Origin of the sequence: Corynebacterium sp. HMSC063G05 (assembly GCF_001810555.1) — a bacterium.
GTDB lineage: Bacteria > Actinomycetota > Actinomycetes > Mycobacteriales > Mycobacteriaceae > Corynebacterium > Corynebacterium jeikeium_D.
Genome location: NZ_KV801859.1, coordinates 1 through 53321, shown reverse-complemented (window position 1 = coordinate 53321; position 53321 = coordinate 1). Strand labels below are relative to the sequence as shown.

Here is a 53321-nt window from a genome sequence, read left to right as displayed (position 1 = left end):
GGGGGGGGGGGCAGCGACTAGCCGCCGAAAATCGCCAGTGCGTCGGTGGCGAACGCCTCGATAATCGCGGAGTTGGCAAACCCACCCGCGCGGTTGATGTAGGCCGCCTCGGTCGTAGAGACGGAGGCATGCCCCAGTTGCAAGGTGGCCAACGCGGCGTTACCGGCCCCAGTCGTAGCTGTGGCTGCCGTGTGACGTAGGCCATGACAGGATATTATCGCGGGCAGTAATTCCCTATCCGTCTGTGTCAACATCGTCGCCGGCGAGGTGTGGCAAGCCTGCTCATGTTAGAGCCCGGCCAGAGTTTTGCCAGGGTGGGGCGTGTGCCGGATGGGTCGTCGCGCATAGGCAGTACCCGCGTCGTCGGTGCCCCTGTCGTGCGTTGGCCGTGGAATAAGCTCGATAGGCTTATCGGCCAAGCGCTCGGCAATCCTCGAGTCTATTGGTCTGAGAAGCTGGTCTAGCAAAAACATGTAGGTGTGACGATCAGCTATAACTTTCCTCCCTGTAAGCAGGAAACCCGCTCGCCTCTCATGACGGCAATGTACTTGGATAACCACATCGCTACTTGACCGTAGATTGATGCAGCGATACGCTTTGAACATGTTCAGTGAACAAGTTCAATCAAGTCGTGCTACTCAAAAGGAGGCGACGCGCAATAAAGTCTTGGACACCGCCTATGCCCTTTTTGTGTCAGTCGGGTACGCGGATACAAATGTGCGTGCCATCGCGCAGAAAGCCAACGTCAGCGTTGGAACCGTTATGAGCGTCGGGAGCAAGCAGTCGCTGTTGGTTCAGACCGTCGGACATCGAATCACCGTCATGCACGATGAGCTCCGCGGACAATCAGACAACCTTCTCGACGTTCTCGCTCCTTTTCTGAAAATGTTTACTGGGCAGGAAGAATTATCGAAAGCGTATGGCGCTGCCCTAATCACACAGGGAAGCAACGGAGAGATTCTCAACGGGCTTCGAACTCTCTTGGTAGATGAAATCGTGTTGCGCCTAGGCAATATGCTCCCTAAAGATGACGCTAGAGAGTTCGCAACAATCCTTTACAACATTTATCTTGGGTTGCTTCTTGGCTGGGCTGCCGGTGCATACGACACCGACGAACTATCCATTCACGCGAACAGCTCCATCTCCCGTCTTAAAATCGCGTACGGAGTAAAATAATGATTCTCGAATCTTCGCCTGCTTGGCCCTCCATCATTCTTGCCGCCATTTTGTTCGGAGATGCGGTACTCTCGCTCAAACCCGTAGCATTCATCGAGGCCTGCCTCAGAGGAGTACGACTTCCTACAGAGTGGTGGTGGGCTCTTATCGTTATCAAGTGCCTAGCAGCAAGTGGACTCATTATTGGGCTCTGGATACCAGGCATTGGAATAGCGACGATGGTTGGAGTCATTGCCTACTTCTGCACCGCAGCAATCGCACATATCCGAGCCAAGTTTCTAGGTAGCGAGTTTTGGGTCAATTGCTTAGGGATGCTCGCTATTTCACTAGGTGCTCTCATTGCAACACTACTGATAGCCTGAGACGACCAATTTACCAATTGTGTTCGCCCATTGAGGGGCGCCGTTGCCCGCGCCGGGCGGCCTGCCGCGGGTGCCTGTGACCCGCTAGCCGCCTACCGCCTCGCCGGCCTGTCGAAGGGTATGAGCGTCTGCCTCGGTGCAGAAGGCATGACAAAGCCCTAGATGATTGGTCGGGGCTGGGGGAATTGCGGAGTGGCGGGCTGCTGCGGGACTGGTAGATAGGTGTCCAGCTCTTCGACGGGTATCTGCAGTACTGCATCCGAGATGCTAGTGGCGAGGGCTGCGCGACTGGGCCCGCGCCGGGATGTCATACCCGACGACGTGGGGTGGCAGGAGCAGTAACCGGAATTGAGGGGTTGGGGGCAATCTCAGTCCCTTTTTATGCGCGGGGTAGGGGGCGACGGGCAGGGGTTGCTGGGGCAAGGGGTGTGTGGCCCCTAGCCGACACCGCGCAGCCACCACGGGTTAAGTCTTGTACTCAGACTGTGGCGTATGTCTAGCTGCGGGTCTACTTCGGAAAACTCCGCACTTCCCCAAAGGCTTTCCTCAAAAATTAGTAGGGGAGGTGCCCCTGTGCGGCGCGAGAAACGGCCTTTGACAGGCATAAATGGCATTATAGGTCAAACCTTTACAGGGTGCCCTAACGGTAGGTTACGGGTTCGAATCCCATTTCCGGCTCCAAAACCCCAGGTCAGGAAGTTTTCCGGCCTGGGGTTCTTTGGTTTAAAGGAGAAAAGTAGGGGGTTAAGTAGCGTGAGGGGTGAAATCGTCTAACAGAACGTCCGCATCCCTTCTGCCCCGTAAGCCGGCTTAGAAGCTGGAAGAACCACCTGAACCGGAAAACCCCGAGCTAAACCCGCTGTTGACGCCGCCGCTACTAGAAGAGCTGTCGCGGGCAGTGGTGGCATCGCTATCCCAGGTGCTCACGACATAGAAGGGCACGTAGCCGTGGTAGCCGGAGCCAGCGAAGAAATTAGAGTCGTAGATGCGCGTGCGCTCGGGGCGCTCGTCGGCCTCATTGCGCTTCTGCAGCTGGGACTGCACGTGCTCCGACAAGAGCGCGGAGCGATCCAAGAGTTCTAGGTAGCGCTCCATGAACTGCGGATGGTGTGGTTCCTTGGATAATTCAGTGGCGGCATCTTCCAACTCCTTCGCGTGGCGCTCAAGCGTCGAGTCGATGCTTGCGGCCAAGTAGCCTGCCTGTGCCAGATCCTTCCCCAGCTCGTAGAGTTCATAGCGGCGAGCATCCGCATCAGCGTTCTCAATGCGGTGCAGCTTTTCAATATTGACCTCAGCGGTTTCCACGCGCTCGCACAGTTGGCGCGCATTGGCGATGAGCTCAGAGCGTGAGCGGAATTGCTCATCTGGCGCATCCGCCGGAATCGACATGAGGGAACCAACCTGGCTATCGATCGCTAGGAAGTCATCGCGCAAACCCTCCCAGTCCTGGCGCAGGCGCTCATCCACCAGTCCTGATTGGAGCGAGTGCGCTCGAATATCAATCTCCCTTAGCCGTTGCGCCACATCGGTGTAGGTCTGCGACACGTAGTCCCAGTCCTCGCGTGCCTGCTGTGCCTTCTTCTGTCGGCTGCGGCGTATACCGCCGGCGAGGCCGACACCAGCGCCGCCAACGCTCAGGCCCGCCACCCCGAGGCCAACGGCCGCCCCCATCCGATCCTCTTTTGCGCCCTCGTACTGAGTATCCGCAGCACGGTCTACGTCGATTGCAGCCGCTGCGCCAGCAAAGAGGCCAGCAGGAATGTTGCCATCCCGCACGCCCGGCTTAATTGCTTCGATGGACTGTTTCAGATGGCTGTCATTCTTGCGTAGCTTCATTTGAGCAGCCACGTCCTCACCCGCGAAGACGAAGGCTTGGCGCGGATCAAGGCCCACGCCGACGAAGACCTGGCCATCAGCAAACTTATCCTTGCCGATGAGCTCCTGGTGGTTATCGCGCAGGTACTCCTCTACGGAGTCATTAACGTTTTCCTTGTTCTCGGCAAAGACCATGTAGTGCAGCTCTTGGACCACGTCAGGGGCGGCGATCAGGGAGACATCGCGAAGCATGCGCTCTTCTTCCTCTGGGGTGAGCACATCGTCCGGGTCCATGATGTCAGCCTGTACCTCACGCTGCGCAGTCTTCATGACGTAGTCGGAGCGCTCGGGCACATCGAGAATTGCCAAGCAGGTGCCCGCACCGACACCTCCGAGAAGTAGGCCGCTCACTGCTGCTGCGCCGATGATGGAGCCGATGGAGGTCACTTTGGAGCTGCGGTTGGCTGCAAAAGGTTTAATATCGCGAGAGTCGGTCACGGTGATTCTCCTATTCGCGAGCGATTGGCCCCGCCAGTTTTATCCGGTCTAAGGGGGCCGGGGCGGGGAGCAAAGGATTCTTTTGAAGGCAGATTAAAGGGCAAATGCCTGTCGGGGGCTGGGGCGGGGGAATTTTCTGTCACTTATGCGCACGTTGTCGGAAGTCCCGGTCGACATATGGATGAGCTTTCCACTTATGGCCACGCTGCTGCGTATCGATAGGTGAATATTGCATCGATAGGACAGCGCAACACCGACAGCCGGACAGCGCAACACCGACAGCCGGAAAATCACAGGTCACGGAGAATTCACATCTGTAACTCCAGCCCCATGCTTCACAGGAGTTACACGCGTATGTAAAGTGGGCTTTGTTTTTAAGTCATAAGCGTCGATAGGGCTGGTCTCGGGGAAGGGCCTGCGCTATGGGCGCTTTTGGCATTTTTCTGTAAAACCTTCCAGAAAACCCCACAAGCTGGGGTGATTTCTCTGAGAAAAATATTCTACGATAGAGCCATGTCAGAGGTGCTCTTTGTCAGTAGTTCAAACATGGGACTCTCACGCGTACTAGAAGGGCTGCTGCGGCAAGCTGCCCCGGGCCTGACAGTTTTGTCAGCAGGTATCAGCATCGATGATGATGACCGCGGTCTGGATGAAGACGCGCGGCGTGCACTCTGTGAGGTGGGGGCACGGTGCGATGGAGATCCTCATCAGCTCACGCCATCTCTCGCGGATAGTGCGGATGTGGTCATTGTTGTGGGGAAAATCGATGTATCGGACTACATTGCGCCAGATGTAGAAACTGAGCGCTGGGAATATGATGACCCGGCTGACCGCGGCATTTATGGCTATCCTCGCTACGCGCAATTGCGGGATTTCTTCACTCGGCGCGTCAATATGCTGGCGGAACGGTTCGCTGTCTAAATAGTCGTTGTCTCAATAAAAGGTGGGGCGCGGGAACCGTCGTAAAACATGTGCTGAAGCTGACACACTTTTGTTTTCTGACAATAATGCCCGCGTTCGCCCGGTCAACACCTAATGTAAGTAGTTATGTCTATTGGTCCATCGCTGCGACGCACCCTGTACAAACTTGCTGAGAAAGAGATGTCCCCGGCTAAGGCAAAGTTCTTGCTGAACATTTGGCCGCCGCTGTTTGGCACCGGCATCCGTATCACTGAGATTGCGGATGACTGGTCTGAGGGGCGATTGGAGCTGCGCCTAAACGCTCTGACTGCGAATATGCATGGCGCGGCATTTGGCGGTGCACTGTTTTCGATGACGGATGTGCTGTTTGGCACGCTGGTTATGCAGCGTCTGGATGTCAAGAAGTACGAGGCGTGGACGCGAACTGGGTCGTTTGAATTTATCCGGCCGGGTAAGAATGGTGCGTACCTTGAGGTAGAGGTGCCGGATGAGATGGTCGAAAAGCTTAAGGCCGAAACTGAAGGTGGCTATTCGACGGTCGTTCCATACACCTCTGTAATCCGAAACCGCGATGGCTCCCTGGTCGGTATTGGTCAGCAGGAGCTCTACGTGCGCCGTCGTGGTCGTAAGAAGCCGCCGGCCAATCCGAACCAGCAGGATTGTGTTGCCGGTGAGAACCTCATCTCTGCTGCTCGCACTCTTGCACGGCTGGGGATGCGCGGGGTGGAAAACCGTGATGTGCTCGTCCAGCAGGAACGCACCGCACGACGCTGCATTTCACCAGAGTCGCGTGCAGTCGCATGGCTCCACGGGGTCCTCGAGTACGGCGATGTCACTGTCGACGACTACCGCGCCGCAGGGCTTCCCGACGTCGTCATCGAGGCCCTCACCTCCGATAACCCCTCGCCAGCCGCGCAGCAGCTGCTTGCGGATGTCGTCACCGCGCGCGAGTCGCTGACCAAGTTCTAGGTCGAAGCTCTACGCCAATAGCCGAGTGATCAGTTCGATCACTTCGGGGTCTGTTTGCTGCTTCCAATGCGCAACAGACCTGCCCTCCAGCTCGGTTTCGAGCAAAACAGCTCGACTGTCCGGCAGGAAGCTCTGCGCGGTATCGGACCACGGAATGACCAGGTTGTCATGGTGGCTGATGACATTAATCCAGTCAGGTGTGGCTGCCTTGCGCCTTCGGAGGTGTGGGGCAGTGTTGGCTGCAGGAAGTTCATATTGTCCTGCCGCTACCGCAATTTGATCGGCTAAAGCCTGTCCCATTAGCCAGCGGGCAGGAGCCCCATTCCACCAGCCCAAAATGCGGGAGATCTCAGTCAGATTTACACCGCCGACAGAGCCCGACACACTGATGACACGTCGAAACGAAAAACGCTCGCATTCATGGTTTGCAAGACGCGTAAACAGCAGGAAAGCCAGTAGCCCACCCTGCGAGTGAGCCACAATATCGACCGTGTCCGAGTTCGTTTCAGTGCAGACTCCGTTGATATAGGCCTCGACTTCGGCGACAGAATCTACGAGGGCAGCAGTGCCACGGTCTCCGTAGGCCGGTACATAGACTCGGCGGCCGCGGGCACGGAGTCCGTCGGCAAGCGGTGCCCACGCGCCGGGACTATCGAGCGTGCCATGAAGTGCGATAACCGGAACGGGGTCTCTGAGGTCCCCCGACGCTGGACTTGGATTTGGCAGGGACGGATGTGCGGCTGTCGGTGGGAAAATCCGCGTTAGGAGCGGTCTATTCCGCATGCTCGATTGGGTCAAAATCCTCGCCTACCAGCTTGAATAGTGCCTCGCGAGTAAGCGCGCGGGGGCGCCAATCGTGCGCCATCTGCTCATGCAAAACGATGGCTTGAGGGAACGTGTCCTGCACATAGAGATTGGTGACCATGCCTGTGTCACCATCATCCAAGAAACAGGACTGTGGAGGGGAAATGAGCTGGTCATACTTGGTGGCAATGCAGGTGTAAGTAACACCGGGACCGAGGATATCGTGGGAATTGGAGTTCAAAACCATCTTTGAACCCGTGAGCTGTTCCAAACCGGAAACGCCCCAATAGCTCTGCACAAAGTTGCTCATCAGCGACTTTGTGCCGGGGATCTTAGTGATACTGGAAGCGATGCCGCCCAGATTGGTGCCGTGATTGGGCGCGGCAAGGCAGACAACATGCTTGATGTACTTGGAAATGCGCAGAGAAAGCAGGGTGGCAATTAAGCCGCCTTGCGAGTGCCCCACGATAACGGCGTGCTTTGCGTCAGTGGCGTGCAGGACAGCCTTGATGTAAGGCACGAGCATGTCGATGGACTGATTGATGGGGTCTGTTGCACGGTGCCCAAAATCTGGCGCGAAGACAGCCCAGCCATCTTCCCGCAACTGACCGCCAAGGGTCTCCCAAATGCCCTTGACCTGGCCTGTTCCGTGCAGGAGGATGACCGGCCACGGCCGGGACTTGGATACTTTGGCTCCCCAGTTATCTTCGAAAACACCGCGCAGCGGACGGAAGATGGCATAGGGGAGCGATGCTGATCCTTCAGCTGCAGCCGGTTTATGCGCCTCCGGTTCCTGCGCTTCAGGGGCAGGGGCTACCGGAAGTTGTTCTTCCCGAAAATCCTCGTTTGAAGCGGCGATTAGCGCACCAACTTTCCGTCTTCGTCAGTCCCGAGGGCCTCCCGTAGCTTAGCGGCGGCCTCATCCATGGACTCTGCGGAAGGATTGCGATTCACCGACTGCAGGTTGTACCCGGACATATCGTGGGCAGGGAAGATATGAATGTGGGTGTGCGGAACTTCGAAGCCGGCGATGAGGTAGCCAGCACGCGGAGCGTCAAAAGCGGAGACAACAGCCTGACCAACCTTCTGGGCAACCTCATTGAGGTGGGCCCATAGCTCAGGCGAGGCGTCCGTCCACTTGTCCACCTCTTCAACAGGGACGACCAGCGTATGACCAGGCGCAATTGGCTCGATGGTCAAAAATGCGACGACCTTGTCATCGCGGTAGACAAAACGACCGGGGAGTTCACCGTTGATGATCTTGGTAAATACTGTGCTCATGTGCCAAGGGTAACCCGAATAGCGGATTGAGGGGTTGGGTGCGATGAGAGTTATCCGGGCTGATTAGTAAGATGATTGCTATGCGCATCCTCGTAATTGGCTCCGGTGCCCGTGAGCACGCCCTGTTGTACGCAATGAGTAAGGACCCGCAGGCTACTGATCTTCACGTAGCCCCTGGTAATGCGGGTATGAGTGAAATTGCAACCATGCATCCACTGGTCGTGGATGACCCCGCTGGCGCTGTTGCGCTGGCCAAGGAAATTGGGGCCGATTTGGTTGTTATTGGCCCTGAGGTTCCGCTGGTCGCGGGTGTGGCAGACGCACTGCGCGACGCTGGTTTCGCGGTCTTCGGCCCGAACGCTGACGCAGCTCGGATTGAGGGGTCCAAGGCTTTCGCTAAGGACGTCATGAAGGCGGCTGGGGTAAAGACCGCCTCGGCAGAGGCCATCCAGCCGGAGGCCTCCGACGAAGACATCGAGGCCGCCATTGACCGCTTTGGCCCGAACTGGGTCGTGAAGGATGACGGTCTGGCTGCTGGCAAGGGAGTCGTGGTCACTAAGGACCGCGCTGAAGCTCTCGAACACGCAAAGGCTGTTCTGGCCGCCGGTAACCCGGTGCTGCTGGAGTCCTTCCTGGACGGCCCGGAAGTTTCCCTGTTCTGCCTGGTCGACGGCGAAACCGTCGTCCCGCTGTTGCCGGCTCAGGACCACAAGCGCGTCGGTAATAACGACGAGGGGTCGAACACCGGTGGCATGGGTGCTTACAGCCCGCTGTCCTGGCTGCCGGAAGGCGCAACTGAGCGCATTGTCACCGAGGTCTGCGAGCCGGTCGCTCGTGAGATGGCCGCTCGCGGTTGCCCGTTCCAGGGTCTGCTGTACGCAGGTCTGGCCTGGGGCGAGGACGGCCCGGCTGTCATTGAGTTCAACTGCCGTTTCGGTGACCCGGAGACCCAGGCCGTGCTGGCGCTGCTGGAGTCCCCGGTGGCGCAGCTGCTCAACGCCGCTGCTACCGGAACATTGGCGGACTTCGGTCCGCTGTCTTGGCGTGATGGTTACGCTCTGACTGTTGTACTGGCCGCTGAAGGCTACCCGGTATCGACGCGCACGGGTGATGTCATTGAAGGTGCAGAGCCTGGCCGCGAGGAAGATGGCATTCTCCACGCAGGTACTGCCCGCAATGCTGCAGGTGAGCTGGTCTCCGCTGGTGGCCGTGTGCTCAACGTCATCGGCGTTGGTGACACGCTGGAAGAGGCCCGCGACAAGGCGTACGAGACCATCAAGACCATTAAGCTCGAGGGCTCGCACTACCGCACCGACATTGCACTACCTGCAGTTGAGGGCCGCATTTCCATCTAAATAATGCCCGAGGTGTTCAGGCTGCACTCGGATACCTCACTGGTGCACCCACCCGGGTTGAACTAGATTTCCCGGGTGGCCTCGGTGGCTGCAAAGATGAAGGTATGCACGCCGAATCTCCGCAGTCGCCAAAGTCGTCGCAGTCACCGCAGCCGTTAAACTCCTCGCAGTCACCGCAGGCATCCCAGCCCCAGCGCGACCTAGCATCCCGCCGCTGTGAGGTCGCACCCTTCCATGTGATGGATGTTCTCGCGCTCGCACAGGAGCGTCAGCGTACTCACGGTGATGCTCTATTCCTCTGCGTGGGACAGCCCGCGACCGCGGCCCCGGCTGCCGCGATTGCCCGTGCGCGTGCTGATTTAGAAAATCAGGTTCTGGGCTACACAGCGGCCGTCGGCACGCCTGAGCTGCGTGAAACCATCGCCGCCTGGCATCGTGAAAACTACGGCACGGCCACGGAAGTCGCTGATGTTGTCATCACTACCGGTTCTTCCGGCGGTTTCGTAGCGCTCTTCCTCGCAGCCCTCGATGTTGGCGACGACATCGTGCTCGCGCGCCCGGGCTATCCCGCATACCGCAATACGCTGCAGGCGCTCGGCGCCAACATTGTCGAGATTGACTGTGGTCCTGAGACTCGTTTCCAACTCACCGCCCAACACCTGGAGGCACTTCCGCGCGTGCCCAAGGCCGTGATTGTCACCAGCCCGGATAATCCCACTGGCACCATTATCGATGCCGACGAGCTGCGTGCCATTGCGAAGTGGTGTGAGCAGCACGATTGCCTGCTCATTTCCGACGAGATTTATCACGGCATTACTTATGGCCGACAGTGTGCGTCTGCACGCGAGTTCTCCGACGCGGCGGTCGTGGTCGGCAGTGTCAGTAAGTACTTCTCGATGACCGGCTGGCGCGTCGGCTGGCTAATCGTTCCCAAGTGGCTGCGTGCGCCGCTTGATCGCCTCGAAGCCAACCTCACTGTCTGCCCGCCGGCAATTTCGCAGGAAGCCGCGGTAGAGGCGTTCAGCGCCGAGTCCATTGTCGAGCTCAATTCGCACGTGACGCGTTACGCGCGCAACCGCGACGTTTTGCTCGAGGGGCTGCCCCGCGTCGGTCTCGGTAATATCGCCCCACCCGACGGCGGTTTCTATATCTACGCCAATATCGCAGGGCTTTACGACGACCCGAACTCCGTCGACTCCATGACTTGGGCTCGGGAACTGTTGGCCGCAACGGGCGTGGCCGTTGCCCCTGGAATCGACTTCGACACAGAGAACGGCCATCAGTGGGTTCGCCTCTGCTTCGCCGGTGAGACGTCCGAGATGGAAGAGGCTGTTCGGCGTATTGGGGTGTTCACTGATCGTCGTTAAAACGGCTTTTAGTGGCGCTCGCGGTGTGATTTACCTCACCCTTTTAGGGGTGTTTTTCAGTCGGGCGAGATAGGGTGCTCGACGGGCGAATCGCTGCTTTAAACCCTCTACCGACGGTCGCTGGTAGAGCCGATGTTGGGGGCATTCCTGGAAGGGGCCGTTGGGGCTCTGTTTTCTTGATCGCCGGTTTGCTGTAAAGGCGGAAAAACTGCCTCAGATTGAGGGTTCTGTGGCTGCGGTCACATCAAGTGAGGCTGGGGTTGGGTCGATAGTGGGGTGGGGTGGCCTTCGCGGCAGCATCTTTGACAGCCGGCAGCTCTGTCGGTGGTCTATTTCCGCTGGCAGGGGCCCCTTTTTCTTTAATTGTCGATGGGGTTGACCTCTGAGGAACTGGCGGCTATCCCTGCGTGGGGTGACGATTGAGCGCGGTGTGTAACCCACATTCAATGTTGGCTGCAAGCGCTTTTAGTGGGGATAGTTTATGTCTGACCAAAAGAGACTTCCGCGCCCTGTTTTTGGTTGTGTAAAAGCGTGATTTTTGAAGCCGTTATCAACGGCAGTAAAGCGAGGTATGGGGCGGCGTCGAGGGGCGCTGTTTGTGGCTCAGTGCCTGAGCTAAAAAGCGTCCAAAAGTTAACAAAAGGTTAACTAAAAATAAAGTTTAGCGCTTGCCAGGTCTTGTGTTGTCGTCTACGGTTGCAAGTCATAAGTTCCAAACGATTCGATGAAACGACGTTTCAACTGCGGAATCGCAAAGAATCGGTTGGAGAAGTCCAACAATAAAGATCAAAGAGATCTTAAGAGAGGTGACCTCTGATGAACGCATTCAACGAGATTATGGATACTGTGTCCCCGATTTTCCAGGACGGCAAGGAATCCAAGCAGGATGCGCTGGCATCGCTGCTTGCCGAAGCCATCGTGGAGGCGAACCCGAAGCAGGGCATCGCCGCCGACGATCGCCGTGCTGCCTAACAAGAATTAGCTTTGGTCCGATTCCTGCTAGGCAGCTAGTGGGGAAGCAATCCCTACTGGTTATTCCTACTGGTTCAGGAACTCCCGGACCTGCTCCATATCCTTATCACCGCGACCCGACAGGTTCACGAGCAACAGCAAAGGCTCATCGCCTTCGTGAACCGGCAGCCCGAGCTCGCTAACAGCGGCAGGGTCGGTTTCACGGAGTCGCGCAATCTTAATGGCCTGCGCCAGCGCATGCGAGGATTCCATCGCCGGAATAATGCCCTCCATGCGGCTGAGCAGCTGGAACGCTTCCAGCGCCTCCTCGTCGGTAATTCCGACATAGCTGGCGCGGCCATTCTCCTTCAGCATGCCGTGCTCCGGGCCAACAGACGGGTAATCCAAGCCCGCCGAGATGGAGTGCGATGGCAACACCTCGCCGTCGTCGGAAAGCATGACAAATGAGCGCATGCCGTGAAGGACACCAGTCTTGCCCGCATTGATGGGCGCGCCGTGACGGTCAGTGTCGAGACCCTCACCTGCGGGTTCGACGCCAATGAGGGCGACATCGGAGTCGTCGATGTAGTTAGCAAATGCGCCGATGGCGTTGGAGCCGCCACCGACGGCTGCGATGACAGCGTCGGGAAGCTTGCCGTAACGCTCGGCCATCTGACTGCGTGACTCCTCCGAGATGACCTGCTGGAATTCACGCACGATAGTGGGGAATGGGTGCGGTCCGGCGGCTGTGCCCAGCAGGTAGAAAGTGGAGTCGAGAGTCTTGCTCCACTCGACCAGTGCCTCGTCAATAGCATCCTTCAAACCGGCCTCGCCGGTGGTGACGGGAACGACCTTCGCGCCCATGAGCTCCATGCGCTCGACATTGGGGTGCTGGCGGGCGACATCGTGTGCGCCCATGTAAATCTCGCACTCAAGTCCCAGCAGTGCTGCGGCCATCGCGGTGGCCGTGCCGTGCTGGCCTGCACCTGTCTCAGCAATGAGGCGGGTTTTTCCCATGCGCTTTGCCAGCAGCGCCTGGCCGACCACATTGTTGCCCTTGTGCGCGCCGCCGTGGTTCAAGTCCTCGCGTTTCAGCACAATCGTCGTGTTCGGCGTGGATAGACGACGGCATTCGAACAGCGGGGTCGCGCGGCCGAGGAAATCGCGACGCAGTTCTTCCAGCTCGCGCTGGAACTCCGGATTGCTCATCGCCTCGATGTAAGCCGCTTCCAGTTCATCGAGAGCTGGCAGCAGGAACTCTGGCACTTCCTGTCCGCCGAAGCGACCGAAAAATGCAGGTAAGAGGGTTTCGCGCACCTCGCCCGCGCCGTTAACGCTTGCCGACGGCACCCTAGTTGCAGTCGGTGCTGAAGCCTTGGCGATGGCATCCGCGCTGGGGTTGTAATCAGTCATTGAGGGGGCCTTTCGTTGCTGTTGTTTATTTCAGCGGGCCCTGGTTCTCTTCGTCGAGCCGACAAAAGAAAAGAGCCCGCCAGTTTTATCTTCTTGCGAGCTCGTACTTGACGGGTTTGCCGTCGACATTAATGAGATGACGTGACGTTGCTCGCGGACTTAAGCGAGCCACCACCACTGTGCGCCGCACGGCGCGGGTGTGTTCATCAGGGGTGTCATCATGAATCTGACCATAACTCAAGGTTTCCGCAGTAGCCAAAGCGGGTGGGGTGTGGGGGCGGGGATTGGGCGCGAAATGTGTACGGGATATCGCAACTGTGCCTGGGGTGTAGGGTAGTTCCCCTATTAGTCGGGTACGCGTAAGGGGCAGAATTCTCGGATCCCCTCGACACCGCTGGCCACGAGGACTAACGTTCCGATGGTGATTACGCTGTCGCGGCAGACCACTAAATCACGTCGGGGAGTTCGTCCCACGACGTTGGTGGTGTGGTGCTATGTCGCCCTCATAACCGTTGGCACGGTTTTGTTAATGCTGCCGATCTCGGCAGCCAATAGCCACCCCACGGGGCACTGTGCCCCGAGCCCTGGGAATCTGTGCCTGCCCACGGCGCTGTCTGATGCTCTGTTCACAGCCACCTCGGCAACAAGCCTGACCGGCCTGATCACCGTAGATACGGCTACCCATTGGTCAACCTTCGGCAAGGTTGTCATCATGCTGTTGATTCAGCTGGGTGGCCTTGGGTTCATGACCTTGGCTTCACTTTTTGGCCTCTTCGTTGCGGGAAGACTCGGCCTTAACCGCCGTGCTGGTGCGCGCGTTGAGGGCCGCGGTATGGACATGGGCGAGATCTCATGGGTTGTCCGTGCTGCCGTTAGCTTCACGCTGTTGGTGGAGTTTGTTGTGGCAGTGGCACTTATGCTGCGGTTCCACCTAGGTTATGGGTACGGCTGGGGGAGAGCTGCGTGGGAGGGCTTGTTCCATGCCATCTCAAGCTTCAACAATGCCGGTTTTGCTCTGTATACGGACAACGTCATTGGGTTCCGCAGTGATGCCTGGATACTTTTGCCGCTGGCCTTCTCTCTTATCGTTGGTGGTCTGGGTTTTTCTGTTCTGCTCGAGGCCTGGCGACACCTGAAAGCGTGGCTTAGTGTCCGCACGCGAGGGCAGTTGCCTAAACGCTGGTCTCTGACTACTCGCTTCACTATCAAAGGCACCATCCTGCTGATTGCTTTGGGCACAATCATGGTGGCATTTGGTGAGTGGTCCAATGCCATGTCTGGATTCACTACAGGGGAGAAGATACTCAACTCATTCTTCGCTAGTGTGAGCCCGCGTACCGCGGGGTTCAACGCACTCGATTACGCGGACTTCCACCCATCGACACTGCTGGGCACTGACTTCCTCATGTTCATTGGCGGCGGCACCGGTGGTACTGCAGGTGGCGTGAAAATCACGACGTCGGCAGTCATTCTCGCCGCCGTTCTCGCGGAGATTCGCGGTGACACCTCCGTGTCCGTGGCTCGGCGGCGCCTCAACCCAAAAGTGCTGCGTCAGGCCCTCGTCGTTCTTGCATTCGGTATTGGCCAGGTTTTTCTGGCAGTAATCGCCGTCAGTTTCCTAGCGCCACAGTTTTCTACTGACCAAATCCTGTTTGAAGTAGTCAGCGCCTTCGCCACGGTAGGCCTATCCACAGGCATCACCGCTAATCTACCGGTGGCGGCACAGGCAATCTTCATCGTGCTGATGTTCGCCGGACGTGTTGGCCCGATCGCTTTGGCGACGGCCTTGGCCGCCCGCCCACGCCAGCGCATCTACGAATATCCGGAAGAAAGGCCCTTCATTGGCTAACTCGAAATTCAACCCGTTTGCTGGTTTTGCAGAGCATTTCGCCAACCAAGCCAGCTCTTCTCCTGTTGTCATTCTCGGCATGGGGCGTTTCGGACAGGCGCTCGGCGAGGAGCTGGTCGCTGGCGGTATCGAGGTTCTCTGCGTAGACCACCGCGAAAAGGTGGTCCAGGAGCTGTCCTCGACCTTCGATCACGTGGTTACCGCCGACACCACCATGCCGGAAGTACTGAAGCAGCTCGGTGTCGATGAAGCCGAACGCGTGGTCATTGCAATCGGCAGTGATATCGAGGCGTCGTTACTGACCGCATCCGCGCTGGTGGACATGGATGTACCGCTGATTTGGGCGAAAGCCGATAACCAGGCTCACGCCAAGATTCTGGGCCAGATCGGTGTGCACCATGTCATTCGCCCGGAGGCAGACACCGGCCGTCGTATTGCGCACCTAATCGGCGGCAAGGTCCAGGACTTCCTGGAGTTCGATCGCGACTACGCAGTCGGTAAGGTCGCGCCGCCGATCCATTGCCTGGATAAGACCGTGGCGGAGATTAACCAGAGCGCACCGGTTACGGTTGTCGCCGTGCAAAAGCGCGGTCAGCGCTTCCGCCCTGCGCTTGCCGACGACCGCATTACCGCAGGTGACCTGTTGATTGTCTCCGGTGCCATTCGGCAGTTGGAGACGTTCGCCGGGGAGTAGGCGCTGATTGCTACTTGTCGCCGTGGCTGTCGATTCCGTCGACGCCTGTGACCGTGGTCAGCAAAAACACGGAATCCGCTAGAGCCTTCACTCCGTGCTTGACGTGGGTGAGCACTTTGAGATTGCCCTCGGAAATCGTGGTTTTATCGGCACCGGTGATTTCAACTTCGCCAACAAGCACAAGCATCGAGGCTGCGGGCGGCGAGTTATGGGCGGAAAGCTCAGTTCCTTCAGTCAGTGCGATGAGAGTCTGGCGTAGCGGGCCGTCGTGGACAACAATTTCCGCAGCGCGGCCATTGCTATTCGCTTTAGCTTGAGTCAGAAGGTCGTCTTGTTGTGAATTAATATTCACAGCGTCCTAGCTCCTTGGTGAAACCACAGCGCGCAGAGCACGCGCTGCCTCTTCCGGATTTGCTGCCTCGGTTAGTGCGCGAACCACCACAATGCGCTCCGCGCCAGCGGCGATAACTTCGCCGGCGGTCTCGGCGTTGATACCGCCGATTGCCCACCATGGCTTTACCGGGTCACTTGCGCCGCGGTCGTGCGGGCGCACAATATCGGCCACGGAATCCTGGTGGGACTCCGCTGAACCCTGTGCACGCGCCCTCCGCACGAGTGCCGCAGCTTCACGGACCATCTCGACTCCGACGGGCTGACGGTCGGGCTTCGTCGGGGTGGCATACACCGGACCGATCACCGCGTAATCGATGCCATCGTCGGCAAGCGAGGTGGCGAACATGTCCAGATTTCGGTTGGATCGGCCGATGAGAACCTCGGGGCCAACGATCTGGCGGGCCTGCTCGGTGGTGAGGTCTTCCTGACCCACATGCAGGATGTCTGCGCCGGTCAGCGCGGCAATGTCGGCGCGGTCATTGACGGCGAAGAGCTTGCCGTGTTCAGCGGCGACCTCGGCGAGGGTCTCCACAGCGGCAATCTCGTCGCGGGTGTCGACTTTCTTGTCGCGCAGCTGGATGATGTCGGTGCCGCCTTCGTAACAGGCGTGCAGGAATTCACGCAGATCACCGCGGGATGCGCGCGAGTCGGTGCAGAGGTACAGGCGGGCGTCGGCAAGCAGGGCGCGTCGTGTTGTGCGAGTGGCAGCTGATGAGGCGTTCATGTCCCCATGTTAGGCGAGGTTGAGGATGCGGTGTCGTGACGGAGAGCCCGAAGTCATATGATGGGGGAGTACCACGTTCCGCGGGAGCCGTACTCGGTATCGATGAGATGCCGCTGGCTGAGAGGGCGAATAACGCCGACCGCTTTTACCTGATGCGGGTTATGCCGCCGGAGGGAGGAATGGCAGTGAATGCTGCCGCTATGGGTGCCGCCTCGACAAGTGAGGGCGGCACAGGGGATACGTCGTCAAGCGTTGTTATCGCAGGCGCGGGCATTATCGGCTTGGCGACGGCATGGAGACTACTCCGCCAGGGATTCGATGTGACCGTCCTCGATGCCGAGCCCGTTTCCGGCGCAACCTTCGCCGCGGCTGGCATGCTGGCGCCGGTTGCCGAAGTCGTGTGGGATCAGCCGACGCTGTATCCGCTGATGGTGGAATCGGGCAAGCTCTACCGCGACTTTGCCCTGGCTATCGCCGAGGAATCGGGCCACGATGTCGGCTACATCGAGAATTCCACGTTTGTTTGTGCGGGCGATGCTGCCGACCGGCAGACACTCAGCGAGCTCGTTGAGCTGCAGCATGACATGGGCATGGAGATCAACCGCATCACCGCCACCGAGGCGCGCCGGGCAGAACCGGCACTGGGGCCGGGCTGTGTTGGTGCGGTGGATATTCCGGGAGATCACCAGGTCAATCCGCGTCTGCTCGCAGAGGCGTTGCTGACCATTCTAGGAGACCGCGTCATCCGCACTCGCGTGGAAGAGGTTATCTACGCTTCCGATGCCGACCCCCGCCAAGCCATTGGGCTGCGCGGTACGGACGGAAATGACTACCTCGCCGATGAGGTCGTTTTGGCTGCGGGGCTGAACACCGCCGATATGGCCGGTCTGCCGGAGAATCTGAATCTGCCGCTGCGCCCGGTCTATGGGGATGTGCTGCGTCTGCGGGTGCCGGAGCGCTTGCAGCCGCTGGTCACCCGCACTATTCGCGGTGTGGTTCAGGGGCGTCCGGTTTATATCGTCCCGCGTGCCGACGGCACCGTCGTGCTCGGCGCAACCTCGCGTGAAGATGACCTGACCGGTGTCTCCGCCGAAGGAGTCCACCAGCTACTCCGCGACGCATACCGCCTGGTGCCCGGCATTCTCGACTGCGAAATCTACGAGATGACCGCCCGCGCCCGGCCGGGTTCCCCGGACGATGTCCCCATGATTGGCCGCGTGGCTCCAGGACTGACCGTGTCCACCGGCTACTTCCGTCACGGCATTCTGCTTACGGCCATCGGTTCCAAGCTCACGGCCGATGTCGTCGCAGGTCGAGAAAATGATAACGACCCAGCGCTTCTTTCCGCCGTCGATCCATTCCGCTTCAGCGACTAGAGGAGGCTCGCTTATGTCCACCACAACACTCAATGGCGAAGGCTACACACCGGCTGCGGGGGAGATGGTCGCAGATCTCGTCGCAAAGCACACGGGGCACGCGCTTAACGACGACGGCACCGCCGCGAACGGTACCCGCCTGGGGATTGCAGTAGCCGTGGATGGTGCGGTGATTCCGCGTGCCAAGTGGGCGACCACGCCCGTGGCAGGTGCAATCGACATCGTGACAGCAGTTCAGGGAGGCTAGAGATGACTGAGAAGTCCGCACAGGAAAATATGTCCGCACAAGCAAACGAAACCGGGGCGGCGAGCGAACTGACGCGCGAACTTACACAGGAACCGCTGCGCATTGGTGGGCTGGAATTGAACTCCCGTCTGATTATGGGAACTGGCGGTGCGACCAGTATGGATACGCTGGAGCGCGCGCTGGTGGCTTCGGGCACCGAGCTGACTACGGTGGCGATGCGCCGCTTTACGCCCGGCACGAAGCAGAACGTTTTTGAGATTCTGCAGCGCAACAATATCGCGGCGCTGCCGAATACCGCGGGGTGCTATACCGCTCGTGACGCGGTGTTGACTGCGCAGTTGGCCCGCGAGGCGCTGGAGACCAACCTGCTGAAGCTCGAGGTCATCGCCGACGAGGACACTCTGCTGCCGGACCCGGTCGAGCTGGTCGCCGCTGCGGAGCAGCTGGTGGCTGACGACTTCGTGGTTTTCGCTTACACCAATGACGATCCGGCGCTGGCCAAGCGCCTGGAGGATCTGGGCTGTGCGGCGGTCATGCCGGCGGGCTCTCCGATTGGCACTGGCCTGGGAATTCTCAACCCACACAACATCGAGCTGATTGTTGACCGCGCGAATGTGCCCATCATCCTGGATGCGGGCATCGGTACCGCGTCTGAGGCAGCTCAGGCGATGGAGCTTGGCTGCGATGCAGTGCTGTTGGCATCCGCAGTGACCCGTGCACATGATCCGGTGGGCATGGCCACGGCGATGCGCTTCGGCGTTGAGGCAGGACTGACTGCTCGCGAGTCCGGCCGCATTCCACGGCGTCGACTAGCCCAGGCGAGCTCGTCGTTTGAGGGCATCATCACTGAGCGCGTCAGCGGCGCACGCGAGCAGGATTCTCTGTAATGGCTGAGCAGGGGGTCAATCTTTCGGACCGCGACCTGCGCCGGTACGCCCGGCACCTAACACTTCCGGGCTTTGGTGCCGAGGGGCAGCGAACTTTGCGAGCCTCCCGCGTCCTCGTCATCGGAGCTGGTGGCTTGGGATCGCCTGCGCTGTTGTACCTGGCCGGGGCAGGGGTCGGGCACATCACCATCATTGACGATGACGTGGTCGACGAGTCCAATCTTCAGCGCCAGGTCATTCACCGTGAGTCCGACATTGGTCGCCCGAAGGCCGAATCTGCCGCGGATGCCGTGCGGCGCCTTGACTCCGAGGCATCGGTGACCGCAATCGTCGGCAGGTTAAGCGTCGACAATGCTGAGGAGCTCTTCGCCACTCACGATGTAGTGCTCGACGGCGCGGACAATTTCGCCACCCGCTATCTGTCTTCCGATGCTGCGGAGCTGACCGGAACCCCGCTGGTCTGGGCCACAATCCTGCAGTTTGCAGGGCAACTGTCTGTGTTCTGGCCGGGCTGCGGTCCCATGCTTCGCGATCTCTACCCCGACATCCCCGACCCCGGCTCCGTGCCGTCGTGCGCCGCAGGTGGGGTTCTCGGCGCAATGGTCGGTCAGATTGGTTCCATGATGGTCGTCGAAGCAATCAAGGTGCTCACCGGTGTCGGCAAGGCCGCCGTCGGCAAGCTCGTGCTTATCGACGCTTTGGAGGCAACCACCCGCACACTGTCCTTTGCAACCGACCCGGAGCGCGAACCCGTTTCCGACCTGACCGAAATTGCGCAGGTGTGCGCAGCATCGTGGTCGGAAAATGAAGACGGCGCGGAGCAGAATGTGCGCAGCGTTGGTCCTCATGCAGTGCGTGAGCTTCTCGCCGAGGGCGTGCCTCTTATCGATGTACGCGAGCCCGAAGAGTATGCAGAGGCCGCCATTGCCGGATCGGTGCTTGTACCGCTCGGCGAAATTCGCAGCCGTAGGTGGGCTGCGATTCGCGAAGCGTGGGCTGAGCGGAACCTCCAGCCGAACTCCCCACGAGTTGTCATTCACTGCCACTCGGGTGCCCGTTCGCAGCAGGCAATTGAGCTGCTGGCTGGTGAGGTCGAGACTGATGGTGCCACGCCGGAGCTCATCAACTTGGACGGAGGTATTGTGGCCTGGCAGGCTGCGGGGCAGGAGACCGTCGTAAAGCGTGGTGGAACGCACTAATTAGCAGCTACCGCCATGCCCAGTTGAACAGTGTGCTTACGCCTGTGGCTTCAGTGTCGTCGACCACAACTCGGTGCCACGGGTGGTGAGCAAACGGACAGTCATCTCACGCGAGTCGCCGTCAATGTCGACTTCACCGAAGTGTTGGAAATCCTGCGTGGGGTCGGCGTTGGCGTTGTCCTTACCCGGAGCGTGGACGTATTCCACCTTCGGCCCGAAGGTCGGATCCATTTCGTTGGGGCCGAAAGCGCCCGCGTGGAGAGGACCGGAGACGAATTCCCAGAAGGGCGCGAAGTCAGTGAACTGTGCGCGCTCGGGGCTGTAGTGGTGAGCCGCGGTGTAGTGCACATCGGCGGTGAGCCAAACGACATTTGAAACATCTTTAATGGCGCTGAGCAGGCGAGCGATTTCACGCTCACGGCCTGCAGGCGTACCGGCGGCACCATTGGATACGCTTTCTTGGTCACCATCGTCGCCGTCGGGGACAATGATTCCAAGCGGTAGGTCATTGGCAATAATCTTCCACGTCGCGCGGGAGTCCTTGAGGGAGTCGATTAACCAGTTTGTCTGCTTTTCGCCAAGGATTGGTTCTTCGGTTGTCGAGCGCGGATTATTGGAAGTGTTTTCTCCCTTGTAGCTGCGCATATCCAGGATGAAGATGTCTAGCAAAGGGCCGTAGGAAACCTTGCGGTATACGCGCCCATCAACAGCCATTTGCTGATCAAGTGGCTGCCACTCATGGAAAGCCTGGTAGGCGCGCTTGGCCAGGGTGTTGACATCGCGCTCGGTATAGCGATCATCGTCTAGGACTTCGTTGGGGTACCAGTTGTTGACTGTTTCGTGGTCATCCCACTGGACCAGCTGCGGAACCTGCGCATTGAAGGCCAAGTAGTTCTTGTCCATGAGGTTGTAGGAGTACTGGCCGCGATAATCCTCGAGGGTTTCAGCAACTTTGGATTTGGCCGGAGTGACATGGTTGTGCCACACAGTGCCGTCGGAAAGCGTGACGGATTCCTCCAGCGGACCGTCGGCGTAGCAGGTGTCGCCTGAGTGAATGAATAGGTCTGGATTGCGCTCCAGCATGGTGGAAAAGCCGGTGTAGCCACCGATCTCGTCGTTAATTCCCCAACCCTGTCCTGCGACATCGCCGGACCAGTGCAGGCGGATGTTGGATGCGCGGTTGGGGGCAGTACGGAAGGTGCCGATAACGGGATCAGAGCAGATTCCAGTATCTGCCTCTTCGAGCGTGACGCGATAGAAGATTTCCTGCCCCGGTTCGAGACCGACGACACGTAGACGTCCGGTGCCGTCAGTGTCTGGAGTTAACAGAGAGTTACTGCGGAATACCTTGGCATTCTGGAAGCTCTCAGTTGCAGCAGTTTCAACCACCATGTGGGCGGGGCGGTCTGAGCGAGCCCAAATTAATGCGCCGTCGCCGCGGATATCGCCACTTGCAACGCCGTGGGTGAGCTGTGGCCGAGAACGCAGTAACCCTGGGGAGGCCAGTGACGGCGAACCCGGTGTAGCTGAAGCCGCAGCTCTAGAGGCATGAGCGAGCGTGACTGAAGTGGCAAGTGCGGTGGATGCGCCTAAACGTAGAGCGCTGCGACGGGAAAGCTGCATGGAGTCGAACGATAGGTTTTCCACTTTGACGTTCAGTTAAACCAGCGTGAACTCGAAGGAAAAAGTCGCAATTACAGAACAAAGGCTTAGTTATTGAGAATGACTGGGCTTCCTTTTGTAACGTAGATAACCGACTTGGGAGGAATGTGTCTTCCGAGCTGTCTTTTCTGAGACAAACAATCTAGAAGTGAAAGGCGCTGACCCCGATAATGGGATCTACACAAACGCCACAAGTAAAAACGCAAGAAAAGAAGTCGGGCGGTTTTCTTAAGAACCTGCCGACCGACCCGTTGATCTTCACGACGGCGATGGGTTTCATTGTCCTCTTTGTGGCAGTGACCATAGCGCTGGGGGATACCGCTCGGGATGCCTACTCGGCCGCTTCCGATTGGGTTACGTCTAACATGGGCTGGCTGTTCATCGGTGGTGTCTCGGCAAGCTTTATCTTCCTCATCGGCTTGTTTGTGTCCCGCTACGGACGCATCCAGCTTGGCGATGATGACGAAGAGCCCGAATACACCATCGCCGAGTGGTTCGGCATGCTCTTCGCCGGTGGTACTGGCTCCATGCTGATGTTCTGGGGCGTGGCTGAACCGCTCAACCACGCTTACAACCCGCCGTTCGGTCAAGAGCCGATGAGCCGCGAAGCTCAGAACACTGCGATGGCATTTACCATCTACCACCTGGGTATTCACATGTGGGTCATCATGGCGCTGCCGGGGCTCGCGCTGGGGTACTTCATTTACAAGCGTCACCTGCCGCCGCGCGTCTCCTCCATCTTCGCGCCGCTGCTCGGTACCCGCATCTACTCATGGCCGGGCAAGCTTATCGACGCCGTCGCCATCATCGGTACCGTCGTCGGTATCGCGGTATCGGTGGGCATGGGTGCGCTGCAGATTAACTCCGGTGCTGCACGTGTAATCGGTACCCCGGAAAGCTCGATGGTGCAGCTCATTCTGATTGCCATCATTATTGTGATTGCCTCGATTTCCGTGGCCCGCGGTCTGGACAAAGGTATTAAGGTGTTGTCCAATGCGAACATTTGGGCCGCCATGGCATTGATGGTCTTCGTGCTGCTCATGGGCCCGACATTGACGCTGCTGCGCCAGACCGTCGATACGGCGGGTGTCTACTTGGATGCGCTGCCTCGCATCATGTTCTGGACTGACTCCTACGACGTCAACCCGAATTGGAAACAGGGCGCCTGGACGGTCTTCTACTGGGCCTGGACAATCTGCTGGTCGCCATTTGTGGGCATGTTCGTCGCCCGTATTTCCCGCGGCCGTACTGTGCGTCAGTTCATTGCCGGTGTGATTGCACTGCCGACAATCGTGTCAATCATGTGGTTCTCTATCTTCGGCCGCGCTGGCTTCGAACTGGAAAATGAGCAGCCGGGCATTCTGACGGAACCAGTCGTCGAAGGAGGGGATCCCTCGCCGGCTCTATTTATCCTGCTGGAGCAGTACCCACTGGCAACCCTTGTCAGTGTGTTTGCGCTCTTTGTGATTATGATCTTCTTCGTCACCTCCATTGACTCCGCTTCGATGGTGATGGACATGATGTCCACCGGTGAGGAAAACAAGGCTCCGACCTTCTACCGCGTGCTGTGGGGCGTCATGATTGGTGCTGTGGCAGCTTCTCTGCTGCTGATTTCTGGTGAAACCGCACTGGAAGCGCTGCAGTCTGCCGTGATTGTTATCGGTGTACCGTTCTTCTTCCTCCACTTTGTGATGATGTACTCCTTGGTCAAAGGCATGAGTGATGACCACATGGCAGTGCGCAAGCCGGTTACCCGCCAGTGGGAGAAGACCGATACTCCGGAGAAGTTGGAGAAGCACGAAGCCGCACCCGCGCCGGGCTACGACGAAGAGGGCAATGAGCTGCCGCGCTTTGAGTACACCCACGATGAAGAGGGACGTCTGGTTATTCAGTCCGATGTGGTCGTTGAGGGTGAGTTTGAGTCTGGCGAAAAGTCGGAATCAGAGAGCCCAGAGGAGTCGGGGACGAAGTCTGAGTCGTAGGAGAGCACGGTCGCAGTAGTGCTCGGCACTTGTGGCCACGCTATTCACCTATCGTTGCGCTGTAGCGTGGCCATCAGTGAGTAGTGCATCGATAAGAGCGAAGGCAGAGGCCGTAGCCAAACAAAAACGCCGCCCAGCGGAAACCAAAAGTAGTTTCCATGGGCGGCGTCGCTGTGTTCGTCGTAAAGCGAGTGCGGCAGTAAGCCGTGATTAGCTTTACTCGTAGGTGCCTCGGAGGTCCTTGTAGTCCTCATCGTGCCAGTCCACGTTGGCCTGGTCCTTGGTGGTGACACCGACATCAGGCTGCTGCGGAACCTTCGCAATGATGTTGCGGCGGGCGCGGCCGGCGCGGAGCTGGCTTTCGATACGCTCGGCAAGGTTGGCAAGACCGAAGTTGATGGCAATGAGAATGATCGCCACGACGACCAGCGATGGAATCATGGCGCCGTAGTACTCGCCAAGCTGGCGGCCAGAGCGGACAACCTCGACGTAGCCAATCATGTAACCCAGCGCGGAGTCCTTCAGCGCAATAACCATCTGCGAGATAATCGCCGGCAACATGGCGGCGACTGCCTGCGGCAGCAAAATAGTGACCATCGTCTGGCGGTGGGAGAGACCCAGCGCAATCGCGGCCTCACGCTGGCCCTTCGGCAGCGATTCGATGCCGGAGCGCAGCGTCTCGCCAATGACGGATCCGTTGTACATGGTCAGGCCAAACACAACGGCGGCAAAGCCGAGGTAGTTCGACGGAAACAGCTGCCAAAGCGCGAACACCGAGTAGGCAAACAGCATGAGCACCAGCACCGGAATGGCGCGGAAGAACTCGACAATCACCGAGCACAGCCAGCGCACCGGAGCGACCGGGCTCAACCTACCGACGCCCAGGAGAGCACCAATAACCAGTGCCAACACAATAGAGACGACAGCCGCGACAATGGTGCTGACCAGACCGGGCAGAATGTACGTGGTCCAGGTTGTGGATTCTAGGAAGAACGACCACTTATTCGCCTCGAACTGGCCCTTGTCGGCCAGTTTCATTCCGACCCAGGCGAGGATCGCAACGGTGATTGCGGCCACGATCCAGGTGAGGGTTCGGTTGAAGCGCTGAGCCTTGGGGCCCGGCGCGTCGTAAAGAACTGTTGCGCGAGTAGCCATTAGCGCTTCACCGCCCATCGCTTGCCAGCCCAGCCGAAGAACAGGCCGGTCGGCAGAGTCAGAATAATAAAGCCGACAGCGATGATGCCGAAGATAATCAGGATATCGCTGGCGTAGTTTTCGGTCATGGTCTTCATCAGCAGCGACGCTTCAGCCACACCGATTACCGAGGCAATCGTGGTGTTCTTGGTCAGCGCGATCAGGGTGTTGCCGAGTGGCACGATAGCGCCACGGAACGCCTGCGGGAAGATGATGTAGCGGAAGCTTTGGCCGAAGCTAAGCCCCAGGGAGCGGGCGGCTTCGGCCTGCCCGAACGGCACAGTATTAATACCGGCGCGCAGGGACTCCGCAACGAAGCACGAGGTGTAGGCAACGAAGGCCAACACCGCGAGACGGAAGTTCTGCTTGACAATGAAGGAGTCATTCTCCGCAGCCAGCAGCAGCCCCAAGTTGTAGTAGAGACCCATCGAGGCCAGCAGCACAATCAACGTCAGCGGGGTATTGCGGACAATGTTGATGTACCAGGTCGACAGGGTACGCAGGATTCCCACGGGGCTCACGCGCATAGCGGTGAGAAGCGTGCCAAAAATCAGGGAACCAATTGCCGAAGCAATCGTCAGTTTGATGGTTACCCAGAAAGCCGGAAGCAGTTCCGGCCCCATTTCACTCCATAGTTCTGGATTCATTGTTTGCTCGCACCCCTTCCTACTTCTTCTCTACGAACGACAGATCGCCGATTGCCGGCTTGTCGTCGAGCTCGAACTTGTCGCCCAAATGCTTCTTCAGGATCTTCTGAAGCTCACCGGTGTCGTACAGCGACTCCAGCGCCTCATTGATGGCCTCACGGCTGGCATCATCACCCTTGGGCAGGCCGATGCCGTAGTACTCATTGGTCCAGTAGGAACCATCGGGGTTGCGCAGCTCGACCACGCGGAAGTCGTCGCCGAAGCGCTCCTTGTAGCGCTGGGCGAAGCCCGCGAGAATGGTCGCATCGGTGGTCAGGGCATCGACGACACCCTGCTTCACACCTTCCGCGCACGCGGCGTAGGTATCGAACTCCTGCAGCTGCACCTCCGGTAGAGCGTCCTTGACTTTCTGCGCTGGGGTGGAGCCGGATACAGAACACAGGCGAGTGCCCGGGGCGACGTCGTCAAGCCCCTGGATGCCCTCGGAACCGCGCACCAACAGTGCCTGGTGCGTGACCAGGTACGGGCCGGCGAAGTCGACGGCAGCCAGGCGGCCAGCGTTGATGGAGTAGGTGGCGGCGATCATGTTGACCTCGCCGTTGTTAATCAGCGTCTCGCGCTGAGCGGACGGGGTCTCGCGCCACTCCATCTCGGGCACATCCCAACCGTTCTTGTTGGCGATGTACTCAATGACGTAGCGGGAAACATCGTTGTCGACGCCCGCGAACTCACGGTCCGGAGTGCGCTCACCGAGGCCCGGCTGGTCAAACTTCGTACCCAGCGTCACGTGCCCGGCTTCGATATCGGCCAGCAGGTTTCGGGGTCCGCCGCTACCGCAGGCCGCGAGGCTCATCGTCGTGGCAACAGCTACGACAGCCGCCGCAACTCGCTTGCCGACGACACCTCGGCGGCCCTGGTTGCGACTGCGTCCCCGGCCTCCTCGTAATAGTGAAAGCTTCATGGTGACCAGCCCCGCCTAGTGTCCGACGATCTTGGCCAAGAAGTCCTTGGCGCGATCGCTCTGCGGGTTGGTGAAGAAGGTCTCCGGGTCGGTGTCTTCGACAATCGCACCGTCGGCCATGAAGAGGATGCGGTCGGCCACGCGGCGAGCGAAGCTCATCTCGTGGGTGACACAGACCATGGTCATGCCGCCCTTGGCCAGGTCGGTCATGACATCGAGGACCTCGTTGATCATTTCCGGGTCGAGCGCGGAGGTGGGCTCGTCGAAAAGCATGACCTTCGGGTCCATGGCCAGGGCGCGTGCGATGGCGACGCGCTGCTGCTGACCGCCGGAGAGTTGTGCCGGGTACTTGTCAGCCTGTTCCGCAATGCCGACACGGGCGAGCAGCTTGTCCGCACGCTCGCGGGCCTCGGCTTTTGAGATCTTGCGGACCTTCAGTGGGGCCAACGTGACATTGTCGCGAATGGTCATGTGGCTGAAGAGGTTGAACTGCTGGAAGACCATGCCGACCTCAGCACGCAGACGGGTGAGTTCCTTACCCTCTTCTGGGAGAAGTTTGCCGTTGATGCGGATCTCGCCGCTGTCTATGGTCTCGAGGCGGTTGATGGTTCGGCACAGTGTGGACTTACCAGAGCCGGAGGGGCCGAGGACAACTACGACCTGACCAGCTGGGATTTCCAGATTGATGTCGCGCAAAGCGTGGTAATCGCCGTAGTGCTTATTCACCCCGGCAATCGAAATCATGCTCTGTGGTGTGGATGATTCAGTCATGTGAAAAAGTATAGGTGACTCACGACACATCACTGCTATCGGTGTTCCTTGTGCGATATTCACCTGTGAAAAGTGACTGCACACCAATTAGTTCTAAAGATCCACGCGATGGCGCCTCGCAACAGGCTTGCGGCCATGCACGAACCAGTAGAAGACGGCCGCGAGAACCACCACGACCGCCAGGCCTGCGTACATCTTGTCGAATCCCATAGTGGCGGCTACCGAACCAAGCACGATTGGGCCGAGGCCGATGCCTGCGTCGACAAGCAAGAGCAGCGTCGAGATGCCCGTGCCCAACTTGTGTGCCGGGGCCAGGTGCACAGAGATGGTCTGGCAGGCCGGCATCAGCGTGCCGTAGCCCAGGCCGCAGAGCGCACCGGCGGCGATAACGTGCCAGTCAGCGCTAGCGAAAGCCAGGACAAGCAGTGAGATGGTGAAGCACACCAGGCCGATGGCGATGACGGGGTTGTCGCCGCGGCGATCTTGTAGGCGTCCCAGTGAGAAACGCGCCGCCATCATCGCCACCGCATAGGCGATGAAGAAGAAGCTGGCGCCTCTAGCCAGGCCGCTCAGCTGCGAGTATCGGTTCAGAAATGTAATCACGCCCGCATACGCCAGGCCGATGAGCAGCATGAACAGGCCGATTGGCACCACTCTCGGCGTCATGATGTCATCGAAGGAAAACGTGCGCTTCGTCTCGCTTGCCGACGAATCCTCGGTGGCCTCGTCCTTGGTTGCCGCAGTGGTGGGCTCGTTGTGTTGTGGCAGAAAGAGCGCCAGCACCAGTCCGACAATGGACAGGCCGAGGGCTGTGGCAAAGAGGACGCTGTAGCCGACCGAACCAATAAGGGCCAGGCCGAGAGCTGGGCCAATCGCTGTAGCCAGGGTGGTGCCGAGCGAGATGTAGCCAGTTCCCTCGGCGCGGCGCGAAGCCGGAATAGCGGTTTGGGCGGCGGCCATCACGGCGGTGGAAGCGAATGCGTAGGTCAGGCCGTGGATGATGCGGATCGCAATCAGGACCGGCAGGGATGCGGCCCACATGTAGGCGGCACAGGCTGCCACGATGACAGCGAGCGAGCCAAGCATGATTCTGCGACCACCGAAGGTGTCCACCAAGTAGCCGGAAAAGAGGCGAGCGATGGTGGCACCGACCACGAAAGAACTGGCGGCGAAACCACCGGCGGCATCGGAGGCGGAGAAGCGCTGGACGGCGTAGAGCGCCATGACTGTGATTGAAAGGTAGAACACCAGGTACATGCTGAAGTTAATCAGCCAGCTGATGATGAACGCGGGAGAGAAGAGCTTGTCTTGCCCGTGCTGCTCGTCCTGCTCGTCCTGCTCGTCCTGTTTGTGCCTGTTCTGTGTGGTGGTATGCGTTGTCATGCTGAAGATACGGTCTCTTTTCTCGTTTGAAAACGATCGTGGAATTAGTACTGTGGCAAAACTGCTTTCCGGTATTTGTATCATGCAAAAATGCAGTTAGGGCTCGAATTATAACAATTGGTTTGTATGATGCAAATGCGCTTTTTCGGCCTTAACCCCATCCGTGGCGCGCTAGAATAGGGGCTGTTCAACAAACAGATACATCCCGCAGGCCCATAAAAGGGCCGACATAAAGGCGACAAGAGGATTGACTGCCACCGTGCGAAACGACGACCTGGCCGCGCTCGTTTACGAGAACATGCTGCTATCCCGAGTGAGCTCCAGCGGCTACCGTCCACATCGCAAGGACATCCTGCTGGATCGCTCCGCCGCAGCACTGCTGGCTAGGCTGGAAGCGCAGCCGGATATGACAGTCGCCGAGCTCTCCGATGCGCTGGGGCTGGACATTTCTACGGTGCACCGCCAGCTGGCCGCCGCCATGCGGCAGGGGTATATCGCGAAGAGGCCCGCGCCGTCGTCAAGCGCGAAGGTGCATAGCGCGACCGACAAGGGGCTAGAGCTGCTGCATCGGGAGATTGAGGCGCGTAAGAATACCGTCGATGACATTACGCATGACTGGGAGGACTCGGAGCTCGCGGAGTTCGTGCGATTGATGCGCAAATTCAACGAGGGCGTGGAAGAAATGCGTGGTCATCCATGGCCTAGATAACCGCGGATGCTGTGGTCATGGAATACTTGAGGGCGTGGCTGAGAAAAAGAAGATCGCAAACGTCCTTGCTAACCGATACGCCTCTGCGACTCTGGCTGAGTTGTGGAGCCCTGAGTACAAGATCATCCTCGAGCGCAAGCTCTGGATTGCCGTTCTGAAGGCTCAGGTCGCCCGCGGAATTGAGGTGCCGGAGGGCACTATCGAGGCGTATGAGAAGGTCATCGACCAGGTTGACCTCGACTCCATTGCCGCCCGTGAGCGTATTACTCGCCACGATGTGAAGGCTCGCATTGAAGAGTTCTGCGACCTGGCTGGCACCGAGCACATTCACAAGGGCATGACCTCGCGTGACCTGACTGAAAACGTTGAACAGCTGCAGGTTCTGCAGTCGCTGAAGGTCGTGCGCGACAAGGCCGTTGCCGTTGCCGCCCGCACTGCGGAAAAGGCCTCCGAGTACCAGTCGCTGGTCATGGCAGGTCGCTCCCACAACGTCGCCGCACAGGCAACGACCCTGGGTAAGCGCTTCGCCTCCGCTGCGGACGAGATGCTGCTGGGCATCGAGCGCGTAGAAGACCTGATTTCCCGCTACCCACTGCGCGGCATCAAGGGCCCGATGGGTACCGCCCAGGACATGCTGGATCTGCTTGACGGTGACGAGTCCGCACTGGCCTCCCTGGAAAACGAAATCGCTGAAGGCCTCGGCTTCGACCGCGTCTTTGACTCCGTTGGTCAGGTTTACCCGCGCACCCTCGACTTCGACGCTCTGTCCGCACTGGTCGAGCTGGGTGCAGGCCCGGCATCGCTGGCCACCACCATCCGCCTGATGGCCGGTAATGAGACCGTCACCGAGGGATTCAAGGAAGGCCAGGTCGGCTCTTCCGCCATGCCGCACAAGATGAACGCCCGCTCCTGTGAGCGCGTCCACGGTTTCCAGGTCATTCTGCGTGGTTACATGACCATGCTCTCCGAGTACGCCGGTACTCAGTGGAACGAGGGCGACGTTTCCTGCTCTGTGGTCCGCCGCGTTGCACTGCCGGATGCCTTCTTCGCCATGGACGGTATGTTCGAAACCTTCCTCACCGTCCTGTCCGAGTTCGGTGCATTCCCGGCCATGATTGACCGTGAGCTGGAGCGCTACCTGCCGTTCCTGGCTTCCACCAAGATTCTCATGGCAGCCGTTCGCGCTGGTATGGGCCGCGAGGAAGCCCACGAGATCATCAAGGAGCACGCCGTCGCCACCGCACTGGATATGCGCGAAAAGGGCGCTGAGCAGAATCTCACTGAACGTCTCGCTGCAGATGAGCGTTTCCCGCTGGATGCCGCAGGGCTTGTCGACGCTCTGGCGAACCGCCACGCGTTCATCGGTGCCGCGGAATCCCAGGTTGACCGCGTAGTTGCACGTGTGCAGGCTGTCGTGGACAAGTACCCAGAGGCCGCGGCCTACAAGCCGGGCGAGATTCTGTAGCTTCGCGAGCGTCACGCGCGAAACGCGTAAACGCAAAAACGTAAAGACGTAAGGTCCCTTGAAAAACTCTGTCACGTTGGTGGCAGAGTTTTTCTTTGTTTGTTGGCGAAACCACCAGTGAGCAGCCAACTTCCTCGGTACGATGAGCGGTAAGTATCGAAACCTCTACGCGAAAGGTGCCCGACGTGACATCGGCTGTTAGGACTTCGCTTTCTCGCCCAGGTGCCACATTGAATGTGCTGCGCTGGGTTCCAGAAAATGACAAGGGCGCGCCCGTTACTCCTAAGGGAGTGGTGCAGATTGTCCACGGCATGGTCGAGTACGCCAACCGCTACGCCAAGTTCGCCGAGTACCTCGTATCCCAGGGCTATGCCGTCGTCGCGCACGACCATCGCGGCCACGGTATGACCAAGACAGATGCTGGCATCCCGGGCTACTTCGCTGACTACGGTGGCTGGAACTTGATTCTCGAAGACCTCCACGCGGTGCGCCAGTATGTTGATGCTGAATTCCCAGGCAGCAAGCACTATATTCTCGGCCACTCCATGGGGTCGCTTCTGACTCGTAACTACATCGCCAAGTACGGCGAAGGGCTCACCGGCGTCATTATCATGGGTACTGTGTCGTGGCCAGGGGCTAAGGGCGACGCGGGAATGAAGGTGGCAAACCTGCTGGCTAAGATTCGTCCTACCGCGCCGGGCAAGCTGCTCAACACTCTCACCTTTGCTGATTACAACAAGGGCTTTGAGCGCCGCACTAAGTTTGATTGGCTCACCCGCGACCACAAGGTTGTTGATGCTTATATTGCGGACGACAAGTGTGGTTTCGTTCCCACCAATGCCTTTTTCCGCGACCTTCTCGTCGGCACGCACTACGCGAACTCGCCTGAAGCCTATGAGAAAGCGCCTGATGAGCTGCCGCTTTTCGTGGTTTCCGGTGCCGTTGATCCGGCGGGTGGCGCTGCCTGTGTGACTGAGGTCGTGGGCAAATACCTGAACGCGGGCAAGAAGGACGTGCGCTTTAAGGTCTATCCGGATGGTCGCCATGAGATTCTCAACGAGTTGAATAAGGAAGAGGTCTACTCCGACATTGTGGCGTGGTTGGAGTCCCGCTAGGGGGAGCTGGTTAATAGACAAAAAGTATGCCCGTTCGGCGGGTCGACCGGTGGGCATCTTTTGCTACTTATCCCAATGCGAGTTACTGACTGCGTTTATGTCAGCGGCGGCAGGGCGATGCAAGTTACTGACTGCGTTTATGACAAAAATGGCCTGAAAAATTGCCTGAAAGTGTCATAAACTCATACAGTTTCACATTTGCAGCCCGTAATCATATTTGGCGCCCGTAATTTTTGGGGTCTGCCCAGTCATTATCTTGAGAATCAGACATACTTTTGTCATGTAACGTTCTTTTTACGCTTGAAGATTTACGCTTGAAGAAAAGGAACCGACCACATGATCAGAAGAAGACAACTCTCAGCGGTCGTGCTCACCATCTCCATGCTGCTGGTGCTCGTAGGCTCTTTTGCGGGAATCACAACAGGGCGTGCACAGGCGCAAGAGGCCGCGAGTACTATCTCGCCAACCATGGTGATCCTGGATGCTTCAGGGTCAATGCTTGCCGACGACGCGGGCGGCCAGACCCGAATGGAGGCAGCGAAGACTGCCACGAGTAAGTTCGCGGGATCGGTGTCAGAGGACTCCGAAATTGGGTTCATGGTCTACGGCACGGAAGTTGGCAATTCGCCGGAGGAGCGGGAAGCTGGCTGTCAGGACATCACCACGCTGCTGCCCGTGCAGGCGGGTAACTCGGCGAAGATTCCTGCTGAAGTAGGAAAGGTCCAAGCCTCCGGCCACACCCCGATGGGGCCTGCGCTGCGTCAGGCTGCCGATGAGTTGCCGAAAGAAGGGCAACGTTCGATTGTGTTGGTCTCCGATGGTGAGGACACCTGTGCTCCGCCACCGGTGTGCGAGGTAGCCAAGGAACTCAAGCAGCAGGGCATTGACCTGGTCATCAACACAGTTGGTTTCCTTGTTGATGCAGGTGCACGTGCTGAACTGGAGTGCATTGCTGAGGCCACTGGCGGTGAGTACCTGGACGCCCAGGACTCCGATTCGCTGGCTGAGTCCATGAAGACGCTGGCGACCCGCACCGCACGCACCGCGCAGTCCAGCGCGCAAGAGATACAGGGCGGCGACGCTCCTACGAGCGCTACCAAGGTGCCTGCCGACGTGGAAACGTTCTCGACCAAGCTGCGGGAAAAGACTCCTGAGTCCGAGCGCAGCATCGGTAATCAGGAAGGCGACGGTGCTGAGTACTTCTCCGTCCCGGTTGCTGAGGGAGAGCGGCTTGCAATTAGTGCGGCTACCGTGCCGGGAGCGTCGTCAGGCGCGACGTTGATGGACCTAGATGTTCGTAACTTCGCGCTCACTATGCATTTGGATGACAGCAGTTGCTTCCTGGCCAATGATTTCGGCAATGGCATCATCGACTCCAATGGCCCCTTTTTCGCATCGATAACAACCAAGCAGTCCGGGGGAGCTGAGGGGGACTGTAAGCCGGGCAATGTGGTGTTCTCCGTGGCTCGGAAAGGCGGCTCCTTCGAGGGCCAGGACATTCCTGCAGAAGTAACCATCAAGCGTTTCGCCAACGAAAACCTGATTGATGTGCCGGAGGCGTTCCCGTCCGACAAGGAGAGCTTGAACCCTCCGCCCGCGACACCGGAAGCAGATCAGGCTAAGAAGGTCACCCCAGGTTCGTGGTTCGATGACGCCACGGAACTTACTGCCGACAACATCAGCAGCGTCACGGCCGACATTGTTCCTGGTGAGACGCACGTGTACAAGATCAAGTCCGAGTATGGGCAGCAGCTCCGCGGCGCCGTCAAACTCATTGACGCCCCAGAAGCGGACAAGCTTGCACAGATCTCCGGCCTGGATATCAAGACGCTGAACTCGGCACGCCAGCTCGCCGGCAGCGAGGAAAACCGTCCGGCCAATGAACACCAGATCGGTGAAGAGACTACATTTGGTAACTCGGCCCGGATTAACTATCGCAATCGGATCGGCGAAGATAGTGAAAAGTCGGGCGATTACGAGGCTGAAAGAGCCTGGTTGGATGGCGACCAGTACATCGTTGTCTTCTTCAACAACAGCTGGGGTGCCGGTCAATCCCACGATGTCGCGGGTGTTCAAAACGTCCCGGTGACTTACCAGCTGACCACGGAGTTGGTCGGCGAGAAGATTCCGGGCCCAGCTTTTGAACAGGTCGCGCACAAGTCGCCAAGTAGCGAGGCCCCGACTAGTAGCCAGCAGAATCCGAAGGGCACCGAAGAAAACGAGGATGACGGCTCTTCCAACATGATGTGGTTCTCTATTGGTGCAGTTCTGTTAGCCGTCGTCGGCGCAGCAATCGCGTTGACCCGTAAGTAACGCTAGAGCGTCCAGTACACGCCGAATCGGTCAGGCTTGACGACGGCTTCCGTGCCCTCGGCAACCTCAGCGCCTGTTAGGCCAAGCGCTTGGCAGGCGCTTTCGACCTCTTCGGCCGAATCGCTGGAGAGGCGCATCGCCACACCGTCGCCGAAGGTGAAATTGTGCATGCCCGGCGAGTCGAGCGTCATGAAATTCCCTGACCCGAAAAGCCGGTTGTATACCTCGGTGGCGGCGGCAGCCTGTGGTTCGTCGCCTGTCCACATGAAGTAGGGAATAACGGCGGGATTCGCTGTCTTTGCGGCAGCGTCCGTGCTTGCAGCCCCGCTGGTTAAGGAATCAATCATCAGTTGCCAGTTGACCCCATTGCCGTCGACCAACCAGCCAAAGAGCGGCGAGAAATCGTAGCTGGTCAGGGGCATGAGCGTAGCACCACCGCTGATGGTTTCATCACCCGCCATCAGATGCTCCCACAGTCTGCGCAGCTGGTTTTCCTGACCAGGGGCAAATCGCACCATAAAAGACACAGCGGGGGTTAATCGGCGGTTCCCGTTCTCAATGAGTTCAAAGTCCATCCCGCCGATGGTGAGCGTGGTGGAGTTGGGCTTGATGTTGGAGTGAAAACCTTCGGCGTAAAACCGCGCAGCGGCGCGGGGGTCGTCGTTAAGCGCGATCACGGCCGAGATAGAAACAGTCATGAAAATGAGCCTAACGACGAGCGCCTAACCGCGCAGAGAACGCAGCGTTTGATCCTAGTCAGTGAAGAATCTTCATACGGCGATATCCCCAGTAACGCTGCGCTGATTAGGGGATTTCAGTTAGTGGCGTGGGCTCTGCTCGCGAACTAGGTCTGCAAATCTGTTGATGTAGTCGCGAACAAAGTCCTCAGTGCTTGACGACGTGAATTCTCCTTGTTCGTCAATGAGTGTTGGCGATTGTCCCAGGAAGACCTCTGGCTGACCGAGCATCGGCATGTCGAAGTACGACAGCGCGAGTCGCAAGTTCTTCTGAGAGCTATAACCGCCCATACGGCCGACGGAGTGGCTGATAATTCCCGCGGGCAGGTTCTTCCATGCCACATCACCGTTGGGCTTAGATCCGATGTCAACGGCATTCTTCAGAGCTGCAGGAATTGTGCGGTTGTTTTCTGGGGTGACAAATAGGATGCCATCGCTGGCTTTAATGGTTTCCCGGAAACTGGTGTATTCCGCGGGAGTCGCAATATCGGACACTGCGGGGTCGTCGTAGTCGAAGTTGTAGAGAGGGAGGTCACGAATCTCGACGATGTCGACTTTGAAGTCATCGGGGAAGTACGTGGCTGCCTTGAGTGCAATCTTTCGTGCATAGGAGGCTCGACGCAAGCTTCCTACCAGGATAGAAATCTGTGCAGTCATGCGAATGTTCCTTTCTTAGGATGTATGGGGAAAGACGTGGATTTAGAAATCCCAGTCTTCATCTGCGGTGTCTTCGGCTTTTCCGATGACATATGCGGAGCCGGAACCGGAGAAAAAGTCGTGGTTTTCATCTGACCCCGGGGTGAGGGCGGCGAGAATTTCGGGCTTGAAGGCGGTCTCTTCATGGTTAAACCGCTGCGGGTATCCCAAGTTCATGAGCGCTTTGTTGGCGTTGTATCGAATGAAGTTGGCAACGTCGTCGTAGAGCCCGAGTGGTTGGTATAGGGCTTCGGAGTACCTCAGTTCGAGCTGGTATAGATCATCGAGAAGTTCGAAGACGAAAGCCTTCATCTGCGTTTGCGTGGCGGTGTCGTAGGTTTCTACGCCTCGCTGGAATTTGTAGCCGGAGTAATAGCCGTGAACAGCTTTGTCACGCAGAATCAGGCGCACCATGTCGGCGGTATTGGTCAGGATGCCACGTGATGCGAAGTGCAGCGGGAGGTAGAAGCCGGCGTAGAGCGAGAAGGACGAAAGAAGCGTTGCTGCCGCCTTTCGCTTGAGTGGAACGTCGCCGTAATAGTGTTTGAGCACAGCTTTTGACCGAGCCTGCAGGATGTCATTGGCGACTGCCCATTGGTAGGCAGCGTCGATGTCAGGGGTATTGGATAGCGTAGAAAATACTGAAGAATAAGACTTTGCATGCACTGCTTGCATGAAAGCGATATTCGTGTAGACGGCCTCTTCATGTTCGGTGCGGGCATCTTGAATTTGGGAAATCTCCCCGACAGACGCCTGGACTGTGTCGAGCATGGTCAGTCCGGTGAAGACCTTCATGGTCAGCTCGCGTTCTAGATCGGTGAGACGTCGCCAGTCTGCAAGGTCATTGGACAGCGGAACTTTTTCGGGCAGCCAAAAATTTGCTGTTAGGCGATTCCACACTTCGAGATCTTTGTCATCTTGCACTCGGTTCCAGTTGATTGGCCGAAGGCGGGCAGCTGGGTCCTTTCGAAAAGACGGTGGCGTAGTTGAATAGCTGTAGATGTTCAAGAAGTAGCGCTCCTCCAGAATTTTTCCAGGCCCTCTTTGACGTTCTCCACATCGTGGTCTGTCCCCAGTAGCTCATAGTGGTATAGCTCCGGAACCTGGCATTTTGCAGAAATGATGGCTCCGGCTATGCAAAAGTCGGTGCCGAAATTTGTGTTGCCCGAGGTGATGACACCGCGGATGAAACTCCTGTTGGTTTCGTCGTTGAGAAAAGCGATGACTTGCTTAGGTACCGCGCGGCGCCGACATCCGCCACCATAAGTCGGTGTGATCAGGACAAATGGGCTGCAAACGCGAATCATTCCGTCTTTTCGCGGATGTAACGGGATGCGTGCTGCTGGTTGAGCCAGCTTTTGGACGAACCGGTGAGTGTTTTCAGAAGCACTGGAGAAGTACACGATTCGGGGTGACTCCTCCGGTGGGAGTTCCGTGAAAGTCAGCGGCGTCTTCGATGATGAAGACACTCGATTACCTCCTATGTTCAATGGATTGAACATAAAATAGAGGAGTGAATGGGGTGTCAACAAGGCGTTGCCTACATGCGGTTGAAAAGTGCTTAGTCACGCAATTGCGAAGTAAAGCCGCGACTCTTCATTAACGGCGGAAAAACCCAGCAGCTGATCTTCAAGGCGGGAAAGTGGCGGGGTTGCCGGCCGGGGGGAGAGGGAGGAGGTGGTGTCTCTCGGAGGGGGCTCCAGTCGTGCCCCGGGCAAAAGCACAACAGGGAAACAAAACCGCCGCGCTTTGGAAAGGCCCAGTCGATGAGGAGACTGGTTTTCCAAAGCGCGGCGTTTTCTACAGCGCTTTCGCATCAACTACTTCAGCGGACGAACACTTCCGGTGAAGTGCGGACGCTTCTTCTTGCGATCCCACGCGACAATGTTGACTGCGCGGCCGATGTTGGAGCTGCCCTCAGTCAGGTTGTGAGCAGCACCTGCACCGTCACCGGTGTGGGTGAGTGCGACATTGATGGTGGTCGGCAGAACGACCGGCGCACCGAAGGAAATCTGGAACTCGTACGACTGACCCGGCAGAACCTGTGCCTCAGCCAGCGCGCGGGAGGCGGTGTACATGCCGTGTGCAATCGCTGCTGGCATGCCCAGAGCCTTCGCGGAGACAGAGGTGATGTGAATCGGGTTCCAGTCACCGGAAACCTTGGCCCACTTGCGGCCGGTGTTGCCAGCCAGCTTCCACTGAGCGGTGGGGAAGGGAACCTTGAACTGCTCGCGTTTGATGGTCTCGGCGCCGGACTTGATGGCCTCACGCTGTGCCTGGACCTCTTCGAAGCCCTCGGCATCCTTCAGGCGAACGCCCTTGGCCAGATACACCGACTGCTCCTCGACCAAGGTGGCGCCGGATGTGGACGATGTAACAGTTGACTCCAGAACAACCTCAGTGCCCGAGCGGTGAGCGCGGAATGCGGCAACCTTCACCGCGATATCAACTTTGCCACCGAGTGTGACAGGCGAGATTTCGCGGTAGGTGTTCTCGGTGTGGACCAGGCCCATCATCGGCAGCGGGAAATCATCCGCAGCCATTAGCTCCATCTGGATGGGCATGATTAGGGCGTGGATGTGGCCGAAGAAAGCCTGTTCAGACTTCGGGGCGCCAACGACGTCGCGGAAGTCCTGGTCACGGTCGGCATCGACAGTGACGCCCTTGACCACTAGTTCATCGACCTTGATTTCGGTGGAGTTCGGGCGTTTCTTCGCCGAACCAGCAGCTGCCTTGGCGTAGAGCGGAACCAGATTGGGAATGGCATCCAGGGTCTTAGCCATAAGTTTTCCTCTTTCCTCCTTATCGGGAGCCTATGCGGAAGCCGCGACTTCGCTTAGGCGCCGACGATGTTCTGACCGCAGACGCGCAGGACGTGACCATTGACGCCGAGAGCGCGGTCGGAGACCAGGAAGGCGATTGCCTGGGCGACATCGCCCGGCTGGCCACCCTGCTGCAGCGAGTTCACGCGTCGAGCAACCTGGCGGTTGACGAACGGAATAGCAGCGGTCATGTCGGTCTCGATGAAGCCCGGAGCAACAGCGTTGATGTTGCCGCCGCGCTTAGCAAACTCCTCAGCGTAAGCCTCGACCATTGCGATAACGCCGGCCTTGGAGGTGGCGTAGTTGGTCTGGCCGCGGTTACCTGCGATACCGGAGGTGGAAGCCATGGTGGCAATACGCGGAGCCTTCTCGAAGGCCTTGTGGTTCAGCAGCTGCTCGTTCATCTTCAGCTGAGACTCGATGTTGACGGCGATGACCGAGCCCCACTTGGCGTCGTCCATGTTGGCGAACATCTTGTCGCGGGTGATGCCTGCGTTGTGGATGACGATGTCCAGGCGACCGTAGCGGGCCACAGCGGCATCGGCAATGGCGTTGCCGGCGTCGTCGGCAGTGATGTCCTGCTGCAGAGCCAGGCCACCGAGCTCGTTGGCAACCTTGGACAGAGCCTCGCCCGCCTGTGGAACGTCGATGACGATGACCTCTGCGCCGTCAGCCTTGAGCTGGCGAGCGATAGCGGCACCGATACCACGGGCGGAACCGGTGACAGCGGCAACCTTGCCAGCCAGCGGCTTATCCCAGTCGGACGGGATCTCGCCCGCGTCGGAGGTGACGCGGAGGAACTGGCCGTCGATGAAGGCCGAGCGGCCGGAGAGGAAGAAGTGCAGGGAGGAAATCACGGATGGCGCGGTGACCGAGACCCCCGGAGCAACGAGGATGCCGTTGGCGGTGGAGCCGCCACGAACCTCGTGGCCGAGGGAGCGAATCAGGCCCTCGATACCACCGGCGACAGCGTTCTCAGCGATCTCGGCCGGGGTTGCGTTGTGGTGAGCATCCTTGGCGCGGGAGACGGTGACGATGCGACCACCCTTGTCCAGCTTGCGCATGTGCTTTGCAGCAGCGAGCACTGGGCCCTGCAGCTCTGCCGGACGCTTGGCCTCAGTGGCGACGAGGACAATGGCACCAATCTTGTCGTCAGCGGCGTTGCCACGACGGACCTGCAGACCCCACTCAGCCAGCTGAGCTGCAACTGCGTCTGCATCTGCACCCTCGCCGGTGACGAGCACCTTGTCGTTGTTCAGCAGCGGACCGCCCGGCTTGTGGCGGCGCAGGAACGGTGGCTGCGGCAGGCCAGCGGCCTTAGCCAGTCCAGTGAGCGGACCACCGTTGACGAGTTCCTGGTACTTATCGGTCATGGAAAATTCTCCTTGAAAGTAAAAGTGTCTTTATCGGTGGTGCGCTTTTAGACGCGAGCCTCGAGAACTGCGACAACACCCTGGCCGCCCGCAGCACAAACGGAGATCAGGCCGCGAGTGGTCTTGCCGGTCTCGTCTGCCTTCTGGCGCAGCATCTTGGCGAGGGCTGCCACAATGCGGCCGCCGGTAGCGGCGAATGGGTGGCCGGCTGCCAGAGAAGAGCCCTTGACGTTGAGCTTCTCGCGCGGGATGGAGCCCAGCGGGCCTTCCAGTCCGAGCTTGGTGCGGCAGAACTCCTCGTCCTCCCATGCCTTCATGGTGGACAGGACAGTGCCGGCGAAGGCCTCGTGGATCTCGAAGAAGTCGAAGTCGTCGAAGGTCCAGCCGTTGCGGGCCAGCAGGCGCGGGGTGGCGTAAGCCGGAGCCATCAGCAGGCCCTCGTCGCCGTGGACGAAGTCAACTGCGGCCGCCTCGGAATCGACGACGTCGGCAAGCACCGGCAGACCGCGCTCAGCGGCCCACTCCGGGGTGGAGACGAGGACGGCGGAGGCGCCGTCGGTAAGCGGAGTGGAGTTACCGGCGGTCATGGTCGGCTCTGCTTCCAGGCCGCGGCCGAAGACTGGCTTGAGCTTGGCCAGCTTCTCCGGGGTGGAGTCCGGGCGCATGTTGGTGTCGCGGGAAACGCCCTTGTACGGGGTGACGAGGTCAGTGAAGAAGCCCTCGTCGTAAGCGTTTGCCATGTTCTGGTGGGAAGCGGCGGCGAGCTCGTCCTGCTCGGCGCGGGTAACGCCCCACTTGGCGGTGGTGATTGCCTGGTGCTCACCCATGGACAGGCCAGTGCGTGGCTCGCCGGTCGACGGAGTGTCTGGAGCCAGGTCGGACGGACGAGCCTTCAGGAAGACCTTTGCCATGTCCAGAGTGGACTTCTGGCGGCTGGCCTCCAGCAGGATCTTGCGCAGACGGTCGTTGACAGCAATCGGAGCGTCGGAGGTGGTGTCCACGCCGCCGGCGATGGCGGAGTCAATCTGGCCCAGCTTGATCATGTTGGAGACAGAGTTGAGGGCTTCCATGCCGGTGGCACATGCCATCTGAATGTCGAAAGCCGGGGTGTCCGGCGCCAGTGCGGAGCCGAGGACACACTCACGGGTGAGGTTAAAGTCACGGGAGTGCTTCAGTACAGCGCCGGCGGAGACTGCGCCGAGGCGCTCGCCGCCGATACCGAAGCGAGCGACGAGACCGTCGATTGCGGCGGTCAGCATGTCCTGGTTCGACTCGTTAGCGTATTCCTTGTTAGAACGAGCGAACGGAATGCGGTTACCACCGACGACGACTGCGCGGCGCAGAGAGTTATTGTTGGCCTGAGCTGCCATGTGATTGTTCCCTTCAAAATCCTTGAAGTGTGACGTGAATTACTAAATTTAGACAATACTGGTATCGGTGTTTTCTGTCACGTTTTTAGAAATATTTTTGTCCAGTCATCTACCGAGCGGGGGAGGTGAGAGGCAAACACCGTCGTCCACCTGTGAAAAATTCGATGGGCAGCACTCCGAAATCTCAAAAGTTTTCCCGCTTGACGACGGTAATTGCGTCAATCCCCACTAGTTGGGGTGGCGGCCGGAGGTATCAATAGAGTGCAAAGGCGTATAGGGGTTTAGACTTTATCGCCATGCGACCTGAACTTTCCTCGTATAACCATCTTTCCGCGGGCAAGGTCCGGGAAATCTACGAGATTGACCCTGAGACTCTGCTGCTTGTGGTCAGTGACCGTATTTCTGCCTTCGACCACATTCTGGAGACCCCGATTCCTGACAAGGGTCGAGTGCTCACCGCGATGAGCGTGTTCTTCTTCGATGAGATTGACTTCCCGAACCACATGGCTGGCCCGGCTGACGATGAGCGCATTCCGGAGGAGTGCCTAGGTCGTGCGCTGGTGTGCAAGAAGCTGGACATGCTGCCATTCGAGTGCGTCGCACGTGGCTACCTGACAGGCTCTGGCCTGGTCGAGTACAAGGAAAACGGCACTGTCTGTGGCATTGAGCTGCCAGAGGGCCTCGTCGAGGGCTCCAAGTTGCCAGAACCGATTTTTACCCCGGCCACCAAGGCTGAGCTGGGCGAGCACGACGAGAATGTCTCCTTCGACGCCGTTGTGGAGTCCCTGGGGCAGAAGCGCGCCGAAGAGCTTCGCGATGCCACCCTGCGCATCTACTCCCAGGCTGCTGAACTGGCTGCTAAGCGCGGCATCATCCTGGCCGACACCAAGTTTGAGTTCGGCCTCGACTCCGACGGCAACCTGGTGCTGGCCGACGAGGTTCTCACCCCGGACTCCTCCCGCTACTGGCCAGCCGACTCCTACCAGGAGGGTTCGGTTAACCCGAGCTTCGACAAGCAGTACGTCCGAAACTGGCTGACCTGCTCCAAGTCCGGCTGGAAGAAGGGCGAGGGCACTCCGCCGCCGGCGCTGCCGGGTAGTGTTGTGGAAGCAACTCGCGAGCGGTACGTCGAGGCCTACGAACGACTGTCGGGCCGCCGCTTCTCGGACTGGATTGGAGAACCTGCGTGAGCGAAGTGACCTTGGACTCGGCATCCGTCGGCAAGCCTGCAAAAAAGGATTTGCCCGCACCCCGTGCACAACGGAAGCCGGTGACTCGGTCCTTCCACGGAAGGGACTTCACCGATAACTTCGAGTGGCTCCGCGATAAGGAAAACTCCGAGGTTATCGACTACCTAGAGGCTGAAAATGCCTATACGGAGGCTTTTACCTCCGATCTTGACGGCACCGCGGACGCGATTTTTAAGGAGATCAAGTCGCGCGTGCAGGAGACCGACATGTCGGTCCCAACTCGCCTTAACGGCTGGTGGTACTACTCGCGCACGCAGGAGGGCAAGTCCTACGGGATGAGCTGTCGCGTGCGTGCGGAGGCCGGTGACGGTCTTGCCGCGTGGACGCCGCCGACCATCGCCGACGATGCCCCAGCACCAGGAGAACAGGTCATCCTGGATGCCAACGAGCTGGCCGAAGGCCATGATTTCTTCGCCCTCGGCGCAGCGAGCGTCTCCGCGGACGGCAATCTGCTGGCCTATTCCACCGACGTCACAGGCGACGAACGCTACACGCTGCGCGTAAAGGATCTGCGCACGGGTGAACTGCTTGATGACGAAATTGCGGGCATCGCCGCAGGTGCTACCTGGGTCGGCTCCGAGTGGATCTTCTACCAGAAGGTCGACGAAGCCTGGCGGCCGGATTCCGTGTGGCGTCACCGCGTGGGCACCTCCACCGAGGATGATGTCTGTGTCTTCCATGAGCCCGATGAGGCCTACTGGGTTGGAGTCGGCACGGTACGCAGCGAAAAGTACCTGATTATTGAGAGCTCCTCGAAGATTACTTCCGAGGTTTGGTACCTGGACGCCAGTGACCCGACCGGTGAGTTCACCTGCGTGCGCCCGCGTGAGGCCGGTGTTGAATACGACATCGATCACGCCGTCATTAGCGGCCGGGATATGTGGCTGATTACACACAATATGACTGGTTCGAACTTCGCACTGGCCATGGTGCCGGCGGGGTCTTTCGACAGCATTTCGGATCTCACTGAGCTGGTTCCGCACCGCGATGACGTCCGCGTTGAGGGCGTCGACTGCTTCGCTGGGCACATCGCGTTTGGTTACCGTCGTGGCGGTATTGGCCGTGTGGCGCTGGCGGTATTGGGTCAGGATGAGGATGGTGCTGGCTCCGCTGGTGATGCCTCTGATACAAGCCATGCTGCTGCTCCAGTGCCAGCGTCCGCTGTGAACTTCGTCGAGCTCGACTTCGACGAAGAGCTCTACTCTGCAGGCACTACCGGCAATGCTGAATGGGACACCCCGGTGTTGCGCTACGCTTACGGCTCCTTCACCACGCCGTCGCAGCTTTGGCAGATTGATATTGCCTCGGGCAAGCGGGTGCTGCTCAAGGAGCAGAAGATTCGCGGGAAGTTTAATCGCGGTGATTACGTCGCCAAGCGTGAATGGGTGAGTGCAGCCGACGGTGCCCAGATTCCGGTATCGATTATCCACCGCGCGGACCTGGACCTGAGCAAGCCGAATCCGACGCTGCTCTACGGCTACGGTTCCTATGAAGCCTCGATGGATCCTGGCTTTTCCATCGCGCGACTGTCGCTGCTGGATCGTGGGATGATTTTTGTCATTGCACACGTCCGCGGTGGTGGCGAAATGGGCCGCGGCTGGTGGGAGAACGGTCGCGCAACCACGAAGAAGAACACATTCACTGACTTCGTCGCCGTCGCTGACTACCTGCTGGATTCTGGGTGGACCACACGCGAGCAGCTGGTAGCACTCGGCGGTTCGGCGGGCGGCATGCTGATGGGCGTGGTCGCGAACATTGCTGGCGATAGGTTCGCGGGCATTCAGGCCGTGGTCCCGTTTGTCGACTGCCTGACATCCATGCTGATGCCAGAGCTGCCGCTGACCGTGGTGGAGTGGGATGAGTGGGGCGATCCCTACCACGACCCGGAGGTCTACGACTACATGGCCTCCTACGCGCCGTACGAGAACATCTCGGCCGATGCGAAGTACCCGAAGATTCTCGCGATTACTAGTTTGAACGACACCCGCGTGCTCTACGTGGAGCCGGCAAAGTGGATCGCCAAGCTGCGCGAGGTTGTCGGAGGCCAGCCGGGGCAGTTCCTGCTCAAGACCGAGATGTCCGCAGGTCATGGTGGTGTTTCCGGTCGTTACGAACGCTGGCGTCAGACTGCCTTCGAGTACGCCTGGATTGTCCACACTGCTGGTGCGGTGGAGTAACGGCATGGATATGCGCACGCTGCTGTCCGCGCAGGGTTTTGACACCGATTCGCTTTCCGACGATCAGTTGGCCGTCTACCACACCCTTTTTCGGCGGCGGGATGTGCGCCGCGAATTCGCCGGAGAAGTGGTGGACAGGGAGCGATTGATGCGCGTGTTGGCGGCGGCCCATGCAGCCCCGTCGGTGGGGCTGTCCCAACCGTGGGACTTTCATATCATTCAGAATCCGGACCGCCTGCAGCAGTTTGCCGACCACGTAGCCGGACGTCGCGCTGAATTCGCGGCCAAGCTCGAAGGCGAGCGGCGTGAGACCTTCAATCCGATTCAGATTGAAGGAATCGTGGACTCGGGAACGGGCATCGTCGTCACCTATGACCCGACCCGTGGCGGCAAGAACATTCTCGGCCGCGACACCGTCGATGACACCGGCCTCATGTCAGTCGCGCTGGCTATTCAGAATCTGTGGCTGGCTGCTACGGCAGAGGGGCTCGGCGTCGGCTGGGTCAGTTTCTACCATGAGGATTTCCTGGCTGACTTTGTCGGTGTCGAGGCACCCGTGCGCCCGGTGGCCTGGCTGTGCATTGGTCCAGTAACGCACCTGGCCGAGGAGCGTGACTTGGAGAAGTTCGGTTGGCGCAAGGGACTGGCTCTCGATGAGGTTGTGCATTGGGGATAATCCGCGCTGCAGACGCACATTGATGTGCTGCGATGGCGCTTTTTGAACTCTTATTTGAAAGGCTTCTGAGTATTCTCCAAGCCTTGTCCTCTCCGTTACCAAAAATTTACATACGCCTGTTTTTGTTGAATCCATGGCAGGCAGTGGGGTGCAAGAACAGATTCGGACGACCGACCAGGTCATTCGTCCAGCGGGCAAAGAGCTCGTAACTGTTGACGGTGGTGTGGTCGGTTCGCCGCTTTTGGTGTCGGTGTCGGGTTTGCGCGATGGCACATTGCTCGACGTCGCTCGTTTCGTGGCAGCGATGGAACAGCGCGGTATTACACCGTCTCTGCTGGTAGCGCCGCATGCGGGTAAAAACTGGTCGTTGCGGGAAGCTCCGGCGGTGCTGGATTGGCTCCGCCGTCGTAGCGATGACGGCATCGAGATTGTTCTCGCGGGGTTCGATCAGTCAGTTCGAGGCCGAGGCGCGGAATTTGCGTCGTTAAGCGAACATGAAGCGCGTTTGCGCCTGACCGCCGCAACGCGCCAGATGCGTGCGATGGGTTTTGAGACGGACGTCTTTGCACCACCGAAGTGGACCATGTCGCCCGAGACCATGAACGTGCTGCCGGAGCTGGGCTTCCGAGTGGCAGCGGACCGAAATGGTGTCCGCGACCTGACCACTGGTGCTGTTGATCCGACTCGCGTGCTGGCTATCGGCGAGGGCTTCGGCGGCGCCGGTTGGTGGCGCCGTGCGGTGCGCTCCTCGGTGCAGCGCTCGCTGGAGAAGGGCCGCGCGGTGCGCATCTCCGTTAACGCTTCGAAACTGCGGGAGCACAAGCTGCGCCAGGATGTTGTCGGCATCATTGACCAGGCGGTCGATGGGGGTGCGCAGCCGGTCAACCACTCTTCGGTGCCGCTGGGCCGCGAGCTCTTTGAAGGCATGGAGCAGGTCGGCTAGTCGCTACCTCTGACGGCTATCGGGGGACTGCCCTAGTGTGGGGTTTATGAGCAATCTCTTCGACATCCCAGTGACCACCATCGACGGCAACGAAGCAACGATGAATGACTGGGCAGGCCACGTTCTGCTTATCGTCAACACCGCCTCGGAGTGCGGTTTCACGGATCAGTACGACGATCTGCAAGGACTTTTCGACGAATTCGCACCCCGTGGCTTCTTCGTCCTCGGCTTCCCCTGCAATCAGTTCGGTGGGCAAGAGCCCGGCAACGCCGAGGAAATCAAGCAGTTCTGCCAGCGCGAATTCGGCGTTACCTTCCCGCTCTTCCAAAAGACGAAGGTCAACGGCCATGGCGCGCACCCACTGTACAAGCTGTTGAAGGAAACCCCGGACGCCGACGGCGAGGCTGGGGATGTGAAGTGGAACTTCGAAAAGTTCGTTGTCTCGCCCGAGGGTGAGGTCATCGGCCGTTTCCGCTCCAAGGTCTCGCCTGACGACGATGCTCTGCGCGACCTCATCGAGGAAAACTTGCCTATTTAAACTTGGCTATTTGGTGGCGTCCAGCGGTGCCTGCTCGAAGTAGCCCGTGGCACCGTAGCCCACGATGCCACCTCGGTTGCGCAGGGTCATGCTAGCTAGACCGACCTTGCCAAGCTCATCGCCACCGATGGTGACCCAGTCACCCTGAACCGCGACAACCATGTTGGCGTGCACCCCAAGGCCTGCGGGGTAGCGGTAGAAAATGATGTCACCCACCTGAGGAGAGAAGTCCTTGTCGGTGACGAAAGCATCATGTGCCTTGTAGGCATCCATGAGCTGTTCGACATCCGTAACCAGCCATGGGTTCTCGGCTGCGGCAGCCGAATCCTCGGGCGTATCAAAGACCGGAACACCCGCGGACGCGAGCAGGAATGACAAGAATGGCGCAGTCCAGGAACCGGAGCAGTCGACCGTGTTGCCGAATGCGTCAAGGTTTGGATTCAGCTTCGCGGTCTGGTTCGCAGCTGTGGGTGCAGAACCCGGCCTGGTGGCAGCAGCGGCGGCGACGGCATCTGCATCAGCAGTTGGGTCTGCGTCTGAATTCGGGTGCTCGCCGACCTTGGGGATAACGCTGCGGATGTCGTCATCAGTAGCGCCACACGCCAGGCCGAAGTAAACCTCAGGGGAGGGCTGCTCCTCGTACTGATAGCGCGCAACATCCTTCAGAGCCTGCTGATAGTAAGGGCGGTCTGCCTCGGTGCGGGGGAACGTGCCACCACGCCACGCCAGAACATTGATAGGACCGAAGAGCGTGAACCACCCGGCGAAGAGGAATACCGCCGTCAGTACCAGGATGGAAACAGGCGGGATAGCGGCGCGAACACGTTGCAGCATGCTCGGTGAGGATGCGTTCTCCTGGCCGTCGTCAAGCGATGGTGAGGAAGACTCAGACCGTGCTGCGTGAGGCTGCTGTGCGGGCACAGGCGCGGGTGAATCGGTGGTCATATCTTCTCAGGATAGTAGGCGGCGCTGCGCTCGTCCTTGGCGAGTGCGTCTGAGCCGTACGTAATGGCCTAGTCTGCGGCTCCTGCTGCAGAAGAGGGCGTGCAGTTAAACTGTGGTTCATGACTTCACCCGACATGCGTAACGAGGCCGAGCACGACCCTCGTGAGGATCTGCCGAGCTTCCTGCGTGAGCCGGACAAAATAGACAAGCTTCTCTATGCATCGCTGATGCTGGTTGCCGTGTACGGCTTTGCAATCATCCCGTTCCGTGCGGTTTTGCTGCTCAAGTACACGTTCTTGCACACATGGCTGACAGGATCGAATCTGTCGGTGCTGATTCTCGCGTCGGAAAACGAGGACCGGCCGCTCTTCCTCTTCGCTGTTGTAGTGATTGCGGCGCTTTCGACAATCAAGTTCATGCCGTTCTTCTACTGGATGGGCAAGAAGTGGGGCACGGAATTCATAACGATGAGTTTCGGCGGACACCCACCGCGATGGTTTAAGAAGATGGAGAACTTCATCTATGAACGCATCGGGCTGAGTGTGCTGGCATCGTTTGTGCCATTCTCGCCGATTCCGGCCACGATTGTCGTGGCCATCGGTGGTATTGCGAAGGTGCGCGGCTGGGTAGTAGGCGTGTACCTCTTCTTCTGTGCCGCAATGCTCAAGTGCTTCTACCTGTACTTGGGCCTGAAGTTTGGCCCAAGCATCCAGGGCTCCCTGCAGACGATTGACCGGTACGTCACCTACATCACCTTCGCGCTGATTGGCTGGATGTTCCTATCCATCTGGTGGAAAAACAGGAAGCCGGGTAGCCAGGCGGCTTAATCCTGTTCGCGCTCAATCAGCGGCAGCGGGCTGTACTTGTCACGCAATGCCTTCAGTGACAGATCGTGAGCGTGCAGGCGCTTGTCCTCATCCGTCGTCGGCTGGAAGTGCGGTACCGGCTGCGGGTTGAAATCGTCATCAATTGCGACATACGTCATGGTCGAATGCAGTGCCTTGCGCAGGCCGCCGACACCCTTGCGGGGCTCACAGCAGTAGACCTGCACCGACAGGTGCATCGAGGTCGTGCCTGTACGCAGGATGCGTGCGCGCACCTCAACCAGGTCGCCAATGTGGATTGGGCTGTAGAAGCGAATACCACCTGCGTAGACAGAAATGGTCTGGCGCCCTGCCCAGTTGGTGGTAACTGCCGTCGCAGCCTCGTCGATCCACTCCATGGCGGTGCCGCCGTGGACGTTTCCGCCCCAGTTGACATCGGTCGGCTTTGCCAGGAAACGTGTGGTCAGTTCGGGTGCGGAAGAGTCCGCGGAGTAGGTCTGCGCGCGCATGCTGGCTTCGATGTCGCGGCGGAGCTCAAAACGGGAAAGAGCGGCTTTCTCAACGCGCTCTTCTTCCTCTGTTTGCGGCACCCACTTCGGCACCGGAGTCGACTTACCGTTTTCATCCATGGCTACGAAGATCACCAGGCAGTCAGCTGCGCGGGTGAACTTGCCCTCGCGCGGATCAGCCGAGAGCACCTCATTGACGATGTGCATGGAACTGCGGCCGGTATGCGCAATCTTGGAGCGCACCTCAACAATGTGGCCGCTGGGAATCGGGCGAGTGAAGTGAATGTGACCGAAGTACGCAGTCACGCAGTAGCGTCCCGACCAGCCGGTCGCGCAGGCGTAAGCGGCCTTGTCAATCCACTGCAACACACGGCCGCCGTGGACGGAATTGGTTCCGGCCATAATGACATCGGTCGGCGACGCCATAAAACGGAGTACAAGAGATGGTGACGCTGGAGCATGCACCTGTTCAGCTTTTTCAGTTGACTGCGTATCCATATATGAAAGCATAACTCTAGGATGAGGTTATGGTATCCAAAATCTCGCCTTTCGACGTTCGCAGCGCTCTTTCCACCGCCGCACCCTGGGCGGCGCAACGGCTTCTCGGCCGCGAGTTGCTGTCTGACCAAGAGGCTGTCCCCTTCATCGGGGCGGATGGGGCGCAGGGGTCGTCGTTAAGGCGTGCGAGCCTTGCCAAAGCGGTGCGTCTGTCCGTGCGGATGCTCGCCCAAGAGGCGCCGGGGCATAGCGTCGAGGTGCGTGTGCCGCCCTTCGTCGCGGTCCAGTGTATTGAGGGGCCCAGGCACACACGCGGTACGCCGCCCAATGTCGTGGAGATGTCGCCGGAGATTTGGCTGGGACTCGCGTGCGGAATGATCACGTTAGAGCAGGTGCAGGCGCACATCGATATGTCGGGCACGCGCGCGGCGGAAATTGGGAATCATCTGCCGGTGGCGCGCATTTCTTAAAGCCCGTGGGGGGGGATGCTGAATTGGTGCCTAGGCGGGTGGGGCTATTAGTGTGAATGTCGTGGCCGATACCAACATTTCAGGTGCACCAAAGTCCAAACTTTTGCCAATTTCGCCTTACGACGATCTGGGGGAGACATCCCCGCGCGAAGAATGTGGCGTTTTTGGCGTTTGGGCACCTGGCGAAGACGTGTCCAAACTCACCTACTATGGCCTGTTTGCCCTGCAGCATCGCGGCCAGGAAGCCGCCGGTATCGCAGTCGGCGACGGCGACCAAATTCTCGTATTCAAGGATCTCGGGCTTGTTTCCCAGGTTTTTGATGAGCAGACGCTCGACGCCCTGAAGGGGCACGTAGCGGTGGGGCACACGCGCTACACCACCGCTGGCGCTCCTGCGTGGGAGAATGCACAGCCGATGTTCCAGATGGCCTCTGACGGCACGGACATCGCGCTGGGGCACAACGGCAACCTGACCAACCACCTCACGCTGTTCCATGAGGCGGTCGACAAGGGCCTGCTGCGTGAAGAGGGCGAGCTGCCCAGTGACTCCGCAATCATGACCACTTTGCTTGCCGACGAAACCGGCAAGATTGACCACCCCGAAGATTACGGCTGCAGCACCAATGTAGAAGCGGCCGCGATGGCACTGCTGCCGCGTTTGAAGGGTGCTTTCTGTCTTACTTTCACCGATGGCGAGACGCTGTACGCCGCGCGTGACCCATACGGTGTGCGCCCGCTGTGCCTGGGGCGCCTGTCCGGTGGCTGGGTAGTCGCATCCGAGACTTGCGCGCTGGATATCGTCGGTGCATCGTTCGTCCGCGAGATCGAGCCAGGCGAGATGGTGACCATTGATGCTTCTGGTGTGCGTTCGCAGCGTTTTGCCGAGACCGCCCACGCTGGATGCATTTTTGAGTACGTCTACCTGGCGCGCCCGGACTCCAACATCCGTGGTCGCTCCGTCAACGCGGTGCGTCTTGAGCTGGGCCGCCAGTTGGCACGTGAGTTCCCGGCTGACGGTGACCTGGTGATGCCGGTGCCGGAATCCGGTACCCCGGCCGCTGTTGGCTACGCCCAGGAATCGGGCATCCCGTTTGGACAGGGGCTGACCAAAAACGGCTACGTGGGGCGTACCTTCATTCAGCCTTCGCAGACGATTCGTCAGCTGGGCATCCGACTGAAGCTGAACCCGCTGAAGGAAGTTATCGCCGGTAAGCGCTTGGTCGTGGTCGATGATTCCATTGTCCGCGGCAACACCCAGCGTGCCCTGATTCGCATGCTGCGTGAGGCCGGTGCAAAGGAAGTGCACGTGCGCATCGCCGCACCGCCGGTGAAATGGCCGTGCTTCTACGGCATTGACTTCGCCTCTCCGGGCGAGCTGCTGGCCAACGGTGTCGATGAGAATGACATTGTCTCCGGTATCGCAACCGCGATTGGTGCCGACAGCCTGGGATTTGTCTCCATCGATGGCATGGTCGCCGCTTCCGAACAGGCAAAGAGCGAAGTGTGCTGTGCCTGCTTCGATGGCAAGTACCCGCTGGGTCTGCCGGAGGGCAATCCGAATGCGGCAGCGGTTGAGAGGATGCAGGCAGCCCAGGCTGCCAAAGCCGCAACGAGCAATTAGCCTCGAAACCTCCTTAGAATGAACTACGAGAACTGAACCGAGAACGAAGCGCAAGCGGTGCTGTAGATTGCAGCCGTTGCTTTGTTCCCGGTCCGCCAATACTCCCGGATACGGCAGTAACGCCGCCCGGGGGAGAAAGTTTAAAGCGAGAGCCTCTAATGACCGAGAACGTTTCTGGTGCTTCCTACGCTGCAGCCGGTGTCGACATCGAAGCCGGCGACCGCGCCGTTGAACTATTCGCCCCGATTGCCAAGAAGGCCACTCGCCCAGAGGTCCGTGGCGGGCTCGGTGGTTTTGCCGGCCTGTTTGCACTGGGCAACTACGAAAAGCCGCTGCTGGCCGCATCCTCCGATGGTGTGGGAACCAAGTTGGCCGTGGCGCAGGCCGTCGGCAAGCACGACACCATTGGCCTGGACCTGGTCGCCATGGTCGTCGATGACCTGGTTGTGTGCGGCGCCGAGCCGCTGTTCCTGCAGGACTACATTGCAATTGGCAAGGTCGTGCCGGAGCACGTCGCCGAGATCGTTTCCGGCATCGCCGAGGGTTGCGTCCAGGCGGGTTGCGCCCTCCTTGGTGGCGAGACTGCAGAGCACCCGGGTGTGATGGAACCGGGTGAGTACGATGTCTCCGCTACCGGCGTCGGTGTCGTGGAAGAGGACAAGCTTCTCGGCCCGGACCGCGTGCGTGAGGGCGATGTCATTATCGCCATGGAGTCCTCTGGACTTCACTCCAATGGCTACTCGCTGGCTCGCTACGTTCTCCTGGAGAAGGCCGGTCTGGAGCTCGACGGTTACGTCGAGGACTTCGGCCGCACCCTCGGGGAGGAGCTGCTGGAGCCAACCAAGATTTATGCGAAGGACTGCCTGGCTCTGATGAACGAGGCCGAGGTCCGCACTTTCTGCCACGTCACCGGTGGTGGATTGGCTGGCAACATGGTTCGCATCATGCCGGAAGGCCTGACCGCTGACATGAGCCGCGCAACATGGACCCCGGGGCCGATCTTCAAGACCATTGCTGAGCTCGGCAACGTCTCCCGCGAGGAGATGGAGAAGACCTTCAACATGGGTGTTGGCATGGTTGCGATTGTTTCCGCAGAGGACCGCGATCGTGCACTGGCTCTGCTGACTGCCCGCCACATCAACGCTTGGGAGCTGGGTACTGTCCGCAAGAGCGAGGCTGGCGAGGACGGGGCTGTTTTGCGCGGCAGCCACCCGCGCTTCTAAGCGTCGGCCGGCCGTCGGTTTACTGCGACGGGCGGCCGGGGACTGGGCCGGCTGGTCTGCCGTGGAGGGCGGCCTACTGATGCGACGGGGCGGTCTAGATTCTGGGTTGCACAACGGAGATCCCAGAAAACCACGGGCTGCAAATGTGAAACTGTATGAGTTTATG

The 53321-nt window shown here is 59.1% G+C and carries 51 protein-coding genes and 1 riboswitch; of the genes, 28 read left to right on the top strand and 23 right to left on the bottom strand.

Translation table 11 applies throughout. The features are described from left to right. Positions 1-17: 17 nt before the first annotated feature. Entirely contained in the window at positions 18-152 is a 135-nt protein-coding gene (locus HMPREF2751_RS10985) for a hypothetical protein (protein ID WP_256374817.1), read from the bottom strand. A 132-nt stretch (positions 153-284) separates the two neighbouring features. Between HMPREF2751_RS10985 and HMPREF2751_RS10765 the strand changes: the two genes are divergently transcribed. The 3 genes from HMPREF2751_RS10765 to HMPREF2751_RS10940 all read left to right on the top strand — a co-directional run bounded on the left by HMPREF2751_RS10765 (position 285) and on the right by HMPREF2751_RS10940 (position 1538). Further along, the gene (locus HMPREF2751_RS10765; protein ID WP_141744786.1) at positions 285-464 is read left to right on the top strand and encodes a hypothetical protein; all 180 of its coding nucleotides are present in this window, start codon (positions 285-287) and stop codon (positions 462-464) included. Between the two features lie 139 nt (positions 465-603). Further along, entirely contained in the window at positions 604-1176 is a 573-nt protein-coding gene (locus HMPREF2751_RS07815) for a TetR/AcrR family transcriptional regulator (RefSeq protein ID WP_070549875.1), read from the top strand. Further along, positions 1176-1538, top strand: coding sequence for a DoxX family protein (locus HMPREF2751_RS10940; RefSeq protein ID WP_016421436.1), 363 nt, complete (start codon positions 1176-1178; stop codon positions 1536-1538). The genes HMPREF2751_RS07815 and HMPREF2751_RS10940 overlap by 1 nt, the downstream gene beginning before the upstream one ends. An 810-nt stretch (positions 1539-2348) precedes the next feature. On the opposite strand, the gene HMPREF2751_RS07805 is transcribed toward HMPREF2751_RS10940, so the two are convergent. After that, on the bottom strand, positions 2349-3851 hold the full coding sequence (locus HMPREF2751_RS07805) for a hypothetical protein (RefSeq protein WP_070549865.1): 1503 nt from the start codon (positions 3849-3851) through the stop codon (positions 2349-2351). A 546-nt stretch (positions 3852-4397) separates the two neighbouring features. Between HMPREF2751_RS07805 and HMPREF2751_RS07800 the strand changes: the two genes are divergently transcribed. Both HMPREF2751_RS07800 and HMPREF2751_RS07795 read left to right on the top strand, forming a co-directional pair. Next, the gene (locus HMPREF2751_RS07800; RefSeq protein ID WP_141747458.1) at positions 4398-4772 is read left to right on the top strand and encodes a hypothetical protein; all 375 of its coding nucleotides are present in this window, start codon (positions 4398-4400) and stop codon (positions 4770-4772) included. Between the two features lie 126 nt (positions 4773-4898). Next, on the top strand, positions 4899-5741 hold the full coding sequence (locus HMPREF2751_RS07795) for a PaaI family thioesterase (protein ID WP_016421433.1): 843 nt from the start codon (positions 4899-4901) through the stop codon (positions 5739-5741). A 9-nt stretch (positions 5742-5750) separates the two neighbouring features. On the opposite strand, the gene HMPREF2751_RS07790 is transcribed toward HMPREF2751_RS07795, so the two are convergent. The 3 genes from HMPREF2751_RS07790 to HMPREF2751_RS07780 all read right to left on the bottom strand — a co-directional run bounded on the left by HMPREF2751_RS07790 (position 5751) and on the right by HMPREF2751_RS07780 (position 7826). Then, positions 5751-6524, bottom strand: coding sequence for an alpha/beta fold hydrolase (locus HMPREF2751_RS07790; RefSeq protein WP_016421432.1), 774 nt, complete (start codon positions 6522-6524; stop codon positions 5751-5753). Beyond that, the gene (locus tag HMPREF2751_RS07785) at positions 6514-7200 is read right to left on the bottom strand and encodes an esterase/lipase family protein (protein WP_255462160.1); all 687 of its coding nucleotides are present in this window, start codon (positions 7198-7200) and stop codon (positions 6514-6516) included. The genes HMPREF2751_RS07790 and HMPREF2751_RS07785 overlap by 11 nt, the downstream gene beginning before the upstream one ends. A gap of 203 nt (positions 7201-7403) precedes the next feature. Next, positions 7404-7826 carry an HIT family protein gene (locus HMPREF2751_RS07780; RefSeq protein ID WP_070595805.1) on the bottom strand — a complete coding sequence of 141 codons (423 nt, stop codon included), beginning with the start codon at positions 7824-7826 and terminating at the stop codon, positions 7404-7406. Between the two features lie 80 nt (positions 7827-7906). Here HMPREF2751_RS07780 and purD point away from each other — a divergent pair, with 80 nt between their 5' ends. The 3 genes from purD (at position 7907) to HMPREF2751_RS10815 (ending at position 11520) form a co-directional block, all read left to right on the top strand. After that, positions 7907-9181: a phosphoribosylamine--glycine ligase gene (gene purD / locus HMPREF2751_RS07775; RefSeq protein WP_070566927.1), complete on the top strand. Its 1275-nt coding sequence runs from the start codon at positions 7907-7909 to the stop codon at positions 9179-9181. 239 nt (positions 9182-9420) lie between these two features. Next, positions 9421-10548: a pyridoxal phosphate-dependent aminotransferase gene (locus HMPREF2751_RS07770; RefSeq protein WP_070566925.1), complete on the top strand. Its 1128-nt coding sequence runs from the start codon at positions 9421-9423 to the stop codon at positions 10546-10548. An 816-nt stretch (positions 10549-11364) separates the two neighbouring features. Continuing rightward, the gene (locus tag HMPREF2751_RS10815) at positions 11365-11520 is read left to right on the top strand and encodes a hypothetical protein (RefSeq protein ID WP_162837147.1); all 156 of its coding nucleotides are present in this window, start codon (positions 11365-11367) and stop codon (positions 11518-11520) included. Positions 11521-11586: 66 nt separating this feature from the next. Here HMPREF2751_RS10815 and trpB read toward each other — a convergent pair whose 3' ends face one another. Continuing rightward, the gene (gene trpB, locus HMPREF2751_RS07765) at positions 11587-12912 is read right to left on the bottom strand and encodes a tryptophan synthase subunit beta (RefSeq protein ID WP_065421709.1); all 1326 of its coding nucleotides are present in this window, start codon (positions 12910-12912) and stop codon (positions 11587-11589) included. Between the two features lie 418 nt (positions 12913-13330). Between trpB and HMPREF2751_RS07760 the strand changes: the two genes are divergently transcribed. Both HMPREF2751_RS07760 and HMPREF2751_RS07755 read left to right on the top strand, forming a co-directional pair. Next, on the top strand, positions 13331-14761 hold the full coding sequence (locus tag HMPREF2751_RS07760; RefSeq protein WP_048733103.1) for a TrkH family potassium uptake protein: 1431 nt from the start codon (positions 13331-13333) through the stop codon (positions 14759-14761). Then, positions 14754-15455 carry a potassium channel family protein gene (locus tag HMPREF2751_RS07755; protein ID WP_048733101.1) on the top strand — a complete coding sequence of 234 codons (702 nt, stop codon included), beginning with the start codon at positions 14754-14756 and terminating at the stop codon, positions 15453-15455. Before HMPREF2751_RS07760 ends, HMPREF2751_RS07755 begins: the two co-directional genes overlap by 8 nt. 10 nt (positions 15456-15465) lie before the next feature. Here HMPREF2751_RS07755 and HMPREF2751_RS07750 read toward each other — a convergent pair whose 3' ends face one another. Then, entirely contained in the window at positions 15466-15807 is a 342-nt protein-coding gene (locus HMPREF2751_RS07750; protein WP_049189687.1) for a cupin domain-containing protein, read from the bottom strand. A 6-nt stretch (positions 15808-15813) separates the two neighbouring features. Next, positions 15814-16572 (bottom strand): thiamine phosphate synthase, encoded by a 759-nt coding sequence (locus tag HMPREF2751_RS07745; protein WP_049189686.1) that lies wholly within the window; start codon positions 16570-16572, stop codon positions 15814-15816. Positions 16573-16642: 70 nt separating this feature from the next. Beyond that, a riboswitch (TPP riboswitch) is annotated at positions 16643-16765 on the top strand. Positions 16766-16772: 7 nt separating this feature from the next. Here HMPREF2751_RS07745 and thiO point away from each other — a divergent pair. Genes thiO through HMPREF2751_RS07725 form a run of 4 tightly spaced genes read left to right on the top strand, consistent with a single transcriptional unit; the run spans position 16773 to position 20281 of the window. Continuing rightward, on the top strand, positions 16773-17948 hold the full coding sequence (thiO, locus tag HMPREF2751_RS07740; protein ID WP_065421710.1) for a glycine oxidase ThiO: 1176 nt from the start codon (positions 16773-16775) through the stop codon (positions 17946-17948). Between the two features lie 13 nt (positions 17949-17961). Beyond that, positions 17962-18195, top strand: coding sequence for a sulfur carrier protein ThiS (gene thiS, locus HMPREF2751_RS07735; protein WP_049189685.1), 234 nt, complete (start codon positions 17962-17964; stop codon positions 18193-18195). A gap of 2 nt (positions 18196-18197) precedes the next feature. Next, positions 18198-19082 (top strand): thiazole synthase, encoded by an 885-nt coding sequence (locus HMPREF2751_RS07730; protein ID WP_206540532.1) that lies wholly within the window; start codon positions 18198-18200, stop codon positions 19080-19082. Beyond that, positions 19082-20281, top strand: a complete 1200-nt coding sequence (locus HMPREF2751_RS07725; RefSeq protein WP_049172156.1) for a ThiF family adenylyltransferase — start codon at positions 19082-19084, stop codon at positions 20279-20281. The genes HMPREF2751_RS07730 and HMPREF2751_RS07725 overlap by 1 nt, the downstream gene beginning before the upstream one ends. Positions 20282-20317: 36 nt before the next feature. On the opposite strand, the gene HMPREF2751_RS07720 is transcribed toward HMPREF2751_RS07725, so the two are convergent. Continuing rightward, positions 20318-21904 (bottom strand): alkaline phosphatase D family protein, encoded by a 1587-nt coding sequence (locus HMPREF2751_RS07720; protein WP_070595804.1) that lies wholly within the window; start codon positions 21902-21904, stop codon positions 20318-20320. Positions 21905-22113: 209 nt separating this feature from the next. On the opposite strand from HMPREF2751_RS07720, the gene HMPREF2751_RS07715 reads away from it, so the two are divergent. Next, positions 22114-23925: a BCCT family transporter gene (locus tag HMPREF2751_RS07715; RefSeq protein ID WP_070595803.1), complete on the top strand. Its 1812-nt coding sequence runs from the start codon at positions 22114-22116 to the stop codon at positions 23923-23925. Positions 23926-24141: 216 nt separating this feature from the next. Here the strand turns inward: HMPREF2751_RS07715 and HMPREF2751_RS07710 are convergent, their stop codons facing one another. The 5 genes from HMPREF2751_RS07710 to HMPREF2751_RS07690 all read right to left on the bottom strand — a co-directional run bounded on the left by HMPREF2751_RS07710 (position 24142) and on the right by HMPREF2751_RS07690 (position 28881). After that, positions 24142-25080 (bottom strand): amino acid ABC transporter permease, encoded by a 939-nt coding sequence (locus tag HMPREF2751_RS07710; protein WP_069359136.1) that lies wholly within the window; start codon positions 25078-25080, stop codon positions 24142-24144. Next, positions 25080-25766, bottom strand: coding sequence for an amino acid ABC transporter permease (locus tag HMPREF2751_RS07705; protein WP_048733083.1), 687 nt, complete (start codon positions 25764-25766; stop codon positions 25080-25082). The genes HMPREF2751_RS07710 and HMPREF2751_RS07705 overlap by 1 nt, the downstream gene beginning before the upstream one ends. 19 nt (positions 25767-25785) lie before the next feature. Beyond that, a complete protein-coding gene (locus HMPREF2751_RS07700; RefSeq protein WP_016421414.1) occupies positions 25786-26727 on the bottom strand; it encodes a glutamate ABC transporter substrate-binding protein in 942 nt (313 codons plus the stop codon). A 15-nt stretch (positions 26728-26742) separates the two neighbouring features. After that, positions 26743-27471, bottom strand: coding sequence for an amino acid ABC transporter ATP-binding protein (locus HMPREF2751_RS07695; protein ID WP_069359127.1), 729 nt, complete (start codon positions 27469-27471; stop codon positions 26743-26745). A gap of 120 nt (positions 27472-27591) precedes the next feature. Then, complete coding sequence (locus tag HMPREF2751_RS07690; RefSeq protein WP_070595802.1) at positions 27592-28881, bottom strand: MFS transporter; 1290 nt, start codon at positions 28879-28881, stop codon at positions 27592-27594. Positions 28882-29140: 259 nt separating this feature from the next. On the opposite strand from HMPREF2751_RS07690, the gene HMPREF2751_RS07685 reads away from it, so the two are divergent. From HMPREF2751_RS07685 to HMPREF2751_RS07670, 4 genes are all read left to right on the top strand, one after another. After that, positions 29141-29590 (top strand): MarR family winged helix-turn-helix transcriptional regulator, encoded by a 450-nt coding sequence (locus HMPREF2751_RS07685; protein WP_070595808.1) that lies wholly within the window; start codon positions 29141-29143, stop codon positions 29588-29590. A gap of 34 nt (positions 29591-29624) precedes the next feature. Further along, on the top strand, positions 29625-31055 hold the full coding sequence (purB, locus tag HMPREF2751_RS07680; RefSeq protein ID WP_070595801.1) for an adenylosuccinate lyase: 1431 nt from the start codon (positions 29625-29627) through the stop codon (positions 31053-31055). Positions 31056-31240: 185 nt separating this feature from the next. Continuing rightward, on the top strand, positions 31241-32170 hold the full coding sequence (locus tag HMPREF2751_RS07675) for an alpha/beta hydrolase (protein ID WP_070549872.1): 930 nt from the start codon (positions 31241-31243) through the stop codon (positions 32168-32170). A gap of 336 nt (positions 32171-32506) precedes the next feature. Then, positions 32507-34483 carry a vWA domain-containing protein gene (locus HMPREF2751_RS07670; RefSeq protein WP_016421407.1) on the top strand — a complete coding sequence of 659 codons (1977 nt, stop codon included), beginning with the start codon at positions 32507-32509 and terminating at the stop codon, positions 34481-34483. A gap of 2 nt (positions 34484-34485) precedes the next feature. On the opposite strand, the gene HMPREF2751_RS07665 is transcribed toward HMPREF2751_RS07670, so the two are convergent. The 7 genes from HMPREF2751_RS07665 to HMPREF2751_RS07635 form a co-directional block, all read right to left on the bottom strand. Then, a complete protein-coding gene (locus HMPREF2751_RS07665) occupies positions 34486-35181 on the bottom strand; it encodes a VOC family protein (RefSeq protein ID WP_049173075.1) in 696 nt (231 codons plus the stop codon). A 120-nt stretch (positions 35182-35301) separates the two neighbouring features. Continuing rightward, complete coding sequence (locus HMPREF2751_RS07660; protein WP_016421405.1) at positions 35302-35877, bottom strand: NADPH-dependent FMN reductase; 576 nt, start codon at positions 35875-35877, stop codon at positions 35302-35304. Positions 35878-35919: 42 nt separating this feature from the next. Further along, positions 35920-36924 carry a class 1b ribonucleoside-diphosphate reductase subunit beta gene (gene nrdF, locus HMPREF2751_RS07655; RefSeq protein ID WP_080971523.1) on the bottom strand — a complete coding sequence of 335 codons (1005 nt, stop codon included), beginning with the start codon at positions 36922-36924 and terminating at the stop codon, positions 35920-35922. Continuing rightward, on the bottom strand, positions 36921-37385 hold the full coding sequence (nrdI, locus tag HMPREF2751_RS07650; protein ID WP_080971522.1) for a class Ib ribonucleoside-diphosphate reductase assembly flavoprotein NrdI: 465 nt from the start codon (positions 37383-37385) through the stop codon (positions 36921-36923). The genes nrdF and nrdI overlap by 4 nt, the downstream gene beginning before the upstream one ends. A 351-nt stretch (positions 37386-37736) precedes the next feature. Next, positions 37737-38699, bottom strand: coding sequence for a MaoC/PaaZ C-terminal domain-containing protein (locus HMPREF2751_RS07645; protein WP_016421402.1), 963 nt, complete (start codon positions 38697-38699; stop codon positions 37737-37739). A gap of 53 nt (positions 38700-38752) precedes the next feature. Continuing rightward, positions 38753-40111 (bottom strand): 3-oxoacyl-ACP reductase, encoded by a 1359-nt coding sequence (locus HMPREF2751_RS07640; RefSeq protein ID WP_049173074.1) that lies wholly within the window; start codon positions 40109-40111, stop codon positions 38753-38755. A 47-nt stretch (positions 40112-40158) separates the two neighbouring features. Next, positions 40159-41481 (bottom strand): acetyl-CoA C-acetyltransferase, encoded by a 1323-nt coding sequence (locus HMPREF2751_RS07635; protein ID WP_016421400.1) that lies wholly within the window; start codon positions 41479-41481, stop codon positions 40159-40161. Between the two features lie 296 nt (positions 41482-41777). On the opposite strand from HMPREF2751_RS07635, the gene HMPREF2751_RS07630 reads away from it, so the two are divergent. The 5 genes from HMPREF2751_RS07630 to HMPREF2751_RS07610 all read left to right on the top strand — a co-directional run bounded on the left by HMPREF2751_RS07630 (position 41778) and on the right by HMPREF2751_RS07610 (position 47065). Next, positions 41778-42671, top strand: coding sequence for a phosphoribosylaminoimidazolesuccinocarboxamide synthase (locus HMPREF2751_RS07630; RefSeq protein ID WP_070438796.1), 894 nt, complete (start codon positions 41778-41780; stop codon positions 42669-42671). 5 nt (positions 42672-42676) lie between these two features. Continuing rightward, on the top strand, positions 42677-44908 hold the full coding sequence (locus tag HMPREF2751_RS07625) for a S9 family peptidase (RefSeq protein WP_370449653.1): 2232 nt from the start codon (positions 42677-42679) through the stop codon (positions 44906-44908). A 4-nt stretch (positions 44909-44912) separates the two neighbouring features. Then, positions 44913-45584, top strand: coding sequence for a 5,6-dimethylbenzimidazole synthase (gene bluB, locus HMPREF2751_RS07620; RefSeq protein WP_049173072.1), 672 nt, complete (start codon positions 44913-44915; stop codon positions 45582-45584). 133 nt (positions 45585-45717) lie between these two features. Further along, a complete protein-coding gene (locus HMPREF2751_RS07615) occupies positions 45718-46527 on the top strand; it encodes a polysaccharide deacetylase family protein (RefSeq protein WP_222865562.1) in 810 nt (269 codons plus the stop codon). Positions 46528-46573: 46 nt separating this feature from the next. Next, complete coding sequence (locus HMPREF2751_RS07610; protein WP_049173070.1) at positions 46574-47065, top strand: glutathione peroxidase; 492 nt, start codon at positions 46574-46576, stop codon at positions 47063-47065. A gap of 6 nt (positions 47066-47071) precedes the next feature. On the opposite strand, the gene HMPREF2751_RS07605 is transcribed toward HMPREF2751_RS07610, so the two are convergent. After that, positions 47072-48010 carry a hypothetical protein gene (locus tag HMPREF2751_RS07605; RefSeq protein WP_224783816.1) on the bottom strand — a complete coding sequence of 313 codons (939 nt, stop codon included), beginning with the start codon at positions 48008-48010 and terminating at the stop codon, positions 47072-47074. Positions 48011-48129: 119 nt separating this feature from the next. Between HMPREF2751_RS07605 and HMPREF2751_RS07600 the strand changes: the two genes are divergently transcribed. Beyond that, positions 48130-48837 (top strand): hypothetical protein, encoded by a 708-nt coding sequence (locus HMPREF2751_RS07600; protein ID WP_049193818.1) that lies wholly within the window; start codon positions 48130-48132, stop codon positions 48835-48837. On the opposite strand, the gene HMPREF2751_RS07595 is transcribed toward HMPREF2751_RS07600, so the two are convergent. Beyond that, entirely contained in the window at positions 48834-49841 is a 1008-nt protein-coding gene (locus tag HMPREF2751_RS07595; RefSeq protein WP_016421392.1) for an acyl-CoA thioesterase, read from the bottom strand. The two genes, HMPREF2751_RS07600 and HMPREF2751_RS07595, sit on opposite strands and share 4 nt — an antisense overlap. A 29-nt stretch (positions 49842-49870) precedes the next feature. On the opposite strand from HMPREF2751_RS07595, the gene HMPREF2751_RS07590 reads away from it, so the two are divergent. From HMPREF2751_RS07590 to purM, 3 genes are all read left to right on the top strand, one after another. Further along, positions 49871-50311 (top strand): sterol carrier family protein, encoded by a 441-nt coding sequence (locus HMPREF2751_RS07590; RefSeq protein WP_049190234.1) that lies wholly within the window; start codon positions 49871-49873, stop codon positions 50309-50311. Positions 50312-50363: 52 nt separating this feature from the next. After that, positions 50364-51932, top strand: coding sequence for an amidophosphoribosyltransferase (purF, locus tag HMPREF2751_RS07585; RefSeq protein ID WP_049190235.1), 1569 nt, complete (start codon positions 50364-50366; stop codon positions 51930-51932). A 158-nt stretch (positions 51933-52090) separates the two neighbouring features. Beyond that, positions 52091-53155, top strand: coding sequence for a phosphoribosylformylglycinamidine cyclo-ligase (purM, locus tag HMPREF2751_RS07580; RefSeq protein ID WP_016421389.1), 1065 nt, complete (start codon positions 52091-52093; stop codon positions 53153-53155). Positions 53156-53321 lie beyond the last annotated feature (166 nt).

Coding starts and splice junctions, on each gene's coding strand:
- HMPREF2751_RS10765 (WP_141744786.1), top strand. CDS start 285: ATGTTAGAGCCCGGCCAGAGTTTTGCCAGGGTGGGGCGTGTGCCGGAT.
- HMPREF2751_RS07815 (WP_070549875.1), top strand. CDS start 604: ATGTTCAGTGAACAAGTTCAATCAAGTCGTGCTACTCAAAAGGAGGCG.
- HMPREF2751_RS10940 (WP_016421436.1), top strand. CDS start 1,176: ATGATTCTCGAATCTTCGCCTGCTTGGCCCTCCATCATTCTTGCCGCC.
- HMPREF2751_RS07800 (WP_141747458.1), top strand. CDS start 4,398: ATGGGACTCTCACGCGTACTAGAAGGGCTGCTGCGGCAAGCTGCCCCG.
- HMPREF2751_RS07795 (WP_016421433.1), top strand. CDS start 4,899: ATGTCTATTGGTCCATCGCTGCGACGCACCCTGTACAAACTTGCTGAG.
- HMPREF2751_RS07790 (WP_016421432.1), bottom strand. CDS start 6,524: ATGCGGAATAGACCGCTCCTAACGCGGATTTTCCCACCGACAGCCGCA.
- HMPREF2751_RS07780 (WP_070595805.1), bottom strand. CDS start 7,826: ATGAGCACAGTATTTACCAAGATCATCAACGGTGAACTCCCCGGTCGT.
- purD (WP_070566927.1), top strand. CDS start 7,907: ATGCGCATCCTCGTAATTGGCTCCGGTGCCCGTGAGCACGCCCTGTTG.
- HMPREF2751_RS07770 (WP_070566925.1), top strand. CDS start 9,421: ATGGATGTTCTCGCGCTCGCACAGGAGCGTCAGCGTACTCACGGTGAT.
- HMPREF2751_RS10815 (WP_162837147.1), top strand. CDS start 11,365: ATGAACGCATTCAACGAGATTATGGATACTGTGTCCCCGATTTTCCAG.
- trpB (WP_065421709.1), bottom strand. CDS start 12,912: ATGACTGATTACAACCCCAGCGCGGATGCCATCGCCAAGGCTTCAGCA.
- HMPREF2751_RS07760 (WP_048733103.1), top strand. CDS start 13,331: ATGGTGATTACGCTGTCGCGGCAGACCACTAAATCACGTCGGGGAGTT.
- HMPREF2751_RS07745 (WP_049189686.1), bottom strand. CDS start 16,572: ATGAACGCCTCATCAGCTGCCACTCGCACAACACGACGCGCCCTGCTT.
- thiO (WP_065421710.1), top strand. CDS start 16,773: ATGGGTGCCGCCTCGACAAGTGAGGGCGGCACAGGGGATACGTCGTCA.
- thiS (WP_049189685.1), top strand. CDS start 17,962: ATGTCCACCACAACACTCAATGGCGAAGGCTACACACCGGCTGCGGGG.
- HMPREF2751_RS07730 (WP_206540532.1), top strand. CDS start 18,198: ATGACTGAGAAGTCCGCACAGGAAAATATGTCCGCACAAGCAAACGAA.
- HMPREF2751_RS07725 (WP_049172156.1), top strand. CDS start 19,082: ATGGCTGAGCAGGGGGTCAATCTTTCGGACCGCGACCTGCGCCGGTAC.
- HMPREF2751_RS07720 (WP_070595804.1), bottom strand. CDS start 21,904: ATGCAGCTTTCCCGTCGCAGCGCTCTACGTTTAGGCGCATCCACCGCA.
- HMPREF2751_RS07715 (WP_070595803.1), top strand. CDS start 22,114: ATGGGATCTACACAAACGCCACAAGTAAAAACGCAAGAAAAGAAGTCG.
- HMPREF2751_RS07710 (WP_069359136.1), bottom strand. CDS start 25,080: ATGGCTACTCGCGCAACAGTTCTTTACGACGCGCCGGGCCCCAAGGCT.
- HMPREF2751_RS07705 (WP_048733083.1), bottom strand. CDS start 25,766: ATGAATCCAGAACTATGGAGTGAAATGGGGCCGGAACTGCTTCCGGCT.
- HMPREF2751_RS07700 (WP_016421414.1), bottom strand. CDS start 26,727: ATGAAGCTTTCACTATTACGAGGAGGCCGGGGACGCAGTCGCAACCAG.
- HMPREF2751_RS07695 (WP_069359127.1), bottom strand. CDS start 27,471: ATGATTTCGATTGCCGGGGTGAATAAGCACTACGGCGATTACCACGCT.
- HMPREF2751_RS07690 (WP_070595802.1), bottom strand. CDS start 28,881: ATGACAACGCATACCACCACACAGAACAGGCACAAACAGGACGAGCAG.
- HMPREF2751_RS07670 (WP_016421407.1), top strand. CDS start 32,507: ATGATCAGAAGAAGACAACTCTCAGCGGTCGTGCTCACCATCTCCATG.
- HMPREF2751_RS07665 (WP_049173075.1), bottom strand. CDS start 35,181: ATGACTGTTTCTATCTCGGCCGTGATCGCGCTTAACGACGACCCCCGC.
- HMPREF2751_RS07660 (WP_016421405.1), bottom strand. CDS start 35,877: ATGACTGCACAGATTTCTATCCTGGTAGGAAGCTTGCGTCGAGCCTCC.
- HMPREF2751_RS07645 (WP_016421402.1), bottom strand. CDS start 38,699: ATGGCTAAGACCCTGGATGCCATTCCCAATCTGGTTCCGCTCTACGCC.
- HMPREF2751_RS07640 (WP_049173074.1), bottom strand. CDS start 40,111: ATGACCGATAAGTACCAGGAACTCGTCAACGGTGGTCCGCTCACTGGA.
- HMPREF2751_RS07635 (WP_016421400.1), bottom strand. CDS start 41,481: ATGGCAGCTCAGGCCAACAATAACTCTCTGCGCCGCGCAGTCGTCGTC.
- HMPREF2751_RS07630 (WP_070438796.1), top strand. CDS start 41,778: ATGCGACCTGAACTTTCCTCGTATAACCATCTTTCCGCGGGCAAGGTC.
- bluB (WP_049173072.1), top strand. CDS start 44,913: ATGGATATGCGCACGCTGCTGTCCGCGCAGGGTTTTGACACCGATTCG.
- HMPREF2751_RS07615 (WP_222865562.1), top strand. CDS start 45,718: ATGGCAGGCAGTGGGGTGCAAGAACAGATTCGGACGACCGACCAGGTC.
- HMPREF2751_RS07610 (WP_049173070.1), top strand. CDS start 46,574: ATGAGCAATCTCTTCGACATCCCAGTGACCACCATCGACGGCAACGAA.
- HMPREF2751_RS07605 (WP_224783816.1), bottom strand. CDS start 48,010: ATGACCACCGATTCACCCGCGCCTGTGCCCGCACAGCAGCCTCACGCA.
- HMPREF2751_RS07600 (WP_049193818.1), top strand. CDS start 48,130: ATGACTTCACCCGACATGCGTAACGAGGCCGAGCACGACCCTCGTGAG.
- HMPREF2751_RS07595 (WP_016421392.1), bottom strand. CDS start 49,841: ATGGATACGCAGTCAACTGAAAAAGCTGAACAGGTGCATGCTCCAGCG.
- HMPREF2751_RS07590 (WP_049190234.1), top strand. CDS start 49,871: ATGGTATCCAAAATCTCGCCTTTCGACGTTCGCAGCGCTCTTTCCACC.
- purM (WP_016421389.1), top strand. CDS start 52,091: ATGACCGAGAACGTTTCTGGTGCTTCCTACGCTGCAGCCGGTGTCGAC.